The organism is Acetobacter sp. (assembly GCF_047723915.1).
In the GTDB taxonomy this organism is placed as follows: Bacteria; Pseudomonadota; Alphaproteobacteria; order Acetobacterales; family Acetobacteraceae; genus Acetobacter.
Map to the genome: position 1 here is coordinate 4384 of NZ_JBDOBQ010000013.1, position 57671 is coordinate 62054.

The 57671-nt window shown below is 62.1% G+C and carries 47 protein-coding genes, 1 tRNA gene and 1 riboswitch (1 of these 49 running past the window's edge); of the genes, 27 read left to right on the plus strand and 21 right to left on the minus strand.

Annotated elements, in window-relative coordinates:
* Positions 1–228 precede the first annotated feature (228 nt).
* From ABF990_RS08640 to ABF990_RS08650, 3 genes are all read left to right on the plus strand, one after another.
* The gene (locus ABF990_RS08640) at positions 229–666 is read left to right on the plus strand and encodes an acyl-CoA thioesterase (protein WP_415492253.1); all 438 of its coding nucleotides are present in this window, start codon (positions 229–231) and stop codon (positions 664–666) included.
* Between the two features lie 566 nt (positions 667–1232).
* A complete protein-coding gene (locus ABF990_RS08645) occupies positions 1233–2090 on the plus strand; it encodes a ferritin-like domain-containing protein (protein ID WP_415492254.1) in 858 nt (285 codons plus the stop codon).
* Between the two features lie 38 nt (positions 2091–2128).
* The gene (locus tag ABF990_RS08650) at positions 2129–2512 is read left to right on the plus strand and encodes a VOC family protein (RefSeq protein WP_415500648.1); all 384 of its coding nucleotides are present in this window, start codon (positions 2129–2131) and stop codon (positions 2510–2512) included.
* Positions 2513–2651: 139 nt separating this feature from the next.
* Here ABF990_RS08650 and crcB read toward each other — a convergent pair whose 3' ends face one another.
* The 5 genes from crcB to ABF990_RS08675 all read right to left on the minus strand — a co-directional run bounded on the left by crcB (position 2652) and on the right by ABF990_RS08675 (position 8641).
* Positions 2652–3086, minus strand: coding sequence for a fluoride efflux transporter CrcB (crcB, locus tag ABF990_RS08655; protein ID WP_415500649.1), 435 nt, complete (start codon positions 3084–3086; stop codon positions 2652–2654).
* Between the two features lie 588 nt (positions 3087–3674).
* Positions 3675–4259, minus strand: a complete 585-nt coding sequence (gene pnuC, locus ABF990_RS08660) for a nicotinamide riboside transporter PnuC (protein ID WP_415500650.1) — start codon at positions 4257–4259, stop codon at positions 3675–3677.
* Positions 4250–5602, minus strand: coding sequence for a phosphotransferase enzyme family protein (locus ABF990_RS08665; RefSeq protein WP_415500666.1), 1353 nt, complete (start codon positions 5600–5602; stop codon positions 4250–4252). The genes pnuC and ABF990_RS08665 overlap by 10 nt, the downstream gene beginning before the upstream one ends.
* Positions 5603–5632: 30 nt before the next feature.
* Positions 5633–8140 carry a TonB-dependent receptor gene (locus tag ABF990_RS08670; protein WP_415500651.1) on the minus strand — a complete coding sequence of 836 codons (2508 nt, stop codon included), beginning with the start codon at positions 8138–8140 and terminating at the stop codon, positions 5633–5635.
* Positions 8141–8188: 48 nt separating this feature from the next.
* Positions 8189–8641 carry a hypothetical protein gene (locus ABF990_RS08675; RefSeq protein ID WP_415500653.1) on the minus strand — a complete coding sequence of 151 codons (453 nt, stop codon included), beginning with the start codon at positions 8639–8641 and terminating at the stop codon, positions 8189–8191.
* A 434-nt stretch (positions 8642–9075) separates the two neighbouring features.
* On the opposite strand from ABF990_RS08675, the gene ABF990_RS08680 reads away from it, so the two are divergent.
* Positions 9076–10185 (plus strand): rhodanese-related sulfurtransferase, encoded by a 1110-nt coding sequence (locus ABF990_RS08680; RefSeq protein WP_415500654.1) that lies wholly within the window; start codon positions 9076–9078, stop codon positions 10183–10185.
* 343 nt (positions 10186–10528) lie between these two features.
* Entirely contained in the window at positions 10529–11194 is a 666-nt protein-coding gene (locus ABF990_RS08685; protein WP_415500655.1) for a hypothetical protein, read from the plus strand.
* Between the two features lie 63 nt (positions 11195–11257).
* Here the strand turns inward: ABF990_RS08685 and ABF990_RS08690 are convergent, their stop codons facing one another.
* Entirely contained in the window at positions 11258–11638 is a 381-nt protein-coding gene (locus ABF990_RS08690; RefSeq protein ID WP_415500668.1) for a hypothetical protein, read from the minus strand.
* Between the two features lie 200 nt (positions 11639–11838).
* A complete protein-coding gene (locus tag ABF990_RS08695) occupies positions 11839–12330 on the minus strand; it encodes a hypothetical protein (RefSeq protein WP_415500656.1) in 492 nt (163 codons plus the stop codon).
* A 161-nt stretch (positions 12331–12491) separates the two neighbouring features.
* On the opposite strand from ABF990_RS08695, the gene ABF990_RS08700 reads away from it, so the two are divergent.
* Positions 12492–13658 carry a hypothetical protein gene (locus ABF990_RS08700; RefSeq protein WP_415500657.1) on the plus strand — a complete coding sequence of 389 codons (1167 nt, stop codon included), beginning with the start codon at positions 12492–12494 and terminating at the stop codon, positions 13656–13658.
* Positions 13659–13813: 155 nt separating this feature from the next.
* Positions 13814–13984, plus strand: a complete 171-nt coding sequence (locus tag ABF990_RS08705; RefSeq protein WP_415506548.1) for a hypothetical protein — start codon at positions 13814–13816, stop codon at positions 13982–13984.
* Positions 13985–14068: 84 nt separating this feature from the next.
* Here ABF990_RS08705 and ABF990_RS08710 read toward each other — a convergent pair whose 3' ends face one another.
* Positions 14069–14422, minus strand: coding sequence for a YggT family protein (locus ABF990_RS08710; RefSeq protein WP_415500660.1), 354 nt, complete (start codon positions 14420–14422; stop codon positions 14069–14071).
* A 67-nt stretch (positions 14423–14489) separates the two neighbouring features.
* Between ABF990_RS08710 and ABF990_RS08715 the strand changes: the two genes are divergently transcribed.
* The 8 genes from ABF990_RS08715 to ABF990_RS08750 all read left to right on the plus strand — a co-directional run bounded on the left by ABF990_RS08715 (position 14490) and on the right by ABF990_RS08750 (position 26328).
* Positions 14490–14565, plus strand: a tRNA-Ala gene (locus ABF990_RS08715).
* Between the two features lie 1108 nt (positions 14566–15673).
* Positions 15674–17101 carry an amino acid permease gene (locus ABF990_RS08720; RefSeq protein ID WP_415500661.1) on the plus strand — a complete coding sequence of 476 codons (1428 nt, stop codon included), beginning with the start codon at positions 15674–15676 and terminating at the stop codon, positions 17099–17101.
* A gap of 187 nt (positions 17102–17288) precedes the next feature.
* On the plus strand, positions 17289–17840 hold the full coding sequence (locus ABF990_RS08725; protein ID WP_415500662.1) for a cupin domain-containing protein: 552 nt from the start codon (positions 17289–17291) through the stop codon (positions 17838–17840).
* Positions 17841–17892: 52 nt separating this feature from the next.
* Positions 17893–19179 (plus strand): NAD(P)/FAD-dependent oxidoreductase, encoded by a 1287-nt coding sequence (locus ABF990_RS08730; protein ID WP_415500663.1) that lies wholly within the window; start codon positions 17893–17895, stop codon positions 19177–19179.
* A 913-nt stretch (positions 19180–20092) separates the two neighbouring features.
* Positions 20093–22561 carry a TonB-dependent receptor gene (locus ABF990_RS08735; RefSeq protein WP_415506549.1) on the plus strand — a complete coding sequence of 823 codons (2469 nt, stop codon included), beginning with the start codon at positions 20093–20095 and terminating at the stop codon, positions 22559–22561.
* Positions 22562–23117: 556 nt separating this feature from the next.
* Positions 23118–23390 carry a hypothetical protein gene (locus tag ABF990_RS08740; protein WP_415501013.1) on the plus strand — a complete coding sequence of 91 codons (273 nt, stop codon included), beginning with the start codon at positions 23118–23120 and terminating at the stop codon, positions 23388–23390.
* Positions 23391–23747: 357 nt separating this feature from the next.
* Complete coding sequence (locus ABF990_RS08745; RefSeq protein ID WP_415501014.1) at positions 23748–24197, plus strand: YjjA family protein; 450 nt, start codon at positions 23748–23750, stop codon at positions 24195–24197.
* A gap of 1057 nt (positions 24198–25254) precedes the next feature.
* The gene (locus ABF990_RS08750; protein WP_415501015.1) at positions 25255–26328 is read left to right on the plus strand and encodes a glycosyltransferase family 61 protein; all 1074 of its coding nucleotides are present in this window, start codon (positions 25255–25257) and stop codon (positions 26326–26328) included.
* 52 nt (positions 26329–26380) lie between these two features.
* Here the strand turns inward: ABF990_RS08750 and ABF990_RS08755 are convergent, their stop codons facing one another.
* Positions 26381–27883: a methyl-accepting chemotaxis protein gene (locus ABF990_RS08755; RefSeq protein ID WP_415506550.1), complete on the minus strand. Its 1503-nt coding sequence runs from the start codon at positions 27881–27883 to the stop codon at positions 26381–26383.
* Positions 27884–28214: 331 nt separating this feature from the next.
* On the opposite strand from ABF990_RS08755, the gene ABF990_RS08760 reads away from it, so the two are divergent.
* The 3 genes from ABF990_RS08760 to ABF990_RS08770 all read left to right on the plus strand — a co-directional run bounded on the left by ABF990_RS08760 (position 28215) and on the right by ABF990_RS08770 (position 30444).
* On the plus strand, positions 28215–28451 hold the full coding sequence (locus ABF990_RS08760; RefSeq protein ID WP_415492350.1) for a bacterioferritin-associated ferredoxin: 237 nt from the start codon (positions 28215–28217) through the stop codon (positions 28449–28451).
* A gap of 286 nt (positions 28452–28737) precedes the next feature.
* Entirely contained in the window at positions 28738–29718 is a 981-nt protein-coding gene (locus ABF990_RS08765; protein ID WP_415492351.1) for an NAD(P)H-dependent glycerol-3-phosphate dehydrogenase, read from the plus strand.
* A 192-nt stretch (positions 29719–29910) separates the two neighbouring features.
* A complete protein-coding gene (locus tag ABF990_RS08770) occupies positions 29911–30444 on the plus strand; it encodes a Dps family protein (RefSeq protein WP_415492352.1) in 534 nt (177 codons plus the stop codon).
* 158 nt (positions 30445–30602) lie between these two features.
* On the opposite strand, the gene ABF990_RS08775 is transcribed toward ABF990_RS08770, so the two are convergent.
* Together ABF990_RS08775 and ABF990_RS08780 are read right to left on the minus strand one after the other, a co-directional pair.
* Entirely contained in the window at positions 30603–31409 is an 807-nt protein-coding gene (locus tag ABF990_RS08775) for a fumarylacetoacetate hydrolase family protein (protein ID WP_415500937.1), read from the minus strand.
* A gap of 221 nt (positions 31410–31630) precedes the next feature.
* On the minus strand, positions 31631–33010 hold the full coding sequence (locus ABF990_RS08780; protein ID WP_415492354.1) for an AI-2E family transporter: 1380 nt from the start codon (positions 33008–33010) through the stop codon (positions 31631–31633).
* A 292-nt stretch (positions 33011–33302) separates the two neighbouring features.
* On the opposite strand from ABF990_RS08780, the gene ABF990_RS08785 reads away from it, so the two are divergent.
* On the plus strand, positions 33303–34055 hold the full coding sequence (locus ABF990_RS08785; RefSeq protein ID WP_415506551.1) for a TetR/AcrR family transcriptional regulator: 753 nt from the start codon (positions 33303–33305) through the stop codon (positions 34053–34055).
* 145 nt (positions 34056–34200) lie between these two features.
* Here the strand turns inward: ABF990_RS08785 and msrB are convergent, their stop codons facing one another.
* Complete coding sequence (gene msrB / locus ABF990_RS08790) at positions 34201–34599, minus strand: peptide-methionine (R)-S-oxide reductase MsrB (protein ID WP_415500935.1); 399 nt, start codon at positions 34597–34599, stop codon at positions 34201–34203.
* Between the two features lie 218 nt (positions 34600–34817).
* On the opposite strand from msrB, the gene ABF990_RS08795 reads away from it, so the two are divergent.
* Genes ABF990_RS08795 through ABF990_RS08810 form a run of 4 tightly spaced genes read left to right on the plus strand, consistent with a single transcriptional unit; the run spans position 34818 to position 40753 of the window.
* Positions 34818–36287: a sodium:solute symporter gene (locus ABF990_RS08795; protein ID WP_415500938.1), complete on the plus strand. Its 1470-nt coding sequence runs from the start codon at positions 34818–34820 to the stop codon at positions 36285–36287.
* A 19-nt stretch (positions 36288–36306) separates the two neighbouring features.
* Positions 36307–37248, plus strand: a complete 942-nt coding sequence (locus ABF990_RS08800; RefSeq protein ID WP_415506552.1) for an N-acetylmuramic acid 6-phosphate etherase — start codon at positions 36307–36309, stop codon at positions 37246–37248.
* Positions 37245–38336, plus strand: a complete 1092-nt coding sequence (locus ABF990_RS08805; RefSeq protein WP_415500410.1) for an N-acetylglucosamine kinase — start codon at positions 37245–37247, stop codon at positions 38334–38336. Before ABF990_RS08800 ends, ABF990_RS08805 begins: the two co-directional genes overlap by 4 nt.
* Complete coding sequence (locus tag ABF990_RS08810; RefSeq protein WP_415500408.1) at positions 38333–40753, plus strand: beta-N-acetylhexosaminidase; 2421 nt, start codon at positions 38333–38335, stop codon at positions 40751–40753. Before ABF990_RS08805 ends, ABF990_RS08810 begins: the two co-directional genes overlap by 4 nt.
* A 74-nt stretch (positions 40754–40827) precedes the next feature.
* On the opposite strand, the gene ABF990_RS08815 is transcribed toward ABF990_RS08810, so the two are convergent.
* Positions 40828–42105, minus strand: a complete 1278-nt coding sequence (locus ABF990_RS08815; RefSeq protein ID WP_415500407.1) for an MFS transporter — start codon at positions 42103–42105, stop codon at positions 40828–40830.
* Positions 42106–42205: 100 nt separating this feature from the next.
* On the minus strand, positions 42206–42868 hold the full coding sequence (locus ABF990_RS08820; RefSeq protein WP_415491305.1) for a flavin reductase family protein: 663 nt from the start codon (positions 42866–42868) through the stop codon (positions 42206–42208).
* A gap of 113 nt (positions 42869–42981) precedes the next feature.
* Here ABF990_RS08820 and ABF990_RS08825 point away from each other — a divergent pair, with 113 nt between their 5' ends.
* Positions 42982–43629, plus strand: coding sequence for a GntR family transcriptional regulator (locus ABF990_RS08825; RefSeq protein ID WP_415491306.1), 648 nt, complete (start codon positions 42982–42984; stop codon positions 43627–43629).
* A gap of 296 nt (positions 43630–43925) precedes the next feature.
* Here the strand turns inward: ABF990_RS08825 and ABF990_RS08830 are convergent, their stop codons facing one another.
* The 5 genes from ABF990_RS08830 to ABF990_RS08850 all read right to left on the minus strand — a co-directional run bounded on the left by ABF990_RS08830 (position 43926) and on the right by ABF990_RS08850 (position 50829).
* Entirely contained in the window at positions 43926–45665 is a 1740-nt protein-coding gene (locus tag ABF990_RS08830) for a hypothetical protein (RefSeq protein WP_415500406.1), read from the minus strand.
* A gap of 265 nt (positions 45666–45930) precedes the next feature.
* Positions 45931–46698: an ABC transporter ATP-binding protein gene (locus ABF990_RS08835; RefSeq protein WP_415491309.1), complete on the minus strand. Its 768-nt coding sequence runs from the start codon at positions 46696–46698 to the stop codon at positions 45931–45933.
* Entirely contained in the window at positions 46698–47720 is a 1023-nt protein-coding gene (locus ABF990_RS08840) for a FecCD family ABC transporter permease (protein WP_415491310.1), read from the minus strand. The genes ABF990_RS08835 and ABF990_RS08840 overlap by 1 nt, the downstream gene beginning before the upstream one ends.
* The gene (locus ABF990_RS08845; protein ID WP_415491333.1) at positions 47717–48613 is read right to left on the minus strand and encodes an ABC transporter substrate-binding protein; all 897 of its coding nucleotides are present in this window, start codon (positions 48611–48613) and stop codon (positions 47717–47719) included. The genes ABF990_RS08840 and ABF990_RS08845 overlap by 4 nt, the downstream gene beginning before the upstream one ends.
* Before the next feature lie 215 nt (positions 48614–48828).
* Positions 48829–50829 (minus strand): TonB-dependent receptor plug domain-containing protein, encoded by a 2001-nt coding sequence (locus ABF990_RS08850; RefSeq protein WP_415500409.1) that lies wholly within the window; start codon positions 50827–50829, stop codon positions 48829–48831.
* Positions 50830–51278: 449 nt separating this feature from the next.
* A riboswitch (cobalamin riboswitch) is annotated at positions 51279–51500 on the minus strand.
* 192 nt (positions 51501–51692) lie between these two features.
* On the opposite strand from ABF990_RS08850, the gene ABF990_RS08855 reads away from it, so the two are divergent.
* Positions 51693–52673 carry an MBL fold metallo-hydrolase gene (locus tag ABF990_RS08855; protein ID WP_415491311.1) on the plus strand — a complete coding sequence of 327 codons (981 nt, stop codon included), beginning with the start codon at positions 51693–51695 and terminating at the stop codon, positions 52671–52673.
* Between the two features lie 115 nt (positions 52674–52788).
* On the opposite strand, the gene ABF990_RS08860 is transcribed toward ABF990_RS08855, so the two are convergent.
* Both ABF990_RS08860 and ABF990_RS08865 read right to left on the minus strand, forming a co-directional pair.
* Positions 52789–54492: a Na+/H+ antiporter gene (locus ABF990_RS08860; protein ID WP_415500405.1), complete on the minus strand. Its 1704-nt coding sequence runs from the start codon at positions 54490–54492 to the stop codon at positions 52789–52791.
* A complete protein-coding gene (locus ABF990_RS08865; RefSeq protein ID WP_415491313.1) occupies positions 54492–55475 on the minus strand; it encodes a LysR family transcriptional regulator in 984 nt (327 codons plus the stop codon). Before ABF990_RS08865 ends, ABF990_RS08860 begins: the two co-directional genes overlap by 1 nt.
* 161 nt (positions 55476–55636) lie before the next feature.
* Between ABF990_RS08865 and ABF990_RS08870 the strand changes: the two genes are divergently transcribed.
* A complete protein-coding gene (locus ABF990_RS08870) occupies positions 55637–56410 on the plus strand; it encodes an SDR family oxidoreductase (protein ID WP_415491314.1) in 774 nt (257 codons plus the stop codon).
* 356 nt (positions 56411–56766) lie between these two features.
* On the plus strand, positions 56767–57671 hold the start of the coding sequence (locus ABF990_RS08875; RefSeq protein ID WP_415491315.1) for a TonB-dependent receptor. Its footprint extends 1372 nt past the window's final position; 905 of the gene's 2277 nt are visible here — the first part of the coding sequence; its start codon is at positions 56767–56769; its stop codon lies off the right edge, out of view.

Genomic DNA, 57671 nt, shown 5'->3' on the forward strand with positions numbered 1-57671 from the left:
CACTGGCACTGGCACTGGCACTGGCACTGGCCCTGGCACTGGCACTGGCACTGGCACTGGCACTGGCACTGGCACTTTGGGCGCACCCCTGCCCGGCCCTGTCCATCCCGCCGTTCCGCTCCTCACAAAAAACTGAGGCTACGGAAGATCGCAATGCGGTCTATTGTAGGATGGGATAATTTTAAGTGATCTGAACGCAACAGATCCGAGTCATGAGGGCCCGCCGTAATGTCGCATTCCAAGCATTCCTCGCCACCACTGGGTGTTCCCACCATACGCGTCGTGGCCATGCCAACCGACACCAACCCGGCGGGGGACGTGTTCGGCGGCTGGATCATGTCGCAGATGGACCTTGCCGCCGGAACCACGGCCGCCTTCCGCGCCAATGGCCGCTGCGTGACTGTCGCGATCAACAGCCTGGTCTTTCTCGAACCCGTGGTGGTGGGGGATGAGGTCAGCATTTATACCAATATCATCCGCTCGGGCCGCACGTCGCTGACCATCCATGTCGAAACATGGCGGCGGGCGCGGCATACCCACATCACCTCCAAGGTGACGGAAGGCGAGTTTATTTTTGTGGCGCTGGATGAAGAACGCCGCCCGCGCGAACTACCGCCACCGCAGCCCGGTGACAGCCTGCCCGCGACAGTAACCGCCACCCCCTGACCGACCACCCCGTTACCCCGTTACCCCGTTACCCCGACCGGGTAGCGGGGGCACTGTCGTGTCGCAAGCCCTCAGACTGTATGGCCGGGGCCTGCTCCATGCTCCCGCCCCTGCCCGCGCCCCCGCGCCGGGACGACCGACGGCGCAACCATGGCATTGTGGCCCCGGTCCCCGGCGCCACATGCGCTGACACCCCGGAACATCCCTCGGAACAACCGCTAAAACCGTCCTCGATACTCCCGCAGGACCGCTCACGCGTGGCACGCCTGGGGCCACGCTGCGGCATGACCTCTGGCGCGGCGCTGGCAGCCCCCCATATCTGGCTTGCCTGTTCGAGGGCCGCGTTCATGGGCTCCTGTGCGTTGTGCCGGACCGCTGTCGGGGCCGCGAAAAAGGCACGTCATGCTTGACTCCGGTGTTTTTTTCCCGCCCATCATTCCGCCAACGGAGCAGATGGGCTAAAACGCCGCCAGCATGATCTGGCGTGACAGGCCAGCGGGGCTTGCCCCGACAGTGCAATGACACGGGCAAACGGGGTCACGCGGGCGTAACAGGAGGTCCGGTCTATGAAACACTGGCAGATAGATCAGCTTGCATGGGACCGGTTCGACCCCTCCAAGGTCGATCCTGAACTTGTGCCCGCCATCAAGGCGGCCTCGGTCGTGGAACGCAACGCCGTGGATTACGCGCGTTACCTGAACAACGTGTTCAGCGACGACCCGGATTTTCGCCTCGCGGCCGATCTGTGGGCGGAAGAGGAAGTCCAGCACGGCGACGCGCTGGGTCGCTGGGCCATGCTGGCCGACCCGCACTGGGACTACGACGCGGCCTTCCAGCGCTACCGGGATTCCTACCGTATTCCGCTTGAGGTCAACCAGTCCGTGCGGGGATCGCGCACGGGGGAACTGATCGCCCGATGTATGGTGGAAATCGGTACCTCCTCCTTTTATTCCGCCCTGGCCGACGCCACGGAGGAACCCGTGCTCAAGGCGCTGTGCAAGCAGATCGCGGCCGATGAGTTCCGGCATTTCAAGCTGTTCTACGATCACATGCAGCGTTATCTGGGCCGCGAAAACATAGGTGTGTTCAAACGCCTGCGCATTGCCCTGGGCCGCGTGACGGAAAGCGAGGACGACGAACTGGCATCGGCCTACCATACCACCAACGAACCGCCGGGCCTGCCGTACGACCATACGCGCTGCATTACCGCCTATATGGCGCGCGCCATGCGCAACTATCAGCCACACCACCTGCGCCGCGTAACCGGCATGGTGTTCAAGACCGTGGGGCTGAAGCCACATACCAAGATGCAGGACGTGGTGTTCTGGCTGGCCAGCAAGCTGTTCTTCAGCCGCCAGCGCCGTTTTGCGCGCATGGCGGGTATCGACCGGAACGGGGCTTGCCAGCCACAGGCAACCCGCTAGTCTGCTGCCCAGTCGCAAAACAGAAGGACCGACACGCCATGTTCACGCATATTATGGTGGGCAGCAACGATATTGCGCGTTCCCAGACATTTTATAACGCCATTTTCGAAGCGCTGGATATCGCTCCGTCCGACGTGCATGCCAACGGGCGGCTGGTCTATGCCCAGCACGGTTCGCGCTTTATTGTCGGCGCCCCACTGGACGGCAAGCCCGCGACCGGAGCCAATGGCGGCACGATCGGCTTTGAGGCCAAAAGCCCCGCCATGGCCGAGGCCTGGTACAAGGCCGGGGTTGCAAACGGCGGCACCGCCATAGAAAACCCGCCCGGCGTGCGCCAGACCAGCAACGGCCCGCTCTACCTTGCCTACCTGCGCGACCCGGACGGCAACAAGCTGTGCGTGATGTACAAAGAACCCCAATAACCAGCCCACGCTGCGGGACGGAAAACGCGCGCTCCGGCCCGCCCGCCCCCCTACCGGGCGGCTATGCGGGCCGGGCTATATGCACCGGACCGATTGCGCCCGAAACGCGGCAGCCCGCACAGCGAACACCCCCTGCCCCTCAGACTTCCTCTTCCACATCCGCCTGAGCGATCAGGATCGTATGGCTGTTCAGGCGTGATGCCGCGACATGGCCCAGCGCCACGGCACCGACCGACAGCACCACCGACAGTATCACAGTCAGCAAAGCACGCCCCCATGCGCCTATGCGCAGCAGATCGAGCGTTTGCAGGCTGAAGGACGAAAACGTGGTGTAGCCCCCGCACAGCCCCAGCATAACGAACAGCCGCGTGGTTTCGGAAACCGGATACCGCCCCGAAGCAAGGGTGAGCGTACCGAAAAAGCCGATCACGAACGACCCCAGCATGTTCACGCCCACAATCGTGCCCCACGGCATGTAGCGGCTGAACGGTGCTGTCGCCACCGATACGAGATAACGGGCCAGCGTGCCCAGGGCACCGCCGAACATGACGACAAGACAGGTATAAAACGACATGGATAACAGCCCTGTGGTGGCATGGTGTGGGTCAGGCTCACCACAGGGCGGGCGCGCTGTCCAGCCACAATAAGGCCAGACCCGCCGAACCATGCCAAGCCCCCCCCCAAAGCGGCACGGCAGGGCGCGCAAACCGTCTCGCCGGGCCTGTGGCACGGCGTTGGAAAAGCGAGCCGGAGCGTTTTCCGCCCTGCCGGTCCTGCTCCTTCCGCACGGTATGGAGAACAAATGCAGAAAGGCGCAAAAAACTGTGAGAGCCTCTACCTTCCACAAAACTATCCACAGGGTTTTCCCGCAATCCGCCCCCGATCCCTGTGGATAATCGGGCCTGAGCCCATGGTGTACAGAGAGTAAAAAACCGCAGTATTCCAAGGGTTCTGCGTTTTCCACCCTTCAGGTGCCGAGAATCCGCTTGACCTGGCTCTCCAGCAGCGAGTCGGAAGTGCCGGAATTCATCCACAGCCTCTGCACGCCGCCCCGAATACGGCGGATTGGCACTGTCATCATGCGCGCGGGCATAATAACGGCCACTATAGCAGGGCGGGAAAAAGCGGAACGGACTGTATTCGCGCTCCGTCCAGCACTGTTTTACTCGTTGCGATTTTTCGCAACGTCGGGCGCGCGGTCTCCCCATTGCCGCCAGCCCCACGCCGCCAGAAGCACAAAACCGGCATAAAGCATGGCCGTGACATACAGGGCGCGTTCGACAAACAGAACCGCATAAAGCGCGTCCACCCCGATCCAGAGCAGCCAGCAGGCCCTGAACCGCCGCGCGGTCCAGACCTGACCGAGAATGCTGTAAGCGCTCAGCATTGCATCCGCCACCGGCACGGCGTCATCTGTCCAGGAGCGCAAGACCCAGGCCAGCAGCAGCCCGCCAGCCCCGGCTATGGCGCTATCGCGCCATAATACGGCCGCCATGGGGCATACCACGTGCAGCCGTTGCCCGCCTGCGTGCCGCACGCCCCGCCACCAGCACCACAGGCCATAGAGCGCGATCAGCACGAATATCGCCTGGAGCGCCATATCGGCATAAAGCCGTGCCCGGGCGAACACGACACCATACAGCCCCGACGCCAGAACGGTCACGATCCAGCCGCTGAGCATACGCCGCCCCGTAAGCCAGACGCCAAGGGCACTGGCCAGTGCGGCCACCCATTCGGTCAGCGACATGGCGGCATGTCCGGCACTCCGTCGTATCCACCCGCAGCCCCACGACTTATCCCCTGCCGTGCCCCAAGGGCCACGCCATCGGCGGGACTGGCCAGAAGCCTGGGCAGACATGCGAGAAGCTGCCTGCCCTCCCCGCCCGCGAACCACCGGGCATGGCCCAGCAGGTAGTCTGTATATGCGACCTCGGCCGAGGCCGGGTCTTGGACGAGCGCGCCGAAATACGCCACCTCGGAGAACGCGAATTCGACATGCACGAGCGGGAGAAAAGCCACGACCAGCGCCTGCTCCGCCGGGTCAAGCGGTCTTGCCGTCCGGTATCCGGCCAAAAAGGCGTCCAGCCGGTCCCAGGTGACAATACCGGTGCCGGGCAGCGCCAGCCAGTCCACCATGGCGCGCTCGATCGCCACCGCCAGATCGAAGGCGGCGCAGGTTCTGTCGGCCATGCCAAAATCCAGAATGCTGCACACCGCGGGTGCTGATGCGGCAGGGGCATGCCAGAGCAGGTTGGAGCCATGCCAGTCCCCATGCCCCCAGGCGGGTCTGACATGGCGCAGGAGCGGCCGCAACCGGGCATGAAATGGGGCCAGAACGGCCCGGGCATCCGCCATCCAGTCACGCCCGCCAAGAGAGCGCACGAGGTCGGGCTGGCACGCGACCCATTGCGCGAGAGCCGCCCCGAAATCAGCCTGCCCCACGACCCGCATGCCCGACACGAGCGGCAGGCCACCCGGCCCGCCACGCGCGGGCGCTGTATAATCCTGTGCGGCGTTGTGCAGGCGAGCGAGCATGTCCCCCGCCGAACGGGCCTGTACCGTGGACAGATAGGGCTTCCAGGACATGATATCGCGGTACAGATCGGTGCCGGGGGCTCTGGCGAACACCTCATACGTCCAGGGGGGCAGCGCCAGCGCCGTATGGCCGTCGGGCAGGCTTTGCGGCAGGCAGACGGGAAGCCCCCGCCCCGCCAGATGCCGCATGAACGCGTGTTCGGCCTCAAGCGCCGCCACGTCCCGCAGGCTGGCATGGTGGCGTTTGATCACCACCGCCTGCCCACCGGCAAACACCGCAGCACCCGTCGGCACGCTCCCGTCGGCCAGGGGGGCAGGCGCTCCACCGTCCGGTGCGGAACAGGCGCCCGGCATATCCGCCCCGTCCGGCACGACCATGCACGCGGCCGAGAACGGGCGCATGCTATGCCACACAATGTCCCCCACCGTGTGGCCCGGTGCGTAGCGGGCCAGCACGCGGGTGGCTTCATCCACGTTCAGGCAGGGCCAGTCGCGGCGTTCCTGCACGCCGTTCACGCCGAACTGCGGGGTGCCTGCTCCGCGCGCGGCCTCCATCGGGCTCGGGGACGACGACCCGCTCACCGCTCAGAACCCGGTCGAGGCTGTAAACAGCGTCGCAAAGCCTCCGCCAATATAATAATCCGGCGTCTCCCCCGCGATCACCGTGCCGTTACGGCCCTGTGTGTCACGGGCGTTCAGCGTCGGGTCAGCAACACCGGACAGGTAGTGCTGGTTGCTGATATTGATGAAATTGAGCCGGAATTCCGGCCTGTGCAGCACCGCGACATCCGCCAGCCGGTAGCCCAGCGCCAGATTGGCCGTCACATGGCCGGGAATGCGTTCATCGTTCATGAAGGTCGCATACTGGTGGCCTGTATAATGCGCCGTGATCACCCCGAACAGGTGCCCGTCGTCATAGGTCAGGCCACCAGCCGCCTGCAGGGTGGGGCTGCGTACGGCCCGGCGGCCGCGTGTCGGCAGCCAGTCCCCGCCTGAATACAGGTCGTTATCGATGGTGGCGTGCAGGTATTCGCCCGACACATACGGGCTGAAATGGTGCCATGGCCGCAGTCCCACCTCCACATCCACCCCGCGCGATGTCTGCCCCCCGGCATTGAGGGTGGACTGTACCGGCGCGCCGTTGACCATGGCCAGCGTTGCGATCTGCCGATTGGTGAAATTGTAGTTGAACAGTGTCAGCGTGCCGACAACCCGGTCATCCGCGTAACGGTAGCCCAGTTCCTCGGCAATGGAATATTCGTTCCGGAGGCTGGTGGTGCCCTTCTGGATCAGCGCGCCGCTGGTCGGGTCGTAGCCGTCGTACATGGCGGTTTCGGCTGGGGTACGGAAATTTGTCGTGGCATCGAAAAACACCTGATGATGCGGCGTGATCTGAAACCGTGCCCCAAGCCGTGGCAGCGGCACGGCGGTATTGGTGCCGGTACGCCATACGGCACCCGGCACGCCGTTGGTGCCGGTGCGCGAGGCCATGACCTCCTTGAAACCGGCGCTCAGCAGCAGGCGGTCGTGCAGGAGCGAAAGCCGGTCCCCCAGAAACAGGGCGTTGGTCTGGGCAATGGTATGGTTATCCGCCCCCACAAGCGGCTGACCGGGGGCAGCCAGAATGGGCGTTGCCCCCCATATGCTGCCTGCATGCCCGTTTGCGCCCACGACGGCAAAGGTTTCGCGCTCGGCGTCATCTCCGTAGTCGTACCAGTAGCCCACGCTCAACGTGTTGTGCCCACGCGTCCAGTCCAGCGCCGCCGTAAAGCCCGAACGGTAACTGCGCTGTGTATAATCCGCCCGGACTGTCGCGTAGTCGTCCACCACCACTGGCGCGTTCAGCGTATCCTGCACGGGGGTCGCGCCGTTGAATAATCCGCTGACCGGCAGTTGCGTGCCCCCCGGCGCATTGCCGTAAGCCCCCTGCGCGTATGGCATGGCCCGCAGGGTCAGCCCGTGGTCGAAATGCAGCGTGACGGGGGCTCCCATATACAGGGTACGCTCCGGCTGGCGGGCAAGGCGCCAGTAATCGGTGCCCGCGGCGTCATTCGTGGGGTCGAACCGGGCGGCAAGGTTGTTGGCCCCATGAATACCGTCCTGCCGCCAGCTTTCCAGCGTGGCCTGGGGGTAATAACTGTCTATGGCCTGGTTCCATGACCCCAGAAACGCCGCACTGTTGCCGTGCCCCCAGGTTTTTTCCAGCTTGAAGTCCACGTGCTGGCGCTCGTCCCGACCCGGACCGCGCCAGTTATCCGTCTGGGCATGGGAATAGGAGACAAAACCCCGCAGACCCGTCCGCCCGATTTCCCCGCTTTCAAGACGCAGGAACTGCCGGTTGGTATTGTAGGACCCGTACGAGGCGTTCACAAACCCGCCGGCCTTGTCCGATGGCGTGCGGAACCGCAGCTTCATCAACCCTCCGGCTGCATTCAGGACCGGGCTGTCCAGATCCGGCGCACCCTGCTGGACTGCGACACTTTCGTAATTCTCGCTATCGGCGAACTGGCTGGGGTAGCCGGTGTAATAGGCGATATCGTTCAGCGGCATGCCTTCGAGCACATAGCCTATGGCATCCCCGTTCATGCCACGGATGGAGATGTTGGTCTGGGGCGAAAAACCGAACGGGTCCGACCCGCTGACATTGGCGCCGGGCATCTGGGCCACCAGTTCGTAGGCGGTGGAGGTCGGGGCCTGCCGGGCAATGAAGTCCTGCCCGACAAGACTGCTGGCCTGCGGTTCGGAACCGGGCTGGATCATGCCCCCACCCGCCCGCACCTGCACGGAATCGCCATGTACGGTCAGCCGTTCCACGCCCGAGGCGCGGGTGGGCGGGGCCGATGCCAGACCGGGCGCACGGACCGTTCCCCCCGTCGTGTGGGCTGCTATGGAACCGGCCTGCCCCGCACCCGCGGTGGGCCGGGGGGCAGGCCGCGCGGTAGCCGTGCCCGCGCGCGGCAGTCTGTTACCGGCCGCCCCATCCTGCGCGGCCTGTACCGCAGGTGCCGGTGCCGACGGTGCCGCATGGGCCAGCGTTGTCAGCGATGTGGTGATCAGGGCAAGGGCCGACAGGCTGGAACGGGCGGAACGCATGGGTTTATCCTTGATACTCGTCAAAAATCCGCTGACCATCCGGCGCGGTCAGGAAGGATCGGTGTCGGGCGGGGGCGAGCCGCCAAGGTTCACGAAAGTCTGGTCCGAGATGGAAACATCCGTCACCATGGGCCGTTGCAGCGCCTCTGTCGTATAACGCGTCAGGCCCGAGGTCCTGAGCTTGAGATCCGCCAGTTCTTCTTTCACGTCGGCCAGAATTTCCAGCAGCGCCTGGTGGTCCTGTTCCGCCCGCTCGTTCGCGCCCCGGTTCAGCACAGCACTCCCCACCATCAGCGCGGGCAGCGCCACAAGCTGGATGCAGTTGCTGATATAAAGCAGCGTATCCTGCCATTTGGGCACGACAAGCGGTGTAAGCGAAAACAGCAGGAAGGCGTACACACACCAGATGCTGCCGAATATCACCGTCATTTTCACGGCAACGCTGTCATTGCACCTGTTGACGATCGACAGCAGGGCAGCCTTGGGTGGGTGCTTTATCATGGTCCGTTGGTTCCTGATCGGGTGCGCGCAGACATCTGGCCGCATGTAACACAGCGCGCCAGGTTCACCCACATGTGGCATCAACACGCACCCACCCTGCACCAACGAAGGCAGGATATACCGTGCGACCGTGAAAAAACTTGCCCGTGCATGAGCCCCACCGCTAAGAGGCTGTTTCCAGAACCCGCGTACTCCCCCTGAAAAGACCAGTCAGGGCTTGCCGGCCCCGTATCCGGAGCACCGGCCCGAACCATTGGCCGGAGCGCCCGCCCCAATCCGGCAATCCCGGCTGGCTACACCGGCTGGCTACCTTGACTGGTGGCCACCTTGACTGGCCGCCCCGACCGCGTTTGACGCATCGCGGCAGGAACGGCTCCAAGGCACCCGCCGCACGGAACCGGTTTGAAAACAGGCCCCGGCAGACGGTCCGTGGCATGACAGACAGAGCAGCAAGGACCACAGACGCCGTGACCGCAAACCCTACCCTACCTGCCGCGCAGCAGGACCCTGCAGGCCGCCCTGTCTGTGTTGCCGCCCTGTACCGTTTTACACATTTTGAAGACCCCGCAGCCCTGCGCGCCCCGCTGCTGGACCTGTGTACCGCCCATGGCGTGAAAGGGATCCTGCTGCTGGCGACCGAAGGCCTGAACGGCACCATAGCCGGCCCCGATGACGGGATCGCGGCCGTGCTCGCACATATCCGCAGCCTGCCGAACTGCGCACAGACGGAAGTCAAATTCTCCCGCGCGGACACGCTGCCGTTCCTGCGCATGAAAGTGCGGCTGAAAAAAGAGATCGTGAGCATGGGTGTGGAGGGCATAGACCCCAACCGCAGCGTGGGCACGTACGTCCCCCCCGAAGCCTGGAACGACCTGCTGCGTGACCCCGACACGATCCTGATCGACACACGCAACGACTACGAAGTGGCGGTGGGCACGTTCGAAGGCGCAATGGACCCGCGCACCAGAACGTTCCGCGAATTCCCGCAATGGTTCCGCGACAACCGCGACACGTTGCTGGCCAACGGGACCAAACCCCGTATTGCCATGTTCTGCACAGGCGGTATCCGCTGCGAAAAGGCGACGGCTTTCGTCAAGGCGGAAGGGCTGGATGAGGTCTACCACCTGCAGGGCGGGATACTGAAATACCTTGAAACCATCCCGCAGGAGCAAAGCCTGTGGCGTGGCGAATGTTTCGTGTTCGACCAGCGCGTGACGGTGGGCCATGGGCTGGAACCCGGCACGCTTGAACTGTGCCATGCCTGTCGCACGCCGGTGAGCCCGCAGGACAAGGCCTCGCCCCTGTTCGAGACAGGTGTGAGCTGCCCCGCCTGCCATGACCAGCTGGACACCACGGGGCGCATGCGCCATGCCGAGCGCGAACGCCAGACCCGGCTGGCCGCGCAGCGGGGCGAAGCCCATCTGGGGGCGGACATGGCAGCGGCCCGCAGCCGCAAACGCCAGCAGCGTGAACACGAACTCCGGCACCAGCACGCACTCAGGCACCGCATGAACGCGCCGGACGGGCACGACACGACGGACTGACCCCGATGGAATGCGCAGTCCGGCCTCATCATGTCCCAAAGGCGGGGCCTGCGCATTCACGCCCGATGCCGTGAACATGCAAAACTGACGGAACCCGCACGGCTCCGAAGAAACTATAAAATTATAGTAACATGCAACATTTTATTTACCATATACATGCATAAGTATTCCATTATGGAATGCTATCGGACCGCCTGGGCCGTTTAGGGTCTTTGCAGAACTGACAAGACAACATACCGTATTCCACAAGACATCGGACCGGATAGAGGAGGCCTTCCATGCAGCCAGTGTCCCACCTGTCTCTGCCCCGTCATTCTGCCACTCCCTAACCTTAGTACGTGCCATGCCGGACAGATATAAATCCGACTACAGCCTCGTCCTGTCAGAACCGTTTTACGACCATATGCTGTCCCTTACGGGCAGCTACAGGCGGAATTTCCGCCGCCTGCTGTCCAACATGACCGAAAAGGAACTGGTGGCCATAACGGTGCTGTGCATTACCACGTCGCAGTTACGCGTGCCCGCCGTGCTACAGCTTGCCACCCGCCTGTTCCACCTTGGCAATGCGGCCCTGCCTTTCGACACGGCATCCCGGTTGTGCAAGGAGTTTCTGGAGGCAGCGGAATACGATCTGGGATTTACGAACCGGTTCACGTTTTCCGAATATCTGCACTACACCATCCATTACGCGCGCAATGCGGAAAGCTGGCGTATTGCTTCCATCATACCCGATATCTACGCCCCCACCGCCCCGCTTGGCCGTGTTCTATGGGCGCATCTGGCGCTCGATATCGTGCTGATGAGCCTGTGCCAGGTCAACGCCAAGCGCCTCAACCAGCCAGAGTGGCAACGCAGGAAGCTGAACCTGCCTGCTCTTGCCTGCGTCATACGCACGCTGTTCCACAAACGCCTGCTTGTACTGCCCGATGTATGGGAGGAGCTGGAGCGTATTATGGTAATAGCCACCGGTCACGCGCTGGAAAGTATCAGAATATCATCCCCCTCATAATAGGGGGCCCACGTAAACCGTGGGGGCCTGAGCAGCCCCCACAGCACACGGGTTCATGCAGCGTTACAGGCGCTCACCCGATTGCGGGCCTTCAGGCTGCGTCGGCGGGGTGTTGGGCGTGCCCGGGGCATTTGGCGTACCCGAGGGCTGCATGGCGCCCGGCGTGGTGGAATGCTCCACATCGTAAGCCGTGGCTTTCTGTTCGTAAGAGCCTTTGGCGCCGGGATGTTCCTGATCATACAGCTTGGCCTTGGCGCGGGCTTCCTTGCGGTATTCATGACGCCTGTACATGCCTACCACACAGCCGGTGGCAGCGCCCAGAACGGCATGATGGTTGGCGACATGGCCGCCAACAGCCCCTGCCGCGCCGTATTTCAGGCACCCGCCGGGTTCCGCCCGGACCGTTGCGCCAAGCTGGGCGGCCAGCATGCCAGCCACGCCCATAATTACCAATCGACGCATCTTCATCGCAATCTCTTCAAGTTCCAATGGTTCATATCATTCCTGCCCGCCTTCGGGCTGGACCGATCCTGCGCCGCAGGCCATGGCTAATTTATGTCCGCAAAGGACGCACCACAATCCACGGCCGCCCGACCGCCTTGTTTAGAGCGCACTTTCCATGCGCCCGGCACGCGGCAGATGCGTCAGCCGTGTCGGCCAGCCGCCTTGTGGCGCTCGGTCCTGAGCAGATCCGGCCCCATCAGGGCCGTACGGGCGCAGACAGCCCCACGCTGATCGTGGTTCAGGGTTTTCATGTCGAACAGCCGCCGGGGGCTGATCCGCAGCATGCCCTGACCACCCCAGGCATAGTCGGCGGCACGGCGAATATCGTCGCGCCGCGCCAGTTCCCGGCCCAGCGAACGCACGGTCGTGTCAGTGACCAGTCTGTTATGGTCGCAATAATACATCAGCCCCGCCACATTGGCGGGTGTGGCGTATTCCACCGTGGGAATGCCATCATAATCCAGAATGCCGGGCGGCGCGTTGGCCACCGTCATGAACGGCGGTTCCGCCGGCACCTTGAGACTATGCCCGCCCCCGACATGCCCGGGGATGGGAGCGGGAGCCGCGACAGCCACCGACACCAGAACGGCACACAAGCCCAATGCCGCACAGACAGGACGAAATCCCTGCATAAAACTCTCTTCCCTGCTCAGTTCGCTGGCAGGATACGGATAAACCTCCATATCCAGCAAGGGTGGTCTGGCGCAGGGCAGAACAACCAGGCCATGACACCGCCATGAAAGCGCTATAAGCAGGGGCTGCAACGCCCAGCCGCCACCCCGTGGGAGGAAGAATGACACACCGCACCGCCAGGACGCGCCATGTCCGGCCATGTCCTCCATCCGGATACAGGACCGGGGCCGCCGCCCTGCTCCTGCTGTCGCTGGGCGGGTGCGGGTATAACGAATCCCGTACCGCCCACAAGGGCCAGATTGCCGTGATCGGCATGAACAGCGAGGACCTGCAAGCCTGTGCCGGAATTCCCGACAAGCGACAGAAAATCAACGATCATGTGGAAATTTTCCAGTACACGCGCACGATCAACACGCCGTCCTCGAACGATTCCACACTCTTCCCGCTCCAGACACTGGTCAACCTGTCCCAGACGACACTGGGCGGAGCGGGCAAGACCTGTGTAGCGTCCATCCGGCTGGTGGATGACCACGTGACCGACATGCACTACAGCGGCGATGACGACCGCATGGTGGGAACGGACGGTGTTTGCGCCACCGTGGTAAAGGGGTGCCTGAACACTCCCGTCAAATCGGCCCACAAGATCGGCGGCGGAACCCTGGGCATATTCAACCCGGTTTCGGCCTTTTACGCCCCCACCCTGCCAAGCGTTACGCCACAGCCGCAAACCCCGCCCACACTCGCGCACGCAGCACCCATTACCACCGACTCCACCCTGGCCGCGCCCACACCTTTCGGGCAGACAGACGACAGCCCTGCCGCGCCAGAGGCAATCCGGAACGAAACCGCGCAGGCCGCACCCGCCCTCCGGAACGGACCCGTCGTGAATACGACAGCACAAGGCAGCACGCCCCCCGCTGCCGTGCAGGCGGTTGCCGTGCAACCTGCTGATCTGGCACCCCCTCCTGTTCAGGCGACACCCCCGGCCGTGGCGCTTTCCGGCCTACCGCCCGCTACAAAAAATGTGCCTCCGCAGGACGGAAACGCGGGCACGATCCTGCCTGAAAACAGCCCCACAGCAGCCCCGTCGGGCATTGTACGCCAGGCTTCCGCCCAGAAGACGGACCCCGTGGCGGCCGTTCTCGCCCCGACATCCGGCAATACAGCGCAGACACAACCTGCCGCACCATCCAATGGCGCAACCACATGTCAGGACAGCGCCATCGGAACGGGGCACCCGAACGAGGTCATGGGTTCAGCGCTTGAAGCCGCACTCGCCCCGACCGGGTCATCGCCCAAAAAAGCCGATGTGCCATGCGTCAGGTAACTTGACCCCCAAGACCAGAAGAGTAGTGTGACGCTGTCTGATTTGTGATGAAATCTGGCGGAACCTTGCGGGTCATGCATTGGGCTATGCCCGAACGATACCGTGCAGTCCGGGTGTTCGCCATTTAAAAAATACAAGGGGTTTTAGGGATGGGTATGTTTCTGTGCATCGCGCTGCTGGGTCTTGACCTGATTGCTTTTTTCCTCGGTGGCCTGACGTCTCTCGGCCCCGTGGTCGTGGCTTTTCTGGTGCCCGTTATCGTCATGTCGGCCTACACGCTCGTGCATATCGAGAAAGATCATAGCCCCAGCGTCGCGCATCACTGATCCAGCGCCACGTCAGGAACGCAAAACGCCGGGCTTTATAAAAGCCCGGCGTTTTTTTATACCCAACGCAGATCCGGAACGGCCTTAGCCGCCAGCGCTGATGGCTGCAATAAACATGGACCGCAGCATGGGTTCCAGCAGGTAGCGAATACCGAGCAGAACCACCATGGGGCTGAAATCCATCCCCCCCATCGATGGCAGCACACGCCGGACCGGCGCCAGCACCGGTTCGGTCAGACGTTCCAGAAAAACGCCAATTTTCCAGACAAGCTGGTTCCGCCCGTCCAGAATGCCAAAAGCATACAGGTTTACAAAAATGCAGGATATCAGGAGAATCCAGCAGTAGATCTCCAGCAGCCGCATCAACACCACAAAAATCAAGAACACGACAAAAACCCTGATCTGTCCGGCCTGCCCACGACAGGCCGGTGTTTTCACAACTCAGCCCTACAATACAGCTTGACAGAAAATTGGTAAGCCCTATACACAGCCCACCAAGACAGGCGGGGCTGTAGCTCAGTTGGGAGAGCGCCTCGTTCGCAATGAGGAGGTCAGGGGTTCGATTCCCCTCAGCTCCACCACCGCTTGTCCCAAGTATCTGATTTTCCATAATAAAATTCAAATTATGGAAAAGTTTACTCATCCTCCTTAAATTGCTTACGCTCCAATGCGTTTTGACGGCCCTCCGTTACGCTTGTCTTTTCTGCGACGGGCCTGCCGTATCGTTCGCCTTGGGCAAAAAACCACGCCATCAGGTTATAATCCCTGATCAGATGGAGGGTGTTCAACCCAGCCAGACGTGTGAGAGCAGAATGGACGATGAGGCAGAGGAAGCTGCGAGCCGGATGCACAGTCTCAAAACCTGGCGCCTTGCCATTGCACTGGGCGTCGCACTGGCCGGTTGCGCACCACATCCCCTACGCACGCATGAGGATACGCAAGCCTGCATGACCTACCGGGCGATGATGACCGCGCCCATGCCACCGGACGCCATGCATCGGTTGCGGCAGCAATGTGATGCGTCTCGGCAAGCGAACGCTTTGCATTGAACGCGTCCGGTATCGGGCACGACACCTGCAACCGCGGCGCCACACAGAAAGCATAGCGTGAGGGCACCCAATGCCTGGCATCTGGTCGTTATTCACATCCAGAATGACATGGCGATGCCCGGCGGCACACTTGCCCTTACGCATCAGCGGTGCTCAAGCCCCCCAACACCAGCAGAACGTTCCGCAGCAGGCTGACCACCCCCAATTCACGCCATGTGGGCGACGCCGCAAAAAGATCGTGCCCATGCCCCGATACCGCACAAAGAGCAGATCCTGCCGCGGTATCGTCTTTCCTCCTGAAAAACAGGACGGCACATTTCGCAAACAGCCTTCTCCGGCCGCGTGAGCCGCCCGCATCGCCTTGAGGGACAGGCTCTTGCATGCGTGTCAATTTTTTTTCATAAATATGAAAAAAAATTGACACATCCAGCCCAACCGTGCGAAAGATGACATAAGTTGTAGTTGATATTAATGCAAACCCCTTTGCTACAGGCGTATCTTTTCACAATGCCGGAATATCGCGCATTTTTTCATAATTGTGAAAATACTGCCCTCGAACACGCCAAAGAGAAACGGCAATGACATCTGCCGATGCCAGACGATTGCCTTGCAACACGCAAACCGGTGCGGAACAGGACTGATGGCGAAAAAAGACGGAGATAGTACCGGCCCCTCGCTCCGGGACCGCCATGTCGCCATGATTTCAATAGGCGGGGTCATTGGCGCAAGCCTGTTTGTGGGGTCATCGTCCGCGATCGCCATTGCGGGAAACGGCGCGTTATTGTCGTATTTCCTGGCGGGACTGATCGTATTGTGCGTGACCCGCATGCTGGGTGAAATGACTGTCGAATCCCCGCTGAGCGGCACGTTCGTGGGGCAGATCCGTCGCGCCCTGGGGCACCGAACCGCCTTTGTGGCCGGGTGGATCTACTGGGTCATGTGGGCCACCATTCTGGGGATAGAAGCCATTGCCATTGCCGGTTTTCTGTCCCCCTGGGTCAATCTGCCTTATCTTGCCACGTCCCTTGGCACCGTCGCCCTGGTAACGGGTGTCAATATTCTCTCCCTGCGTGGATTTGGGGAATTTGAATACTGGTTCTCCTTTCTCAAGATCATGACGATTGTGGTCTTCATCATACTCGCGGGTTCGGCCCTTATGCGGGGGCTGGGACGACCGTTCCTGTCGGGGGGAGCAGAATCCCTGTGGGCGGAAGGTCTTCTGCCGCATGGCGCATTCGGGTTGCTTGCCGTTATTCCCGGCATCATGCTGTCCATGGCGGGAGCGGAAATCGCGACCATTGCCGCAGCAGACACACCGCATCCGGCACGCAATGTTGCCCGGGCAACGCGTTCGGTCGTGTTGCGGATCATGATTTTTTATCTGCTCTCCATAGGCCTGATCCTGCTTTTGGTACCATCGCGCGCCATCGTGATCGGGCAATCTCCTTTCCTGAGCGCGCTGGACCGCATCGGCGTTCCCTTTGCCGCGCTGCTGATAACCGGCGTCATGCTGATCGCCACATTCTCTGCCCTGAATTCCGGCGTATATATCTGTGCGCGTATTCTCCATGAACTGGCGTCACAAGGAGATGCACCGGCTTTTTTCCTGACAACAGCGTCCAGCGGTCGCCCCGTACGCGGCATTTTATGCGGCTCGCTCTTTGCTGTTGTCATAGTTGTCGTAGCCGCACTCGCGCCTGCCCGTATTTTTTCCCTCCTGGTCAACACCAGCGGCGCTTTTATCCTGTTCGATTACGTCCTCGTGGTGCTTGCCCATATCCGCCTGCGCCGCAAAGCCATGCAGGAAGGGCGGGAAAGCGCATTACCCATGTGGGGGTTCCCGTGGCTGTCATACATGACGCTGGCCAGTATCCTGCTGGCACTGGCGACCATGTTTTTTGCAAGCCCACATACGAGACAGGAAATTCTTTTAAGTCTTCTCGGTCTTTTTGTCGTGGTTGGTATCGAATGGTTTTCCTTTGGCAAACGACCTGCAGGCAAGCTCCCCCTCAACACAGTTGAGCAGCCACTTTCATGCACGACATCGGCGCAACGACACACCCCATGAGGGCCGGTTCCAGCCTGACATATCGACCGGCCCGCCCAAACGGGGCTGTATGTCACCTCTTTCCCGACAATGCAGGCAGGGGGCACAAGGATTACTGTGGACAAATATTCACATATATGAAAATATTACCCACTCTTGTAAAAAGTCTTTATAGAAGCGCCATCAAATGAAAAAAGCCGATTCAAATATGGGAGAGAGAATACGCGAGTGCAGGAAGCGCCAGAACATGCCGCTGAAACTCGTGGCGCAATGTGCCAATATTTCCGTTGGGTATCTCAGCCAGATCGAACGCGGCCTCTCATTCCCTTCCGTCAAGGATCTGGCGCAGATTTCCCAGTGCCTGGGGGTGCCGCTGAACAGCCTGATAGATGGCACCGTGCCCGAACAGCACGAATCCTTTGTGCTCAGGCTTGCGCAGCGCAAGGTCAGCATTTTTGAAAATGGCGTAACCAAGCTCGGCCTTTCTCCCTCGCGCGAAGGGGGGCTAGGTCTTTTCATGGTGGTTCTGGAACCGGGCGGGCGATCGGGAGAGACACTGTACAGCCATGAGGGCGTTGAAGCCGGGCTGGTCCTGAACGGGCAGCTTACCCTGGTGGTGGAAGACCAGACCACCATTCTGTCCGAGGGGGACAGCTTTCAGTTTGCGAGCACCCGATCACACCGCTTTTTCAATAGTTTTCCCGGCGTGACCCGCGTGGCCTGGGTCAATCTGAAAGACAGTGCCTCTTCCCAGGTCTGACGCCCCCCCCCACGTCATTCGATCACGATCATCATGGTTATGGAGCAGCGTCATGGCCGATATCGGCAGCCTTTACGAAAGCGACAGGCATGAGAACACCTGCCGGGATTGCCTGACCGGCTCTGTCACGGCTGATGTCGCGGTTATCGGCGGTGGATTAAGTGGCATTTCCACCGCTTTGCACCTTGCGCGGCAAGGCGTTTCCGTGGCTCTGCTGGAAGCCGAAACACCGGGCTGGGGGGCTTCGGGCCGCAATGGCGGGCAGATCAATCCCGGGCTCAAATTCTCTCCCCAGGAAATTATCGCGCATTTCGGCCCCACAGTGGGCACGCGCCTGGTCGATGAGGCATGGCGGGCGCCAGATCTGGTGTTTGACCTGATCCGCCATTACGCCATCTCGTGCGATGCCGCACGGGGCGGCACGATCCGGGCGGCCACGGCACCACAGCAACTGCCCCCCTTGCGTGCGCTCATGGCGGAATGTGCGGCGCTTGAGGCCCCGGTTCATTGGCTGGACGCGAAGGCCATGGCAGAACGAACCGGATCTGATTTCTATTGCGGTGGGCTGCTGGATGATCGCGGTGGCCAGCTTGACCCGTTGGCCTATACGAACGGACTTGCCCGGGCCGCCACACAGGAAGGCGCAAGGCTGTATGCAAACAGCCGTGTCGTTTCCCTGAAGCGACAAAACGGCCGTTGGCAGGCCGCCACGTTGCGTGGCGCCGTCACGGCGGAAAAAGTGATCGTAGCCACAAACGGCTATACAGGGCCGTTGTGGAATGACCTGCGCCGGTCCGTAGTCCCTGTTTACAGTAGCATAATCGCCAGCGCCCCCCTGCCCCGCCCCTTGCGTGACCGCATTCTCGCCCGGCGTGAATCCCTGTATGAACTGGGGCAGATCACCACCTACTACCGGGTGGACGGGCAAGGTCGGCTGCTCATGGGCGGGCGCTCGTTCTCACACCCCGCGCAAGGTCCGGAAAAATTTGCCTATCTGGCGAAACGCGCTGCCATGCTGTGGCCAGCGTTGGGGGATCTGGCATGGACCCATGGATGGAATGGCCAGTTGGCCGTGACCCTGGATCATTATCCACACTGGCATGAACCTGCACCCGGCCTGCTGGCAGTACTGGGCTATAATGGCCGGGGCGTTGCCATGGCGACACTAATGGGACGCGCCATAGCCGACTATCTGTCCGGTCGGGAACCCCCGCTTTTTCCACCGACACCCGTAAAACCCATATGGGGTCATGCATTCTGGCCACTTGGCGTGACTGGCCGGATCGCCTGGGGCCGTGTGATGGACTGCGTGGACCATGGCTTCTCCCGCAAAGCCTAGGCGGCCGCCCCTGCGTGCAATGGGGGCGCACCGTTCATTCATGAGGATGAACGGTGCGTGACGCGCCAGTAAAAAATGCCGGCTTATGCTTTGGCCAATCCGGTTGACGCACCACAATGAAAAAGCAGGCGACACAGCCGCCCATCGCCATGGCGGGCATCCGACAATGCGGATCACACTCAAGGCCGAGCCCCGAACGGTCTGGCTGAGTCATTGCCGCCCCGTGCGGGATAACGCTACAGCCAAACGCTCTTGCCGCAGGTCGGACAGGGCGGCACGGCTCCTGATCATGCGCAGTCCTATACTCAGGATAAAGCAGATCTGCCGAATATCGGGACCGGGCCAGAGTTCACCTGACCTACTCCGGCACCAGCTTTGACATCGGTTCTGGCACCGGTTCTGGCGTATCGCTCGCGCCGTTCCTGATCCGGTCTGCCTGTCTCTATCCATTCAGGGGGCATTGCTTTGCACATAAGGCGCTCCCGCCTCCCGACGGTGCGATTTTTTTTCATGTATGTGAAATATTATTGACACAAGCATTTCGGTATGAGAATGAATAAATGTCTTCGCAGGTTGTGAATCGCTCGGCTCATACCGCAGCAATTTCGGCTTTAATATGATTAAAGAAGATAAAGTACGATATTGAAGCACCAAGCATGGTGTCTGAATGCCCTGTCGCACATCATCTGGGATGACGTCACGCCGGAGCAGTATTCACAGATGTGAAACATGTGTGATCTACTTCGGGAACGAGGCAAGCCACGGCAGGTGCTGTCGCAGAAAACTGTGAACACAGGCTGCGCGATCGAGATAAACGGCGCCTCCTTTCTGATCGACAGGGGGGCTGGATCGTCCTGCCCCTGCGGCATGGAGGTGATGGAATGTTTAAGTGTGAACCCGTGAAAGAAAGTCCATGAAACAGGTGATCAAAAAAGGTGTTCTCGCGGCCAGCACGTCTGCCCTGGTCCTGACCGCGATGACCGCATTGGCCGGGACTGCTTCCTCCGCCACAAAGGCAAAAATCAAGTCTGCACATACGTCTTCCACCAGCAGGGCGAAGCCGCCAGCGACAGCCTCTGCGCAGCAGGTCGTGCCGCGGCAGGCTGTTCCCGCCGCGACCATTTCGCACAAGACGGAAGAAGTGGGGGTTATCGGCCATCCGTACCGTGCGCAGACCGTCAGTGTCAGCAGCGCCATGCTGCAACGTGCCGTACCGGGCACGAACCCCCTGAAGGTTCTGAGCGAGTTGCCCGGCGTGATGTTCCAGTCCAGCGACCCCCAGGGCCTGGATACATGGGCATCCCAGATCATGATGCACGGTTTCGCCCAGCAGGAAATCGGCATGACGCTGGACGGCATCCCGCTGGGTGAAATGACCTACCGTAACTATAACGGCACAAACCCGATCCAGGCCATTTCGTCGGAAAACGTGGCCAGCATGGATGTATCCCGTTCCGCCGGTGCTGAAACTGTCGCTGCCAGCAATAATCTTGGTGGTTCTATCGAATATATCTCGTCCGACCCGAAAGATAAGATCGGCGGACAGATCAACCAGATGTTCGGCAGCAATTCAACCTACCATACCTTCATTCGCTTCGATTCCGGAAAACTGAACGAATCCGGCACCAAATTCTACGTGTCCTACATGCGCAACGACCGGCAGCTCTGGAAAGGCTATGGCGACCAGTTCATGCAGCAGGTCAACGCCAAGTTCGTGCAGCCTATTGGCGAGCGCAGCAGGATCAGCGCCTTTTTCGACTGGAGCGACCTGCACCAGGTGCTCTATCAGGATTATTCGTTCGAGATGCTGGACAAGATCGGTCCACACCAGAGCTTTTATTATAACGGCCAGCTATCGGGGTATGAGACTGCCTACAAGGCGGCGCTGGCAACACGGGGCCTGCCCGGCGGCAGCTACCCCAGCTATATGGCTGGCCTGTCAGACAAGTCCGATGCAGCCTATTATAATTCCGCCACCAACAACGTCGACCTTCTGGGCGGCCTGAAGGCCGACCTGCAGATGACCGACCATCTGAAATGGACTACGACCGTCTACGGTCACAACCAGCAGAACCAGACAACCTGGGTCACCCCGTATTTCTCATCCCCCAATGGCTCCCCCATGAGCGATCTGGTCAAGGAACCCGAAATCCGTCGTTTCGGTATCCTGTCAGCCGCACATTACAATATCGCCCATAATGAGCTTGGGCTGGGTGTCTGGTATGAAAACAACCATTACAGCTCGCCCATGAATGTCTATTCCGAACCGACCCTGAACAACGGTGTGCTCAGCAGCCCGCTGGTGTACGACCTGAACCATTTTTCCAACCCGTTTGCCCGCATTTTCAATCAGGATTACAACACCAACACGTTCACGGCGTTCGTCAACGACACGTTCCACCCGGTACGCAACCTCGACCTGCATTTCGGCTTCAAGTCGGTGCTGAACACAACCCGCGTCGGCAATGGCTATCTGAACCAGGGCTATTACGGCAATCCCGGCCCCATCACCAGCGGTGTCGGTCTGACCGTCGCCAAGCCGTTCCTGCCCCATATCGGCATCGCCTACCGCTTCCTGCCCGGGCATGAAATTTTCGTCGATATTTCCGAAAACGTGCATGTCTACCCGCAGTCGGGCTACAAGCTGTCCACCTCGCCGTTCTCCGTGCTGCAATCCGCTTATGACTCCACGCATGTCCGCCCCGAAACGGCCTGGACCTACGCCATCGGTTACCGGTTCAACAACCGCATGGTGTCTGCCAATGTCTATGCCTATCGCACCAACTTCAACAACCGTCTCCAGCAGGTGACATCGGGTTCTTCCATCAACCCGATTTCCGCGGTGGAAAATGTGGGGGGTGTGACCATGAACGGCGTGGATGCAGGGCTGACCATTCGCCCCATCCGTGGCCTGGAACTGTATAACAGCATCAGTTACAATCATGCCGTTTACGATCAGAATCTGACCCTGCAAGGCATAACCTACAGGATCAAGGGCCAGCAGGTCGTGAACTATCCACGCCTGATGTACAAGTCACGCCTGTCCTATACCTGGCACAACGCCACGGCCTGGATCGACGGCTCCTATATGAGTGCGCGTAACTTCAGCTACATGGGCGACACCAAGGTACCGGGGTACTGGCTGGCGAACCTTGGGGCGGATTACAGGCTGGGCAACATGGGTAACTATATTCATGGTGCAGGCTTTATACAGAACGTCGTGTTTTCCTTTACGGTCGTCAACCTGACAAACACCACCTATATTTCCACCATGGGCCAGAACGGCAACCCCATGGGGCTGTCAACAGGCGCCTATGATTACCAGTCCTTCCAGATTGCAGCACCCAGACAGTATTTTGGATCTGTCCGCGCTGAATTCTAGTAAATATTCTTTATATTTCGTTATGATTTAAAAATACACATCACGCCACCGGAACTCTCGGCCATGGGACAGATGGCCGAGAGAAGCGTTATCGGGTGGATAACGCAACGATTTCCGGAGCAGATGCGGCTCGGACATCAGCCCCACCGAGCAGGCTACCCGCACAATCGGGCGGAAACCCTTTCTCCACCCCAACCGGTCATGGCTGCGGCCATATCGTTGCGGATATTCCATGCGTAAAAGCAGCCAGATATACTGTTTGATACGTTTTGACCGGACCCCAAGCCTCCCAGACTACCGACCTGGGCATATAGCCCTGCCCGGCTCCCCGCCTGTCATCCGGCACCGAGCAGGAGCGTCTTTTTTTTCAAACCTGCAAAACTTCCGCAGCGAGGCTGTCCCCTCGCGAGGGGACAGACAGACCTGTCGCAGATATGCGACATCTTAGTCCCCAGGCTGGCCATGCCCCATTCCGCCGGGCATCGCGCGACAACGCGCATGGCAGTCGCCAGACGAACGTCAATACGCGTCATGCTGCGATCAAAAAGGAGTTCTTATGTCAGGTTATATAGGATCAACGTCACGTATATTTAATAAGAAAAAGGACTCCGAGCCTTATACCGATGCCAACCAAATGGTTTGGGAACACGTCACAGGCCGTTTCGGAAAAAATTGTGCTGAAGAAGCCATGAACCATCAGACGGACGCGCTTCGTGGCCTCTTCAATGCGTGGATGCATGGTTCCGATACCCAGCCAGCGCAACAATCGCAGATCGAGGCACGCGGATGGTTTCAACTAACAAGACTGAAAAATTCTCGGCCGCGCTGAGAGCGTCGCGGTTATACAGGTTGTCTCGGTCGGGCCGGTCGTGATCCTCGGTCTCTGACAGGCCCATGCGCAGCGTAGCGCATGTTCGCCGCCCTCTGCCGCTTAGCCCCTGAACTGTGCGGACTTCACGCTCCGGCCCCCTGATCGGGACTGTTTTGAACGCGAGAGACAACCGATAATGACTTCATCCTGACTCGCCTGCCCGAGACAGGCCGGGTAAGGTCGGCAGGACTCCGCACGGTCCCGTTCCGGCCACGGTTGCCGGCCACGACGGGACCGTGCGGAAAAGACAGGCTGCACCGGAGCCGCAACAACGTGACGGTGCCGCCCCTGAAACGTCTGGAGAAGGAAAAAGCGATGCGTTACTCACACGGCATTTTCGCGTGTCTGACGGCCATCGGTGTTCTGGCGTCATCGGCGCATGCCCAATCGATTCCCGGCATGGGCAGCGCGGAAAACGCTATGGGCGGCATGACCGGCAACAGCATGAGCGGCATGGGCAGCAGTATGGGCAGTGGCATGATGAGCGGAATGCTGCCCAATCTCTCCTCAGCCAGCAGTGGAAACATCGCAGGCGTTCTGAGCTATTGCGTGCAGAATAATTACCTGAGCGGCAGCGGCGCCACTTCCGCATTGAGCGGGCTGACCTCCAAAGCCGGGCTGACCTCGTCCAGCGACTACACCGCAGGCCAGAACGGCCAGTTGCTGACGGGCGAGAGCAATCCGTTTTCTCTGTCCACGCTGAAAAGCGGCCTCAAGCAGAAAGTCTGCTCCATGGTCCTGAACCGCGCGCAGAACCTTCTCTGAACCACGGTACCGAGGTGTCGTGCCCTTGTGTGCGACACCTTCAACTGGCCGCCTCAAGGCGAAGCCAGCTTGGCAGAAGCCTAGTTTTCTGGCGCGACCATGGTGGCTTTTAACGGCCGGCATATCAGGCTCCGACCGGCCATAGCCATGCGGAACCAGAACCCGGATCGCGCACATTCATCCTGCGCTGTCCGGGACCTCAGGCTTGGGCTTGCCCGAGCGCCAAATCGATTCCGTCAGGCAGGAGGCATGTTCGGGCACATGCTCATTTAAACCCGATGTCCCTTAGCCACGCGCCTGCTGCCCGTAAACAAGTATGGCGCCCCGCCAGACATAGGGGGCGCCGAACAGACAAACCGAAAGAGCAGGACCTTAAGCGTCTTTCTGGATAAGACTCGAACTTTCGCGGCCATTGATAATAATGGTCGCCTTCTCGTAAGTCGTGTCCAGGTAAGTACGGGTTCGCGGGTCGGGAGCGCCGGGGTCGCTATTCATTAACTGAATGGCCAACCTTTCTATAAGCCCCACTTTTGTCAGGGGTCCTGATGGTCATGCCGGTTGTTCCTCTAGGCAAGCATGGTTGTAATTTCTGGAACTATATATCTTGAAGATGTTCCCTATTATGACCGATCTGGTACTAAATTCCAACTCATAACGCCCGCCTAACGATGGAAAACGCCGTTTTGTGATATCCCTGCATCACAGCGCGGCCATACGACGGCCTGCCACGTTTTCGGAAACGCGGATCCGGAGGATTTGGAGCGCTTGGGACGGCGGCGGACAGTTCTGCCGCAACTGTCATCGTAGCAAACGGGGCTCCGCCCGACAGGCCGGTATTATCGACCGAACCCGACATCCACCCCATCTTGCCCGACCTCTGCCCCTCAAACCCGCTCGGCCAACAGAACCCTCAGCAAAACCTCGACAGGCATACTGCGCAGGCATCGTTTTTGCGCAGTCGTTCAGCTTATCTCCACACTCATCGGGTTACCTGTCGAGAGGATCTGACAGTCTGTGCAATGCGGGCAGAAACCACAGCGGGGTGGCGTATCAACTCATGGCTTTCCCACCGACCAACGCGGTATCGCTGTTTACAGCGGCGGGCAAACGCGGACTTCTGGAGGTATCGCGGCCACACGGCGGGGCCTTTACCCGCGATACACTCCTGCAGGACGGGGCGCAGAGCCTGTTTCAGGCCTGGCGAACCGACAGCACTCCCCTGTACCGCCACACGTTTGGCCCTGCCGTGTTCGATGCCGGGCTGACGTTGTTCGGCTGGCACAACAAACCTCTTCACGACACGCTTTATACCCAGCCGGCTGCGGTTCTGGAGCAGTTCGTGGCGCGCGGGCATGGCACAGTAGAGCACTACCCCCTGACCGCCTGGGCGGGTTTTGACCACTGGAGCGCGAATTACTACCACTGGGTTGCCCATACCCTGCCCGCCTTGCGTTATTTTCTGGATCATGGCGGCGACACTGATGTTTTTCTTTTGCCGCCACTCACCCCCTGGCAGGAAGACAGTCTGGCTCTGGCCGGCCTGGAACCCCAGCGCCGCATGATTGTCCACCCCGGCACGCGGTACGGTTTTGAACGTATGGTCTATACCGACTTCATTCGGGGCAAAGCCGATTTCACCAGCTCGACAATCGCCCGCACGGCCTACAGAGCGCTTTGTTCAGCCACAAACCCTGCACCTTTACCTGCTGGCCGCTTCATTTTCATTGATCGTGGCACGGCCCCGAACCGGCATGTTCCCAATGGCGCCGCACTGGCTGCCGCCTTCATGCAGCTTGGTTTTGAACGCGTCTACCCCGAACGGCTCAGCCTGCGCGAACAGATTACGCTTTTCGCGCAGGCGAGAATGGTCGCGGGTTTTCTGGGGGCCGGACTTGCCAATATCGCATGGTGCCAGAAGGACACCCTTGTTTACGAACTGGTACCCAGCCACCACCAGAACCCGTGCTTTCTGGCCATGTGCATCCAGGGCGGGCTCCGCTACTGGGGGGAACTGGTGCAGACAGGTGTGCCCGGCCAGGACCACACCAGCCCGGCCACCGTGGCTGCCGATACCAGCCGGATTATCCGCCATGCCCGCGAACTGATGCAGCATGCCATGCACACTGGCTGACACCCTCGATACCCAACAGGCAGGGAAAGGAACCCGGGACGGGTACGCCTGCCTACCCGATCCGGAACTGTTTGACGCTACCGGCAAGGGCGCGGGTTTCCTGCCGCAGGTTCTGCGTGGCCGCGCTGGATTGCTCGACCATGGCGGCGTTCTGCTGGGTGCTGCGGTCAATACTGGCAATGGCCGTATTGACCTCACCCAGGCTTTTGGCCTGACTTTGCGACAGGGTTTTGATTTCGGTCACGAAGGTCGCGATCGTATCGACCTGGCGGGAAATCTTGTCCAACGTCACGCATGTCCTGTCGACAAGCCGGACACCGTCCGCCACCTGTTGGGACGAGGCCGCTATCAGCTTTCTGATATCCTTTGCCGACACGGCGGAGCGCTGGGCCAGGGTACGGATTTCGGTGGCGACAACACCGAAGCCCCGCCCCGCCTCCCCCGCCCGCGCCGCTTCGACCCCGGCATTGAGAGACAGAAGATTGGTGCGCAGCGCGACTTCATCCAGCAGGTCGACAATGGCGGACATCTGCGCGGATGACGCCTCTATGGCCTGCATGGCGCCAACCGCGTCACGCACCGCCGTGTCTGACGCATGCGTGGCCTCCCGCACCTGGGTTGCCGTGTCATGGGCCTGGAGCGTGATCCGGGCTGTCTGCTCGACCTCGGCCGTTACGGTGCTGAGCGCCATGGCGGTATGCCCGATCTCGCCTGCCTGCCGCTCTGTCCGCTGGGCAAGGTCCCCTACCGCGTGGGCAATTTCATCCGCGCCGGTTTCAATCCCGGCAACGGCGTTCGACACCTGCCTGAACGCGGTGGAAAGCGCTTCCGCCGCGGCGTTGAAGTTCGTGCGCAGGATCTCGAACTCGGGGTCGAACGGGGTGGTGAACCGAAAACCCAGATCCCCCTCGGAAAGCGCTTTCAACCCGGCACGCAGGGACTTGATCAGGGCTGTCTGGTTCTGTTCACGCGCACGGGTTTCGGCCAGGGCTTTTTCCCGGGCTTTTTCCGCTTCTTCCAGATAAACGGAAATCGCCAGGTCGATATCGAGCAGAACGGCCTTGCACAGACTGCCCAGAGCCTGCGGCAGTTCGGAGGTGGCGGCCCTGCCACGGGCCGGGAAAAACGGCGCACGCCCCCCCTGGGGCTGAAGGGCCGCCTGCACAAGATGGTCCAGCACAATGGCGTAGCCACCGATATACCACCGGGGCTCCAGACCGATATGGGCATGCACGGTCCCTATGGCCCGCACCTGTGTCGCGTAGCTTTCAGCAAAATTGGCGCTGGAAATGGTTTTCCAGTGGTTGATCTGGGCCCCCTTGGCCCGCCCCATATGTGCGGGAGAGGTAAAGAAACGCAGGGTCTGCGGCGTTTTCTTGACCTGTTCGTAAAAACTGTCCAGCGCATGTGGCAGTTCACGGTCGATAAGTTCCTTGAGCGAGCGCATGGCCCGGCACTGCTCATCCTTGAGCAGAAGGAAATCGAGCCGGTCACGAAGTTCGAGCAATGCGGCGTCGGACTGGTGATTTCTGGGGTCAAAATTGACAACAGCCATGGAAGACATGCCCTTGCAAAGCGTGTGCGCGTGTACACGGTCGGGAACGATGTCTGTTCTCTATAACGGCCACAGTCCTAAGATTTCAGAAAGATAGCCGCGCGCGGCGTGATAATTCCGCCCCCGGCACAGCCCCTCCCCTCAGACGCGCCGCACAGACCCGCCGCACCTGTGTGGCCACCCTGCCTTTGCCCGCACCGCCGCCCCTTGCGGACAGGCGTTCGCGCAACCAGATGTGAGGGCGAGACGGACTTGCCAAACCTCAGTATTGCGAATAATTATCATTTGTGGTTAAACAGACTCCAGCTTAACGACGATCGAGGCCCTGCCAATGGTTGTATGTTCCTGCAATCGCCTGACGCACACCGATATCGAGAACGCCGTAGCCGACGGGGCGACTCGCCCAAAGGACATCTATGCCAAGCGGGGCTGCAAGGCCCAGTGCGGTAATTGTGTGCAGGGCGTCGTGTGCCTGCTGCGTGAGGCCCGCAAGAAACACCTCCAGACCGCCGCAATCCTGGCCCAGCAGGCCGCGCCCGCCCAGATGTCGGTAGCGCTCTCCGCCTGATATTCCGCACCCGACCGCACAGGCCACAGCGCGGCCAGCATACACGACTAGGCACAGGACTGTGCCCAAGGCCGTAGCATTGCCCCGTAACCCCGATAGCAAGCCCGCAGCACGCAGGAGCACCGCCGCAGGCCAGTTCGGCACTCGCGGCCCCGCAGGCTACGGTGCCGGGGTTACCAGTTCCCGGTGTCGTTCAACTCCCGTTACCAGCCCCCGACCGTAGCGATGCAAGAACAGTGCCAAAGATCATCTTGCGCGACGGATGCACCTCTGGCACGGCTTGGACATGAGCAGACAGATACTTGTACTGGGAGCAGGGGCCTGGGGCACGGCGCTCGCACTGCATGCGGCCCGTACCGGGGCATATGTGCGGGTCTGGGCACGCACGGCAGCCCCCCTGCCGTCCGGCGCCATGCCAAAACTGCCGGACTTTCCCCTCCCCGGCACGATTCGCGTTTCTTCCGCTCCGCCGGTGGGCACATTCGACTGTGCGCTGGTGGCCATACCCACCCAGCATCTGGCCACGGTTCTACCCCTTTTACCGGCGGACGTGCCCACAATCCTGTGCTGCAAGGGGATAGAACGCGGCACGCTGGCCTTCCCGCTCGATATTCTGGCGCGTATCCGCCCCGACCTGCCGGGGGCAGTTCTGTCAGGGCCTAATTTTGCCCGCGAAATAGCCGCCGGCCTGCCCGCCGCGGCTGTTATCGCCGCGGGGAACATGGTCCGGGCCAGTGCGCTGGCGGACCTGCTATCCACCCCCACATTCAGGCTTTACGCCAGCCATGACTGCTCCGGCGTGCAGCTTGGGGGGGCTGCCAAGAATGTCATGGCCGTGGCTGCGGGCATTACCATAGGCGCAGGTCTGGGCGAAAACGCGCGCGCCGCACTGATTACGCGCGGGCTGGCGGAAATGACCCGGCTTGCTCTGGCCCTGGGGGCACAGGCCGCGACACTGGCCGGGCTGTCGGGGCTGGGGGACCTGCTGCTGACCTGCACGGGCAATGCGTCGCGCAATTACCAGATGGGGCTGGCCCTGGGCCAGGGAGCAAAAACGCAGGACGCCGTTGCGGGCCTGCCCGGGGTTGCCGAAGGTGTCACCACCGCCGAAGCCCTGCTGACACTGTCCCGCCAGCATGGGGTGGATGCCCCCATTACCGAATGTATTGCAGCCTTTCTGGAAGGACGGTTAACCCTTGCGCAGGCTCAGGCCCGCCTGCTTGGCCGCCCGCTTAAAAGCGAGATCGAACCCGGCCTTCGGGCATGAAGGACAAAGCCCACGGCACTCGGTCCTGACACTGCAATACAGCCATGCTGCGCAAGGCATTATCACATTCGCGCCTGAGCGGCAGGAATGCGCCGCCACCCCTTGCATGCGTTCAGCCAGCCCCCACGTTGGGTAGAAGGCGGGCAGCGGGAACCCCGCCACCACAAAACCAATGACGGAAGGCCGGGACCCATGACCCAATCAAATGCAGCCGAAACCCATATCAGGGAATATCTTGGCACCCCCACGGACCTGAACGCCGAAAAGGTAAAGGCCGTGGTGCACGGGCTGGCACAGGTGCTGGCGGATGTGTTTGCGCTCTATATCAAGACCAAGAATTTTCACTGGCATATGAGCGGGCGCCATTTCCGCGACTATCACCTGCTGCTGGATGAGCAGAGCCAGCAGATTTTCGCCATGACCGATCCCCTGGCCGAACGGGCCAGAAAAATTGGCGGCACCACGCTGCATTCGGTGGGAGAAATCTCCCGCATGACGAAAATCCTCGATAATGACGCCCTTTATGTCACCCCCGAGGACATGCTTGCCGAACTGCGCGACGACAACCAGACACTGGTGCGACGCCTGCGCGCGGTACACGCCCTGTGTGACGACGCCAATGACGTGGCCACCGCCAGCCTGATCGAAGTCTGGATCGATGAAGGGGAACGCCGGACGTGGTTCCTGTTTGAAAGCACAAGACCCGTTTTCGGCCATAATGACTGAGAGCTGTTGCTGCCCTGCGGGCTAGAAGTGCTGGCAGGCGGGTGGCCGGAGTGCTCGCCTGTTTTTTATGGTGCGCGGATCCGCCGTGGCGCGACGCGTGCCGGGTGCGCTACGGTCACGTCACGGACGGACAACAGCCCGCTGGGGCCTGTTACTTTTCAGGATGTAATACTGACCTGTAACGTCGGCAGGCCGTCAATGGCTGCGACAAGCCTGTCACCCGGCCCGACCTTGCCCACCGCGCGCGGCGTGCCGGTATAGATCAGGTCGCCGGCGGCGATTTCGAACGCAGTGGAAAGATGGGCGATAATTTCCGCCGGGCTCCAGATCATGTCCTCCAGTTGCCCGTCTGACGCGGTCACACCGTTGACCTCCAGATGAATGCGCCCGGTTTTGGGGTGGCCGATGCTGGCCACAGGCACAACGGTGCCGCAGGGGGCGGCATTGTCGAACGCCTTTCCTGCCTCCCATGGCTGGCGTTTTTCCTGTGCCCTGTTCTGCAGGTCACGCCGCGTCATATCCAGCCCTACCGCGTAGCCGTAAACATGATCGAGCGCCTGTGCCGCGGGAATGTTCATACCGCCCGACTTCATGGCCAGCACAAGTTCGATCTCATGCTCGTAATCATGGGTAAGGGTGGGGTAGGGAATGGCGGCACCGTTCTGCACCAGCATGTCGCGCGCTTTCTGGAAGAAAAAAGGCGGCTCACGCGTGTCGTGGTTGAGTTCCTTGATATGGGCGAGATAATTCCGCCCCACGCAGTAGATTCTGCGCACGGGAAACACCCCATGTTCGCCCGCCACGGGCAGAACCGGGACAGGCAACGCGGGAATGACCAGTTCCGGCATGGGCGCACAGGCAGCATGCCTGCTGGCGGCGGCACCCGTACGGGTCGCAGCCATGGCCAGACCGGCCAGGCCAGCCACGCTCAGGCCGGAGGAAAGAAAGTCGCGACGTGCGGGCATGACACGATCCTTCAGGCCACGGCATGGCGGGAACAGTTGCCAGCCCCGACACCGCAGCCTGTTTCTTGTTGTTTTTGTTCCGAAAACACTACGCAGCAGCGAGCTATTTTAGCAATCTCTCACCCTGCCCGGCCCATGCAATTGTTTGTGATAACAAGCCCGCCGCCCCATGACGCCGGGACTGCACCGCTCCTCTCCCGGCTGTTGGCCAGCGCGCGCCATCACACCTGTTCGTTGCGGCCCAGCGGAGCGGACAAGCGCTTGGCCACGGCCAGCAGCACCGCAGTCAGGGGTGAGGCGAACACAAAGCCCCATATGCCCAGAAAGGCACCAAAAATGGTCTGGGACAGAATAGTGAGCGCGGGCGGCATGCTGACCGCGCGTTTCTGGATGAAAGGGGACAGCACATATCCTTCAAACGCCTGCACGGCGGCGTAAAAGCCCCCCACCATAAGCGCTTCACGCGGGCTGATGGACAGCGCCACCAGCAGGGCCGGGGTGGCCCCGATAAACGTGCCCAGATACGGCACAAAATTGGCCATACCCGCCAAAAAACCCAGTGGCAGGGCAAGCGGCATACCCAGCAGGCTGAGCCCGCCCCATGTCAGCAGGCCGATCAGGGTCATGTCCAGCATCTGCCCAGCCACCCAGGCCGAAAGCGTATGGGCCGCCGTCAGCAGTACCGTGTGCATGACAGGACGGTAGGCAAGTGGGGTAACCCGCAGCACACCGTTGGCGTAAAGATGGGGCGAGAGCGCGAAATACACCCCGGCAATGACAATCACCACCACCGTGCCGACAGAACCGAAGGTGGAGGTCAGCACATTGGTCATGGACCCGGCAAAATCCATGCTGCTGGTATTTCCGGCCCCACTGCCCCCCGTGCCCCCGGTGGCGTCGGGTTCCTGGTTGCCGCCCAGCACCTTCGGCAGATGATCGAGAATGGCATGGCCCAGCGGCTCGGTGTTCAGGGTTGCATGCAGGGCGTCGCGCTCGGTCTTGAGTGCTATATGCAGGTGCGCCATCTGGGCCATCAGTTCTGGACCCGACACGTCCACCACCACCGCCGTGCCCGCCAGCAGGGTTACGACCAGCAGAAGCACCGAGGCCCATTGCGGCCCCCGTGTCAGGCGCGAGACGATGCGCGCGGCCCCATGCAGGCAGACCGCCACCAGAATGGAGGCGAACACCACCATAACGACCCCGCCCCCCGAACTGATGAACAGCACGGACGCCACAACGGTCACGATCAGGACCGTCAGCCTGTAAAAGCGCTTCAGCAGCGCTTCCACATCGCGCAGGGTGCCTGCCAGGTCTCCGAACGGCGCGGTGTCGAGGCCCCCGGCATCCTTCGCAGCCCCTGCCTGCCGGGGCCGTGCGCCCCCTTTCGCCTGTGCGCCATCCGGCCCGGGCGGGTGGCCACCGCCCCACGCACCGCGCGCGGCAGTATCCTGATCCGGCAGGCCGGGAGGCACCGAAGTCGGGGGCAACGGGGCCGGGGGCAAGGGCCCGCCATGGCCCGAGGCGGCGCCACCGCCCGGATTACACTCTGCCTGGGCGGGGTCATCCCCTGCGGTATCGCGCCCGGAAACGTCACGCATGGACTATCCTTGTTGTCTGCCAGTTACGCGGACCAATGATGCGGGCCGCTTCCCGCCCGTGGCGTCCCGTGCGGCGCACGGCCCGCGGCACAATGCCCCTGCCCTGCGTTGTGCGGGAAAAGGCGCGGCACGGCATCCCTTATTCATGCAACACATCCCTGCATCATGAATTTGCAACACGTTCTTGCACGGGATTAAAACACCACGATATATCATAGGCCCGTATCCGGCCCGGCGGCGGCCTTCATCGCAAGGATGTGTTCGCCCGGCACCACAGCAAGATGGAAGATCGTTGTCTGACCCGCTTTCCGCTCGCCGCCCAGCGCTGCGTATGCCGCGTCCTGACAAATCCGCCCGACCGCTGGATATGGCCAATCCGTGTCTGCACGGCCGCAAACGGCGGTGCGGCAGGCCCACATCCCACGACACGGAAGAACTGGACCAGTATCTGCTGGAAATAGCGGCCGGGCTGTTTGTGCAGCATGGCTATGCGGGAACCTCCATCGACCAGATCGCCCGCAAGGCTTCGGCCAGCAAGCAGACGCTCTACCGCCGCTACCCCTCGAAGGAGGCACTGTTCGTCGCCGTTATCATGGACCTGACAGGCTCGCTGCTGCAGGCCATGGCGGAAATCTCGCTCAAGGACCCGCTGGAGGAACTGCGCAAGATCAGCCGCATGAAGCTGGAATTCACCCTCCGCCCCGAAGCGCTGGGTATCTACCGTATCCTGATCTCGGACGGGCACCGTCACCCTTCGCTGCTGCGCCAGGTGGTGGAGGCCATTGGCGAGCCGTTTCACAATGCGTTCATCCGCCTGCTGCGCGCGGCCGAACAGCAGGGACAGATCGAACCCGGCCACGCGGACGACACGACCGCCCACCTGCTGACCGGCATGATTACCGGCTGGCCCAAAGACAACTGCCTGTGCGGAGAAACGACGCTTGAAACCAGCGAGGAACGACAGGCCTATTTCGAACATGCCTGGGCATTTTTCCTGCGTGCCGTAGGCGGCAAACCCCGCAGCCCTGAACCGCAGCCGGTCTGACCCCCGGCACGAACGACCCCGCTCCCGCGCAGGCCGTAATAATCGCCCCCTGCACTGAGCGGCGCTGTCCCGTCCGGGCCCGTGTCGGTAAACACACTGTGCCTGCGCCCCCACAGCATCGTGTGCCGCAGGGGCGTGACCTTAATCAGACATCCGCGGGTCTGAAGTCCAGCGCCAGACCGTTGATGCAATAACGCTCACCCGTGGGCGGCGGCCCATCGGGGAAAACATGACCCAGATGGCCACCGCAGGCCGCGCAATGGGCTTCCGTGCGGACCATGCCGTGGCGGGTGTCACGCGACGTACCCACCGCCCCCGCTTCCGCCGCCCAGAAAGACGGCCAGCCACTGCCGCTGTCATATTTCGTATTCGAGCGGAACAGCGCCGCGCCACATCCCGCGCAATGGTACACACCTTCGCGTTTTTCATGGTTCAGCGGACTGGAGCCGGGATATTCCGTGCCGTGTTCATGCAATATCCGTTCCTGCTCGGGTGTTAATGGCGCACGCGGTCCGCACCCTGCGGGAGAGCAACTGGTGTTCATGGCTTTTTTCGCCTTATCCTGGTGGCTGGCCCCCGCCACCAGACCCATGACCGGGCCCATGGCGCAGCGGTCTGGCCATCCCCTGCTTTGCTACAAACAGCATTAAGCCCGTTCCGGTTCCGTTTGAACAGGCTTATCATCCCCGTCATGCCTGTGCCCAAACCCCTTTCCGCCCAGCACCCGCCCGCTTGCCCGCACCCCTTCGGGGCCGCGCGGCCATGACGGTGATCGACCTTGTAGTCATGGCCGCCTACCTTGCGGGCATGCCGGTCCTGTCACTCGCTCTGGCAGGGCGCGCGCCTTCCGCCCACAGCTATCTGGAAGGGCACGGGGACCTGCCATGGTGGGCGCTGTGCCTCTCTCTTGTCGCGACCGAGACATCGACCCTCACGCTGATCAGCGTGCCCGGTGTCGCCTATGGCAGCGGCATGGTGTTCAGCGGGCTGGCACTTGGCTACCTGCTGGGTCGCGCCATTGTTGCGTGGCGGTTCCTGCCCCTTTACCAGCAGGGCCGCATGCTCAGCGCCTATGACTGGCTCGGCCAGCGTTTTGGCGCGCGCCTGCAACGGGCTGCATCCGGCACGTTCCTGATCACGCGGCTGCTGGCCGAAGCCGTGCGCCTGTTCGCGGGCATGCTGCCTCTGGCCGCCATTCTGGAGGCCATGCACATGGCTGTGCCCAAAGCCGTGGTGCTGTGCGCCATCATGGGGGCGACATTGCTGTATACCCTGCGCGGCGGGCTGCGCGCAGTTGTCTGGTCGGACAGTATCCAGTTCGTGCTGTACCTTCTGGGGGCGGGCATCTGTGCTACCCTGCTGTGGCATGCAGCCCCGGCCCATGCGCTGGCCCTGCTGGACCAGGCCGGAAAGTTCCAGCTTTTCACGCACCATACCCCGCCTTTTACCAGCGCCTTTACCCCCCTTGCCGCCATAGGGGGCGGGGCCGTGCTGTCCCTTGCCTCGCACGGGACAGACCAGCTTATGGTGCAGCGCGTGCTGGCCGCCCGCACCCTGCGCGACGCCCGGCTGGCCCTGATGGGCAGCGCCGTGGGGGCAGGCGTGCTGTTCACGCTGCTTTCAGCCGTGGGGGTGCTGCTCTGGCTCCATCATGGCGGGGTCTCCGCCCGGGCCGCGGGATTCCTTACACCGGATGCGATTTTTCCCGCCTATATCGCACACGGCCTGCCGTCGGGCCTGCGCGGGCTGCTGGTCGCGGGGATTCTGGCCGCCACCATGGGGTCGCTCTCGTCCACGCTTTCCGCCATGACGGCCGCTACCGTGGGTGACTTTGCAGCCCCCTGCCAGTTCATTGCCACAAGGCTGAACCTGTCCCCACTCCGTCTTGCACGCCTTGTCACGATTTTGTGGTCGGTCATGCTGTGCCTGTGCGCGGGGCTTTTCGCCCAGGGCAGCCAGTCTGTCATCATGCTGGGGCTTTCCATTGCGGCCTGTGGCTACGGCCCCATACTGGGGAGCTTTGTCGCGGGCATGCTTGTTCCCCGCCTGAACGAGGCCGATCTGCTGCCCGCCTTCTGCCTGAGCGTGCCGTTGATGCTGCTGGCCATGCAGGGGCTGCACCCCTATGGCCGGTCACTGGCCTTTGCGTGGCTGATCGTGCTGGGCATGGCAACCCTGTTCGCGCTGGCCCTGACGGGGTATGCCATAAGGCAGATACGCCATGCCCGCTGACGGAGCCGCCGTTTTACCGATGACGCAACAGCCCGCCCCCGCCCGAACCGAAACACTGGACCCGCGCTACGACAGCCTGGACCTGTGGCCCACCGGCACCGTACTGTCCGCCCTGCTGGAAAGCCAGTTCGACGCCGCGGCCAGTGTCAAGGCAGCACTCCCCCAGCTTGAGGCCGCGATTGCCAAAGCCCTGCCCCGCCTCGAACGCGGGGGGCGGCTGTTCTACGTTGGCGCAGGCACGTCGGGGCGGATCGGGTTGCAGGATGGGGTGGAACTTATTCCCACCTATGGCTGGCCGCGTGCCCGCCTTGTCCTGCTGCTGGCGGGGGGCGACGCCGCGCTGTTCAGCCCAGTGGAAGGAGCCGAGGATGACGAGGCCGAAGCCAGCCGCGCCATGGCCGCCCACGCCCCCACGCCCGATGACGTGGTAATAGGTGTCGCCGCCAGCGGGGGCACTCCGTATACATGTGCGGCACTGGCCTGTGCCCACGCACACGGCAGCCTGACAGTAGGCCTGTCATGCTGCCCCGACACCCGCCTGCTGGCGCAGGCGGACTGCCCCGTCCTGACCCTGACCGGGGCTGAGGTGGTGGCTGGCTCCACCCGCATGAAGGCCGGTACGGCCCAGAAAATCGCCCTCAACCTGCTGTCCACCACGCTGATGATACGGCTGGGCCATACATGGCGCGGCCAGATGGTGGACATGCGCATTGTCAACGCCAAGCTGGTGGCGCGCGCCCAGCGCATGGTGCGCCACCTGAGCGACTGCACGCAGGAACAGGCCATAACCGCGCTGAAAGATGCAGGCGGCAGCATCAAACTTGCGATCCTGCTGCGCCATGGGCTGGATGCCCCACAAGCGCGGCTGCTGCTGGAACTATGCGGCGGTCACCTGCGCGCCGCCCTTGAAAAACTGGCCAGCCGCACATCATCCCCCACCACTCCGCTCCCCACCGCATGACCGCGCCGCCACCCGCCCCCATGCCGGGCCACCACGCGGCTGGCACCGCAGAAGGTAACGGCCCCGCACCCGTTACGGTGCAGGATACAGTTCTGGCCGTGGATGGCGGGGGCACCCATACCCGGGCGGTACTGCTCACGCATGATGCGGAAGTGGTGGACCATGCCAGCGGACCGGGCTGCAACCCGTTCGACCGACCGGAATGGGCGCAGAACCTGCACGACCTGCTGCACCGGATGCAGCGCCCCGGCCTGCGGGCCGCGACGCTGGGCATGGCAGGGTACGATGCCGCACGCCCGTCCTCGGCCGAGCAGGAACAGGTTGCCCGCACAGCCCTTGCGGCTACCGGGGCGGGCACCGTCCGGCTCTGGCTGGAAAACGATGTCGAAACCGCGCACCGTGCGGCCTTTGGTGGGGGAACGGGGGTTTTTGTGCTGGCAGGCACAGGCTCTGTCACCCTTGCCCGTGGAGTTGGCGGGCAGATGGCCCGTGTCGGCGGATGGGGCTGGCTTCTGGGCGATGAAGGGGGCGGATACTGGATTGGCCGCGAGGCACTGGGCGCTGTCACGCGTTTTCTCGACGGTGATCCCCTTTCCCATACTGCATTTGTCAAAACCCTGCTGCACCGTCTGGGCCTGCCCGTAACGGGGGAGCATACGTCCGACGCCCTGCTCGAATGGGTGCGCACGCGCACACACCCGCGCTCGGCCATGGCGGCCATGGCCCATGTCGTGGACGATCTGGCCCAAACGGGCGACCCACAGGCCATAAGCCTGCTGCGCTGTGCTGGCACGCATCTGGCACGGCAGGCACGACTGGCGGCAAGCCGTGTTTCCCCCGAACCCCTGTCGCACACCGCACCCGTTGCATGGAGCTATGGTGGCAGCGTAATGAACAGCCCCACCGTACGCCACACCATAGCCGAACATCTGGGCGCCACACCGCTCATACCCATGCTGCCCCCCCTGGGAGGGGCCGCCCTGCGCGCGGCCGAACTGGCCGGCTGGGCGTGGGACGGCACCGCCATAACCCGGCTGGCCGGCGCGCTGGCCCGCGTTTTTCCCACACATGGACCAACCGGCGCATGACCCACCAGCCTGCCCTGCCCCGTTCCCGCCCCACGGTGCACCCCACAACACGGTTCCACCCGCCCGGCATGGGGGTTTTACCGCACCCTATGCGGCACACAGCCCAGACACACCCGCAACACCCCGCCCCCGCGCGCCCGAACAGCCCTGCACGGCGCCGGCGACGGCACACGCTACTGGCGGGAATGCTGGCTGGAATATTGACGGGGATACTGGCAGGAGGGGTGGCCCTGTCCGGCACACCCGCGCGCGCCCAGACCACAACGGCCACGCAAGGCAGTGCAGATACGCCCAAAACGGCTTTTCTCATCAATGCTTTTACGCAGCCCCCGGTCCTGCCCGCCCCCGCGGCGCTCCAGGCGGATGGCGCTGCCTTTGCGCTGCCCGACACGATAGCCATAGACTGGCTCAGCCCCCGGACTCCCGCACTGGATCAGGCTCTTGCCCGTTTCAGGCGTCGGCTGGACATACTGGCCGGCCACCCGCTGACATGGACTGACGCCAGCGGGGATACACACGGTTTTACCCTGCATATCGGTTACGATCAAAACGCGCCGTTCCCCGGCCCTGCCATGCATGAAGGTTACAGGCTGAACGTAACCCCCGACGGGATCACGCTGAACGCGCAGGAACCCGTGGGCGTTCTGCGCGGACTGGCAACGGTGCTGCAACTTGTCAGGCAGGGGGCTGACACAACGCTTGTCACCCAGGCCCGGGTGCAGGATGCGCCCCGCTTCGGCTGGCGCGGGCTGATGCTCGATGTCAGCCGCCACTTCATGAGCATACCCGCGCTCATGCGCCAGCTCGATGCCATGGAAATAGTCAAACTGAATGTTCTGCACATTCATTTTTCCGATGGCGCGGCTTTTCGTGTACAAAGCAGGCGTTATCCGCTTTTGCAGACACTCAGCAGCCATGGCCAGTTCTATACCCAGGACCAGATCCGTGACCTTGTGGCGCAGGCAGCCGCGCGGGGTATCCGCATCGTGCCGGAATTCGACACGCCGGGCCATACATTCGCGCTTTTGCAGGCGTATCCGCGTTATGCCGCCATCCTGCCGCTGAACACGACCGACCGGGCGGAAATCAACCGCGCGGCCATGGACCCCACCCGACCGGAAACGCTGGCTTTCGTGAACGCGCTCTACGCCGAAATGGCGGGGCTGTTCCCGGACCCGGTCTTTCATATCGGCGGGGATGAAGTCGTGGCCCGCCAGTGGCTGCAGGCCCCAGGCATTGTGGCCTACATGAAACGCCACAACATCGCCACACCCGCCGGCCTGCAAGCCACCTTTACCCGCCAGGTCGCCCGTGCCCTGCACACCCACGGCAAGACCGTCATGGGATGGGACGAAGTGCTGGGCGCCGATACCCCGCCCGACACCATTATCGAAAGCTGGCGCGGTCCCGCGCATACCGCGCAGGCCACACAACAGGGCCACCCTACGGTGGTATCAGGCCCGTACTACCTCGACCGGCTTCTGCCCGCCCAGGCCTATTACGAAACAGACCCGTTCGACACCCGCAAGGATGCGTCCGAAGCGCAGGCCGCTGCCCAGACCACCGGCCCCGGCGGCACAATCGCCACCCCCGCGCAGGACAAGGCGGACGAAGCCCCCGTACCCCCCCTGACGGACGAGCAGAAAAGCCACGTTCTGGGCGCCGAAACCGCCCTGTGGGCCGAAGTCGTATCCGAAGACATGCTGGACGCGCGACTGTGGCCCCGTGCGGCCGCCCTGGCCGAACGGTTCTGGTCCGCCCCCGCCCGGTGCGACAGCGCGACACTGGCCCCACGGCTTGCAATCCTGCGCGATACGCTGAACGTGCTGGGCCTGCAGGCAACAGCCGGCCCGGCCCGCATGCTCCAGCGTCTGGCGCCGGGCCAGACCGCGTCCGCCGCAGTGCTGCTGGATGTTGTATCTCCTGTCAGAAACTACGCGCATAACCACGAATTTTTACAGATCCGGCACAAACAGCAGGCCACGCTACAGACTTTGGGAACCCCTGCCGATATCGCGAACCCCGACAGTTTCACCGCTGACATGTTCAATGCCGAAGCCGCGGCCTACGCGCAGAGCATGCTCGAACTCAAACCCGATCTGGAACGGTCCCTGACACTGTGGGCCAATAATGACACAGCCTTCCTGCGTGACGCCGCACATAACCCCGCACTGGCCGTGGCCATTCCCGCCTCGGCCCGGCTGGCCGCGCTGGCGCGTGCGGGGCTTGCGGCACTGGGCATAGGCCGCACACCCGGCTGGCGCGAAAGTGCACGGGAAACACTGGAAAACGCACGGACCGAAATCGCGGCCTCAAGCAGTATCCATGTCGTCACCACCGCCACACAACCGCCCGGCGACCTGATCCAGCGTCTTGTGCCGGGTGTTGCGTTACTGGTCGAACAGGCCGAACGGTAGATTACGGTTATCCGCCATAACCCTTGCCATCCCTTCGAAAAAAGCCCTTTTCTGCAACGGCAGGATCAGGACTATCATGAGCCATTGCGCAAAAGGCCCGTATCGGCGCGGTCGAGTGCGAGATCTCTGGTTTCGGGAATAAGCAGCCCCGTCAGAAACGTGACGGACGACACCGCCACCAGGTAATACAGGAACCAGGAATGGTGCCCCGCCTTGAACAGGTACGTATTCACGTAAGGCGCCGTACCTCCAAAAATTGCCGTTGCCAGCGATAGCGGTCCGCTGACACCGGTTGCCCGTATACTGGTTGGAAAGACCTCGGCCCATACAGCCGTATTCACTCCGAACAGGGCCGCCAGGACCATCAGCGCAAGACTCAGCGCCGTCAGCAGGCCACCGAACGTATTGTCGATCAGGCGGTCCAGAGGAAAGGTGAGGGTCATGAAGCCAAGACCGAAGACAATAATAAAAACCCGCCTTCCGAATGTGTCCGCAAGCCAGCCCACAACCGGGATCGCGACAAGAAAGACGCATTGCGCCATCAGGCTTGCCGTCAACGCGGATCTCGCGTTCAGGCCATGGGCGAGCTGGGCGTAGATCGGGGTGTAAATCAGCCATGTGTAGAACATGATCGATCCCCCTGCCGACAGGCCGAACACCACGGCAACGCCGCGCCAGTTCCGCAGCAGTGCCGCGACTTTGCTGTCAGGCTGTCTGTGCTGCGTCGTAAAAGCATCGGTCTCAGTCAGCCTGCGGCGCAGGTAGAGGCCATAAAAGCCAAGCACCCCCCCAAGGGCAAAAGGTATACGCCATGCCCATGCACCAATTGCGGCCCGGCTGAAAGTATCGTTGATGACAAGACCGGTCGTGGTGGCCAGAATCGTTCCGAACACGACGCTGACCCAGGTTGTGCTGCCAGCAAGGGCTCGACGGTTTTGTGGCGCCTGTTCGACAAGATAGGTCACGGAGGTTCCCATCTCGCCACCATGGGCTATTCCCTGCGCCAGACGGGCGGCAAGCAGCACACTCGATGCAAGAATGCCAATACTGTCGAATGCAGGTATGACCGCAATCAGCAGGCTGCCACCCGCCGTTATGAATATTGCAAGTGTGAGGCTCTGTTTACGTCCCACCCTGTCAGCGTAAAACCCGAAAACAAAGCCGCCTAGCGGGCGTGTCAGAAAGCCTGCCGCAAAAACCGCGAGAGCGGCAAGAAGTGCTGCGGCCGGATCGCTCGCCGGAAAGAACCGGGCAGCGAAATACGGTGCAAAAAGCGTGTAGATCGTCCAGTCATACCATTCAAGCATACTGCCGAAATTAACCGCCAGCAGTTCGTGAATTTTTCTTTTCAATACAGATTTTTCCCGATCTGCCCTGCCTGCTGAGGTCACTGTGAACACCCCTTGCCTGAACGCTGGCCCTTATGAACCATGCCCACCTTTTCTGGTGAAATCATTTGAACCCAGGCCTGCCTTCAAGCCCGTATTGCGCGGCTTCATCGGAGCCGGGTACGCGCATCTCGAAACTGCTTTCGATCACGGTGTAATCGAAGTAGCCGAGACGGGCGATCGGACGGATTTTCCTGATATCCAGCTTGCCATCGGGAAGAATGACATCATCGTCGATGTGAATTTTTTCAACCCGCGCAAAAACGATATCGATCGTCCCGACAGCCGAATTTCCCTTTAATCGATGCGTGCTCAAATAGCGACATTCGAACTTTACCGGGCTCTCCTTCACCATGGGAATAGGAGCGTTGTCGGCAAAAACCCTGGTGACATTGAGCCTGTCGAACTCGCTTTGTTCGGGTGGCAGAGCCATGGCGCTGATATTGACCGCCTCGCGCAGGGCATAGGTCGCCATGTTCCAGACGAACCACCCTGTTGCCTCGGCATTGACGACCGTGTCCTTGCGGCGCCCGTCCGGATACTGGTTGGCCGAGAACATGACCATCGGCGGGTCGAACGACAGGTTCTGCCACTGGCTGTAAGGCGCGATGTTCTCGACACCGTCGGCACTGACGCTCGACAGCCAGCCGATCGGCCGCGGAACAACACAGCTTTTGAAAGGTGAGTAAGGCAGCGTGCTGGATTCCAGATTGGGTGCATATTTCAAGGATCTATACCTCGTGCTCGACGTGCGACATATTACCGATATATTGGTTACATAACGCATGCGCTCTGGCAATATGCCTGTCAGGTTTTTTCTGAAGCAGTGCGGGAACAGGTGTGATTAGTCAGTCAGATCAGGCAGTCGAACGTCTGCAGTCAATGATCGAGCAGGGCACGTTGCAGCCCGGATCGATGGTTTCCGAGCGCGGCCTCATGGAGCTGACGGGTCTGGGTAGAACACCAGTGCGGGAGGCCATACAGCGCCTGGCGCTCAATCGCATGCTGCGGATTCATCCGTCCCGTGGCATTGAGGTGCCCCCCGTATCAGTCGAGGATCAGCTCAGCGGTCTTGAGGTGCGCAGGGCGACCGAACTGCTGGCCATCACGCTGGCCTGCGAACGTGCGACAGAAAAGGATATTGACGATATCCGGGCTCTTGCTGATCTGCTCGACGGGGACTTCCCCCTACCGCAATACACGCAGACAGTCAGGCAAACACATGCGCTTATCGTTCGGGTGGCGCGCAATCCGTATCTCGATGCGCTGATGTCGCCCCTGCAGGCACTCTCCCGGCGTTTCTGGCTCATGCATATCAGGGACGAGGCGAGCGAGATTAAAACCGGCAAGGCATTACACCAGAGGATACTCGTGGCAATCGCGGCCCGCGACCTGGAAGCCGCCAGTTGTGCCTCGACCGAACTGAATGACTATCTGGTGCAGTACGCCCTGCATGTGGTTGCGAAACGGGCCGCAAAACCAAAATAGGGGGCACACACGCAGGCAGGCAGGCAGGCGTGGATCATGCTGCCCCGTTTTTGTGGCAACCTTCACGCACATGGCATACTGCCATGGGTTCAGTCTGTCTTTCTGTCCGTCCGGCACAGTAGCGGCACAGCAGCGGCACAGCAGCGGCACAGCACCTGTCAAACCCGGTAGCTACGACCCCACACATGCCGGAAGCGTGAGATATCGTTCAGCAACACATACGAACAGAACGCCATTTTTCTCAAAAACTGCTCCGCCCACACATGCACACCGGACACCGGAACGCACAGAGCAGTTTACGGGGCGACAGGCAATGCCGCAGGCGTGCGTTCGAAAAGAAAGACAGTCTGGCCAAGGCTCTCATACCCCTGCGGCACGGGCCACAGGCTGGAAGCGTAACGGGCCACATACGCCACGTGGTAGGGCTGTTCTCCCCCGAAAAGAGAGCTAAAGAACGCACGGTCTTTCTCGTCGCGCTGCTGGTTTTCCTCCACGGTGGGACGCTTGCGGCCATAGCCCGGCGCAGGCTGCCCGGCTGGAGAAAGATAGTCCCTGACCCAGAATTGCGGAATGACCAGAAGCTGTGGTTTGCGGGTTTCGATCTGCTCGAACGGCTCCATGACCTCCCGCACTCCGGGCATGGGATTGCGACGCCGGAGCGCTATGACATCAATCCGTGTGACATCCGCATGGGCGGGAAGACGGGGCAGAAAGGCGTTTCGCCCGTAAGCTTCCATGGGCGCACCAGTTTGAACATGACCCGCCATCCAGTATTCCGCGTCGTAACGCGGGTCATCGATCATCGCGGCATCCAGCCCCATGCACTGGTACAGCGCCATGATCGCCAGCGCGGCAACGCCACAACGCGCAATGGGGAGAACGCCCCCCCGCGCCGAGGTCAAGAGCCAGGAGACAGCAATGCCGATATAGGGCGCCAGAAAAACCGATTGTGGCAGCAGAAAGCGGTTATCCGTCCGCAACGCGACACAGTTGAAAAACACTGTAAACGACACAACGGCCAGGGCAGGCACGAACCCTGCCGCGCGCAGGGCGGGCTGCCCACGGGACCGGCGCCACATGAGCACACCCCCCAGAACCGCCAGCACAAGGCCAAAGCCAGGGTAAAACCGGGGGAAAGACAAGGCCATATCCGCGAACAGGCGCAGATGTCCGGCAAGATCGGGGGTGTAGGCCGCATAATCCTGACTGGCCGGACCGCGCAGGAACGCCAGTCGCCGGGCAAAGCCGGTCGGATTTGTCAGCGCACCATCGATCAGGAGCAGCAGGACCGCGCCCACACTGCCCCACCCCAGCGTGGCCCGCAGTATTGCCCCACGGTTGCGGCGCGCTATGGGGTCGCGCATGATCCAGTACACCAGCGAGACCGGCAGCGGCAGCAGAAAAACGGCATAAGCCTGATCCTTGGTGGTGACAGCAGCCACCATGGCCATAATGACCCAGCGCAGTTTTTGTAGCTGACCGTCCACAAGAACCCGCACCCAGAACCACACGGCAAGAACAGCCCAGAACAGATAAGGACCATCCAGGTTGGAGACCTGGCCGTAATAGACAAGGGCGGCATCAAGCGCGCAGGTGGCTGCGGCACAGACCCCGGCCATCCGCCCCGCGATTTTTTCAGTCAGTTTTCCAATCATGGCGATGGTCGCCACCGACATGACAAGACTGAGCAGCCGTGCGGTCAGGGCAAAAAACGTCATGTATGGAACATGAATGAACTCGGCTATGACATCGTGCTGGGTCAGTGTGGGGGCATGCAGCAGCGCCATGGCAATGGCCGGCAGGCCAAGCAGCGCAAGCCAGACCATGTGCAGTGGCGGATAGGTAAAATACGCCCCGGGCGCATAAGTCTGCGCCAGCCCCACCAGAAAATTGCGGGGAGCCACACCGTCATCATCCCAGCCGTCAGAGGCAGGCAGGCCCCAGGCAAGGCCGGGCAGGCGCAACAGAACCGATAAAAAACCGACCCAGAAAAACGGGTTTCGCACCCAGGATTGTAATATTAATTTAATTTTCATAAAAGGTCCGTTGAAAATTTTTTACTGAAAAATTTCTATTCTTTTGTTTATCTCTACAGATGCGCGCCGTCATATCGCGACTACCAAAAGAATTGCAACTTTTTATTAATTAAACCATCCCAACACACCCGGCCTCTTTCCGGCGACGGGACTGCACCTGGCCCTGACAGGGGAGCATACCCGGTCCCGCTCGCCAGACATCAGCGACCGTTCAGAAACACCATCACGGGGCGAGCCCGAGCCTGCGCCGTTGGCAAAGCCCGCTTTAAACGGGTGAGTGGTCCGTGCCGCACAGGTCCCAGGGTACCATTCCGTTATCCACCCGGCGCGAGGTCACGCCGTAAATCTCGCGCACCATACTGTCTGTCAGCTGGGCGGGTTCCAGCATATGGGCGATGCGGCCATCCTTCATCATAATCAGCGTATCGCACAAACGGGTGGCCAGAAGCAGGTCATGCAGCACGACAACCACACAGGACCCGCTGGCCGCCAGCGCCCTGAACACCTGCATGACCGCCAGAGCATGGGCCGGGTCCAGGGCGGCAATGGGTTCATCGGCCAGCAGAACCGGGGTCTGCATGGCCAGTGCACGGGCCAGCATAAGCCGCGCGCGCTCCCCGCCCGAAAGCTGGCTGGCCAGACGCTGCCCCAGTGCCGCCAGCCCGACCTCACGCAGGGCCCGGTCAACCGCGGGATGGCGCAGGGCATGGGCCGGGCTTTCCCCGTAAGGCAACCGGCCCAGCGAGACCACCTCCCGCACGGGCATGGGCGGCAGTGCGGGCACGTCCTGCGGCATATAGGCCAGGTGGCGCGCGCGACGCGCCAGCGACATGGTGGCAAGACTTTCGCCCATGCACGAAACCTGGCCCCCGCTGGGTACGAGCAGGCCGGCGGCAAGCCGCAGCAACGTGCTTTTGCCGGCACCGTTGGGCCCGATAATACCCGTAAGCCGTCCTGCGGGAAAAGCCGCCGTGACATGCCCAAGCAGTGACGCGCCACCTTGCCTGTAAGACAGGTTCTCTACCGCGAGCATCAGAACAGGTTCCGTTTTCTGAACAGGATGACCCGGTGGAAAAACACCGGCGCCCCGACCAGGGCCGTCACAACACCCAGATGCAACTCCGCCCGGCCAGCCAGCAGCCGCACACCCAGATCCGCCGCCAGCAGCAGGGCCGCCCCGCCAAGGCAGGACGGCCACAGCAGGCGCGATGGCCTGTGCCCGGCCAGTGGCCGCAGCAGATGGGGCACCACCAGCCCCACAAACCCGATCGCCCCCGAAACCGCGACACACGACCCCACGGCAATGGAGGCTCCCACCACCACGCGCATCTGCACCCCCCAGGCTCCGCTCAGCCTGAAGCCAAGACTGGTCGCGACATCCTCGCCCATGGTCAGCGCGTCCAGCGCGCGGCCGCTCCCGAACATGAGCGTCATGCCAAGCCCCACACCGGGCAGGGCCAATGCCGCGTCGGTCAGGGTGCGGTCGGTCAACGACCCCATCAGCCAGTGCGAGATTTCAAATATCGCATAGGGGCTGGGGACAAGATTGAGCACCAGCGCGGTCAGGGCAGCGGCAAAACTGCTCAGCGCCGCCCCCGCCAGCAGCAGAACAAGCGGGCCGCCACGCCCGACCAGCATGACCAGCACAAGCGCCGCCACCAGCGCGCCCGCAAGCCCGCCAAGGGGCAGCAGCGGCGCTGCAAGCTGAAACAGCCCGGTATAGAATACACAGACCGCCCCCAGGGCCGCGCCGCCAGAAACACCAAGCAGGCCCGGATCAGCCAGCGGGTTGCGCAGGTACCCCTGCAGAACAGCCCCCGAAAGCCCCAGCGTGCCACCCACCATTATGGCCAGCAGCGTGCGCGGCAGACGCAACTGCCCCAGCACGATAGCCCCGACGCCGGGCCTGCCGCCCAGCCAGTCCGCCAGCGCCGCGGGAACGTCGATCGTGCTTTCGCCCCATAAGAGCGATGCGACGGCCAGCCCCACCACCAGCACGGCCAGACCGCCATTGAGCACCCCTGCCGGCAGGGGCCTGAAGGAGGCAGATGTCATTGTACAGCCCCCCGCACGGGCAAAGCTTGCGCCGAAGGCGCGCCCTCGGGCGGCATACCTGCGGGGTGGACTGTCATGGGGCGGGTCGTCGCGGGGAGGGCCGCGCGGGCCTGGCGCAGGATTTCCAGTGCATCCAGCGTCTGCGGCAGGGCGCACAGCCACAATTTCTGGGGCACATCCACCACATGCGGTGGCGGAAAAGCCGCCAGCAGAACAGGATTGTCCAGCATACCCTGCGCGAGCGAATAACCCGGCCCCGACGGGTTGCGCACCAGCAGGTCCGGGCGGTGGCTGAGCAGCACCTCCAGCGGCACGCGCCCACCGGCGGCAGGCAAATGCATGACTGTTGCGAAATTGCGCAGCCCGGCGCGCCCGAGCACATCGTCCAGCAGGCTGCCCCGATGCACCACAAGTCCATTGGCTTCGTAAATGACGGCAACCGGGTCCGACGCCGCTGGCATGCGTGCCAGTCCGGCAAGCCGCGCGACAAAGGCTGCCGCAAGGACCTGCCCCCGTGCGGGCTGCCCAACCGCCTGCGCCACCTGCATGATATAGCGCGGAATATCGGCCAGGGACGATGCCGGCGGCAATGTCGTAACCGTGGCCCCGATCTGGCGGGCCGCGCTGACAGCCAGCTTCGCCGTGAAAGTGCCCGCCAGCACCACGCTTGGCCGGGCCGCCAGAACGCTTTCCGCGGTGGACGGCAGAACCGGCACATTTCGGGCTTTTTCACACAGGACAGACAGCGTGCAGTCCCGTGCAAGGGTGCTCAGGCCGATAATATCGGCGGGGTCCGCCAGCATGAGGGCAAGCTGATCGGTACACACATTGAGCGACGCCACACGACGGTGCGCCGCCCCCTGCCCGACCGCCGCATGAGGGCCAGACGCCAGAACCGTTGCGACCGGCGCGGCCTGAACAGGTGCCGCCCATTTTCCGGCATCCGTCCCCCCTGCCACCACCAACAACAGGCAGACCACGGCCCGGCGGAAACCCGCACTCCGTCGTGCCCCACCCCGTGGCCTGCGCCGGTGCGGGGCGCGCGCAGCACCGCACCCCCTACGGCCCGTCGCCCAGATCGCGGCGTATGAGGGCAGGCCGGGCACCATCAGTAGCTGAGCGTCACGCCGCCATAGCCTGCCCGGCCTGGCTGGAGATAGCCCACCGGGTTTTCATACTGGCGGTTGAGCAGGTTGTCCGCCCGGGCGAACACGCTGACATAGCGGTTGATCCTGTAACTGGCGGCAAGGTCTATCGTCATATAGCCGTGTCCCTTCGCGCAGGTGCTGCAATACCCGTCAGCCCCGGCAATGACAGGCGTGTCGCGCCACCCGCTGACATACAGGATATTGCCCGAAAGCGTGAAATCCTGCACCGGGGACCACGTGGTGTTGAAGTTGAACTTGTGCTGCGGAATACGCTGCAACATCTGCCCTGTCGTCGCGTCACGCGCATGGGTCCAGGTATAGTTCAGGTTGAAATCCAGCGTCTTGAGCGCCTTCCAGTCCACAAACGCCTCGACCCCGTACATGCGCGCACGGGCCACATTGGCGTAGGAATAGGTGGTGTAATAAGAACCGTTGCTGGACACGTCATAGGCCGTGGTGGACTGGATCAGGTTGCGTTCATGGCTTTCATACCATGTCGCGCCAAAATGCAGCCGGTCTGCGGCCAGTTTCTGGTCCACCCCCACGTCGTAACCGATCAGGCGTTCGGCCCGAAGGGACCTGTTGCCCAGTTCGGCATAGCTGGGCCCGACCTGGTTGCCGAACAGCTGGTACAGGGACGGACCATGAAACCCCGTGCCGCCACTGGCCTTGATGACCGTGCCCGTGCCGGGAATATGAATGGCCGGGGCCACGCGCCACGTCACGTAATTGCCGTAACGGGAGTTGCTGTCGTAGCGGATATTGGCCGCACCGTACAGAATATGGTTCCAGTTGCCCTGGTACTGGCCGTAACCGGCCGTTGTATCCATGCCCACACTGGTGCTGAACGGGGTGGACGTGCCCGATGTATCGCCCTGATCGGTGCTGAACCAGTCATGAAAATGCTCGGCCCCGACAAGAAGCGTTCCGTAGTCTTTCAGGTCCACCGTGCCATGCCAGTCCAGCTTGATCCGGCTTGAACGGTAATAGGTGGGGTCCCATGCCAGCGGGCCGCCACCGGTTGCGGTCCCTGTTTCCGTCCAGGTGCGGCGGGTGGTCATGTAGCCAAGCCCGATCACCTGATCGACCTTCCCCCCCAGCGAGGAAAGATGGGCGGTGCCGCGCACAATGGCTTCGTTCTGCGTGGTTTTTTCGCGCTCCGTACCCGCCATGCCGTATACCTCATCCATGAGATCGTAGGCGTTGTAGGTATGGTAATTGCTCTGGACCAGCCGGGTTGTCAGCCCCAGATCGAAATGATCGGTCACGTCATAGCCCAGACGGATATTGGCCGAACGGTTGTCGTTGCGGTCCCCCTGCCGGCGCTGCGCGCGCGTTGCCCCGAAATACCGGTCGATATAGGCGGGCACCCCATGAAAACCGTCGCGCCGGTAATGCGAAAGCTCGACATTGTAATGGAACCGGCCCGCACTGCCCCGCGCGCCAATAACCTGATTGAACGTCCCGTAGGCCCCGCCCTCCACCCGCACGAACGGCGTAAACCGCCCCTGCCCTTGTGCGGTGGTAATGTCGATCACGCCCGCCATGGCATCGGCCCCGTACAGCCCGCTTTGCGGGCCACGCAGGATTTCCATCCGCCCGACGCCATCTGTCACGAACTGGGCGGCGTCGAACATGCCGTTGGGCTGGCTGCCGTCATTGATATCCATGCCGTCAAGCCGGACCTTGATTTCGTTCGAGTTGTTGCCGCGCATGAAAATGGAGGTCGTGCCGCCGAACCCACCGGTCTGCACGACATTCAGCCCCGGCTGGCGGGCCAGAATATCCGCAAAGCTGCGGCGCTGCTGTGTCTGGATCTGCTGTTCACTGATGACGGTTATGGCCGTGCCGATCTCATCCGCACGGATGGGCCTGCGCGCGGCACTGACGGTCATGCTGTCGGGAAAGATGTCTGTATTATGGGACAGCACGGCCGCTACCGGTCTGGCCGGGGCCTGCATGGCAACGCCGGTCTGGCTCCGGACAGGGATTGGGGCGGGGGCTGTTACCACCGGGCGCGAGACAACCTGACCTGCACGGGCCGTGCTACCGCCAGCCACAGGTGCGGGCATGCCGCCGGGCGGCGTACCACGGGCCATGCCATGGGCCGTGCCACGGGCCGTAGTGCTGGCCGTGCTGTTGGTCGTGTTATCGGCCACGGGTTTTGCAGCCCTGGGCGCGCGGGCGCCGGCATGGTCGTCGGGCGGGGTGGCAGCGGCATGCGCAAGGCCGCACTCCAGCACGAGAACGGAACCGGTCAACAGGAACACTCGAAACGTCATGATAAGGCAGCCGCAATCCAGAGCGTCGCCACGGAGACCCGGCGGGCGATCCCGCGCGTGCCATTGCACCTGCACGCGCTACGCGATCCCTGCCCGACCTGCCGACACCCCCCGACCGACATGCCCCGTCTGCAACTCCACACGATGGCAGGTCTCCTGGCTTGCGGATTGGCGCTCCACACTCCCCTTCCCGGAAAGTGCCTTCCAGTGGGTCCGGGCCCTTGGGGCACCGGATATATGTGGAACATGCCGCTTACAGTTGCGGGGACAGCCCGGGCATGGGGCACACGCTGCCCGCACCCGGTTCCCTTTTCATTCCCTGACGGGAAACCATCATGCGGGTGCTTTATAGGCTGGCGCCTACGCAGGCAAGAGACAAAGCCCGGACCCAGCCACCGCCCGGACGGCACCGTACAGCGCCGGATGGAGCGGCGGAGGCAGGCGGGGACAGACATTGCCTGTCCCCGCCTGTCCCGCTAACGCTGGATACGGCAGCCCACGCCATGAGCACAGTTCCCACCCCGAGAGGAAAGAAACCCTTCATGGCTTCCAACCGCTATTATACCGGCCCGCGCAGCGACCATTTCGACGGCCAGCGTTTTTTCAACCCCGGGCAGGACCGCAAGGGCCACAGCCTGCGCGATATCTGGCAGTGGAAGCGCACCTCCCGGCCCGCGAAATGGCCCGAACACATTCCCCTTGCCCCGGCCGTACCCGCACCCCGCGTGGAAGGCCTGCGGATCACGATGGTTGGCCATGCCTCCATGCTGATCCAGGTTGCGGGGCTGAATATCCTGACCGACCCCGTGTGGTCGAACCGTGCAAGCCCGTTCAGCTTCATCGGTCCCAGACGCGTGACACCGCCGGGCATTGCCTTTGACGCCCTGCCGCCGGTCGACGTGGTGCTGATAAGCCACAACCATTACGATCATCTCGATACCGCCACGCTGCGGCGGCTCCAGGCCGCCCATGCGCCTTTGATCGTCGCGCCACTTGGCAACGACACCATTATTCGCAAAGCCGTGCCCGACAGCCGTATCCGCACCCGCGACTGGGGCGAAAGCCTGGATCTGGGCCATGCCACGACCGTAACGCTAACCCCTGCCAACCACTGGTCCGCCCGTGGCCTGCGGGACCGGCGCATGGCCCTGTGGGCCGGATTCTGGTTGCAGACCCCCCAGGGCACAATCAGCTTCGCGGGGGATACGGGATATGACAGCGGCACGATTTTTCGCGATCTGCGGGCGCGGTATGGCGCGCCGGATGTGGCCCTTATTCCCATCGGGGCCTATGAACCACGCTCCTTCATGGCCACCCAGCACGTCAACCCCATGGAAGCCGTGCGTATTTTCCAGGATATCGAAGCCCGTCAGGCGCTGGGTATTCACTGGGGTACGTTCCAGTTGACCGACGAACCGCGCACCGCGCCCTGTGCCGACCTGCATGCGGCCCTTGTCGCCGCGGGCATTGCCACCAGCCGCTTCGTACCCGCGGAGCCGGGCGGGGTCTATGACTTCAGCTAACCCTGCAACGCACGGACCGTAACGCTACCACGTCCCTCAACAACTGCCACGGCATAAGCCTGTGGGGCAGCAGCGCCCCGTAACCCGTTGCTGGCCGGGTAGGGCAGCCCAGCGTTCAGGACAGGTGTTCGTGCGGCAGGCGCATGGACTGGAAGTGGATGACCTGCTCCTCGTAATCGAGTTCCTGCTGGAGTTTCCATTCCGTCTGATCGTTGATCTCGCTCTGGGCCACCATCGTGCGCATGAGCTGGCGTTCGGCGCGCAGCACCTGCAACCGCAGGGCCAGTTCCTCACGCGCGCGGCGCACAGCAGTGGTGTGATCGGCATCTTTTATCTGCAGGTCGGCACTTTCCGCATCCAGCCGGTTTTCATAAACACGGATCATGCGCTCCGCCACATCGTGCCGCACCTGGCTTTCCGCCACTATGGTGGCGTCCTGCGGCCCGGTCTCGGGCTGGATGGTCGCATTCTGGATCTTGCGCAGGACATCGAGCGCTGCATTCATCAGCTTCTGGCGGGCAGCGTTTTCCTCCAGGGCGGCGGTGTCCACCAGTTCGGGCGGGATAAAGCGCAGGCATAACGGAATGGCCATACTGGCCCCCAGCAGCGAAAGCACGATCACCCCGGCGGCAATGACCACAACCGCCTCACGCGCGGGGAAAATATCGGTCCCGTCCAGACCTGCCGGCAGGGACAGCACGGCTGCCAGTGTCACCGCCCCCCTGACGCCCGCAAAGGTCAGCAACAGGCTGGCGGCAAAGCCCGTGGCCCTGTACGGCCTGTGCCTGAGACGGGCCGCCGCCCACCGGACGCCAATGCACAGCCACACGCCAACCAGCCGCATGAGCAGCATGACCCCGTAAATTTCGGCCACCAGAATACCGTACTGCCACAGAGCGGCGTCACGCATCTGCATGACCATGGTGGCGCTGGACAGCAGCGAGGGCAGTTGCAGGCCCAGGAAAAGAAAGATCAGCGCGTTGAAGACATAACTGATCATGATCCAGACCGTATTGGCCTGCAGGCGGGTTGTGGTCGCGGCTTCCTCTATCGCGCCGGACAGCTTGAACACCATGCACCCCGCGACAGCCGCCAGAATGCCCGAACAGTCCACCGCCTCGGCGGCGGCATATGTCAGAAAAGGCAGCAGCAGGATAAAGACGATCTGGGACCGGCCGTCCTCCAGCCCGCGACGGAGCAACTGGTGATTGATTTTGGCCGCCGCCCACGCCATCAGCCCGCCGATGGCAAGCCCCCCCAGCGAGACGAGCAGGAACGAACTGAACGCCTGCCGGTATGAAAATTCCCCCGTCAGGGCGTCTGCCATCGCAAAGCGGAAGCACACAAGACCCGATGCGTCGTTGAACAGGGCCTCCCCCGACAAAAGCTGCAACAGCCGGACCGGCACATGCCGGCCACTGATCAGGCTTGAAACCGCAACCGTGTCGGTGGGCGACAGCGCTGCCGCCAGCGTAAAGCACACGGCCAGCGGCATGAATGGCATGATCCAGTGAATGACATAGCCGCAGAGCAGGGTGTTCAGCACCACCAGCCCGAACGCCAGAAACAGGATAGGCCCACGCAGGGTATTGAATTCACGCAACGGCATGCGAAAGGCGTCTGCGAACAGCAGCGGTGGCAGGAACACGAACATGAACAGTTCAGGGCGCAGTCCGACATGCACGCCGCACAGGGCCGCCCCCACCCCCAGCAGGATCAGGATCAGGGGCTGGGGCACCTGCCTGCGGAACAGGGTGACCAGCAGACTGCTGACCGCCGCCAGCCAGAGCAGGAACAGAATGACTTTAACTGTCAGCATTATGCCTGCTTCCTGTCCGTTGGCATGGTCATGTCTACACCGCTATCAGAACGGGGCGGTGGCGTCACGCCGGGCAGGTGCAGAACCTCGCGCGCGACAAGCCTGTGCAGCCAGTCGGCAAAAACCCGCACCCGCGACGACAGATGCCGCCGGTGCGGATAAAGCAGCGCCATGGGCAAAGGTGCTGCCCGCCAGTCCGGCAGCACTTCGACCATCGCCCCCGTGGCCAGATAGGGCTGCACATCGTAAATAGGTAGCTGCACAAGCCCCAGCCCCGCCAGACAGCAGGCAATCTGGGCTTCAGCACTGTCCACCGTGACACGGCCCGGCAGGTCGAGCGTCCGGGTCTGGCCCGCATCCTCCCATTCCCATTTTTCCACCCGCCCGGTGCTGGCCGACGCGTAATGCACACATTCATGCCCATCAGCAAGCAGCGCGGCAGGACTGCGCGGCACCCCATGGCGCGCCAGATAGGCGGGGGCCGCCACATTGACCAAGGCCAGGTCCCCCAAGGGGCGGGCCACCATGCCCGAGACCCGCAACTCCCCCACCCGCAGGGCGCAGTCCACACCGTCTTCCACCAGATTGACCGGCCGGTCCGTCATCCCCAGATCCAGCGCAATGCCGGGGTAGGCCGCCAGAAACTCCCCCAGGGCCGGGGCAACGACCAGCCGCCCTATCCTGACCGGCAGGCTGACACGCAGCTTGCCCCGTATGCCGTCATGCCCGTGGCGGAACAGGTTTTCCGCCTCCTCCATATCCGCGACCAGACGCAGCGCGTGCTCGTAAAAGGCCGTGCCGTCGGGGGTGGGAGCCACGTTGCGGGTCGTACGGGTCAGCAGGCGCACACCCAGACGGGCTTCGAGATCCTGCACCGCAATGGAAACGCTTGAACGGGGCAGGCCAAGTGTTTCGGCGGCACGGGTGAAACTTGTGGTTTCCACCACGCGGGCAAAAATACGCAGAAGATCGATCCGGTCCATGGTGCCGCCGCATTGTTCACGTTTTACGACATATATTATCAGAATAAGATAATTTATCGTAAATTTTCGAATGATATAGTGCGGCCGCCCTGATCGGAAGCCCCGACCGACCGAACCGGCATCCCGGTCAGACACCCAACAGCATGAACAGGAAACAGCACATGGTCGATCATACGCTTGCAGGCAAAACGGTCCTGATCGCCGGTGGCGCGAAAAACCTCGGGGGCCTTATCGCGCAGGATCTGGCAGCGCATGGGGCTGGCACGGTCGTCATCCATTATCACAGCCCCCGCAATGCGGATGACGCCCAGGCCACCCTGCGCGCCATAGAACAGGCGGGCGCGCGCGGCATTGCCCTGCAGGCGGACCTGACCGCTGCCGGCGCAGTCGCCAGACTGTTCGCGGATGCCACAACCGCCGCCGGACCGCTGGACATCGCCATCAACACCGTTGGCAAGGTTCTGAAAAAGCCCATAGCCGACACGACAGATGACGAATACGATGCAATGTTCGCCATCAATACCAAAGTCGCCTACCAGTTCATACGCGAAGCAGGCCAGCACCTGCGCGACAACGGCAAGCTGCTGACGCTCGTTACCTCGCTGCTGGGGGCGTATACGCCGTTCTATTCCACCTATGCGGGGTCCAAGGCGGCGGTGGAGCACTTTACCCGTGCCGCATCCAAGGAATTTGGCGCACGCGGGATTTCGGTCAACGCCATTGGCCCGGGCCCGATGGACACACCTTTCTTTTACGGACAGGAAGCGCCAGAGGCCGTGGCCTACCACAAGACCGCCGCGGCCCTTTCGGCCTTCAGCCAGACAGGACTGACCGATATTGCCGACATCGCCCCCTACGTGCGCTTTATCGTGTCAGAAGGCTGGTGGATGACGGGCCAGACCATTCTGGTCAACGGCGGTTACACGACCAAATAACTCGCCACCGGGCATTGCGCAGCCGGCCTGCGGGCTACAACGCCCGCACCCAACCAAAGGGTGAGGCAGCAGGCCGTCAGCAATCCGGGCCTGGGGCTGGGCCTGGCGTTCGGGAAAAGAACGACGGACCACACCAGCGCCACCCCACCGCCCCCGCAGAACGGACCACGCGCCCCTGCATGCCCACGGCACCCCTTTATTCAGCACTCAGCACTCAGCACTTCGGGTAAGGGCACCGTTGCCCGAACGCAACAGCGCCGGGATTGTGGGGGATTTTTCGTCAGAAACTTATTGTTATGATATAATATAACATATACACGGGCGGCTGGTTCCACTCCTGACAAGGCCGCCTGTCCATGATACGCCGCCCCTCCGGTCTTTTCCTCTATTCATCCCTTCTGGGTAGCCTGTGCCTTACGGGCGGTCTGGGTGCCGCGCAGACGCCCGATACACCCCCCACGCCCAGCGCCACCAAGCAGACGACGCGTATCAAGGCTGCCCCGATCAAAGGCCGCCCGCAGACCACGACCGTCACCACGGACAAGGCGCGCGAAGCCCAGCAGGTGATCGTGACCGCGCATCTCGATCGTATGCGCTCCAACCTGTCCCCCACTACGGGGGCGACCGTGTACACGTTCAGCCGCAAAGCGCTGGAGACCATTCCGGGTGGAGACAACGCACCGCTCAACCAGGTGCTGTTGCAGGCCCCCGGCGTCGCCCAGGACAGCTATGGCCAGATCCATGTGCGCGGAGACCATAACGAAGTGCAGTTCAGGCTCGATGGCGTGCAGCTTCCCGAAGGGTTGAGCGTGTTCGGTCAGGCGCTCATGACCCGCTTTGCCGACAGCATGTCCATGACCACGGGCGCGCTACCCAGCCAGTTCGGGTTCCTGCAGGCGGCTGTGGTGGATATCACCACCAAGACCGGCACCACCAACACGGGCGGCAACCTTTCCATTTACGGCGGGGCGCGGGATTATTTTTTCCCCTCCCTGCAATACGGTTTTCATAAAGGGAAATGGGACTTTTTTGCCACGGCGGACTTCGTGCATGACCGTGTCGGCATTGAAAACACCATGCCCACCTTCAACGCCCTGCATGACCTGAGCAATCAGTACCATTTTCTGGGCCATGCCCGCTACACGGCGGATGAAAACACGCGTATCAGCTTTATCGCGGGCGTGTCCAACGCGGAATACCAGCTTCCGAACAATCCTGGGCAGCAGACACAGTTTTCAATGCCGTCCTATTCCGGCAGTTC

What these genes read in the sequence shown, in the direction of transcription:
- ABF990_RS08695 (WP_415500656.1), bottom strand. Translation starts at nt 12,330, where the DNA reads ATGCAGGGATTTCGTCCTGTCTGTGCGGCATTGGGCTTGTGTGCCGTT.
- ABF990_RS08720 (WP_415500661.1), top strand. Translation starts at nt 15,674, where the DNA reads ATGGCGAAAAAAGACGGAGATAGTACCGGCCCCTCGCTCCGGGACCGC.
- msrB (WP_415500935.1), bottom strand. Translation starts at nt 34,599, where the DNA reads ATGAACACCAGTTGCTCTCCCGCAGGGTGCGGACCGCGTGCGCCATTA.
- ABF990_RS08665 (WP_415500666.1), bottom strand. Translation starts at nt 5,602, where the DNA reads ATGGAGGCCGCGCGCGGAGCAGGCACCCCGCAGTTCGGCGTGAACGGC.
- ABF990_RS08800 (WP_415506552.1), top strand. Translation starts at nt 36,307, where the DNA reads ATGACGCAACAGCCCGCCCCCGCCCGAACCGAAACACTGGACCCGCGC.
- ABF990_RS08860 (WP_415500405.1), bottom strand. Translation starts at nt 54,492, where the DNA reads ATGCTGACAGTTAAAGTCATTCTGTTCCTGCTCTGGCTGGCGGCGGTC.
- ABF990_RS08725 (WP_415500662.1), top strand. Translation starts at nt 17,289, where the DNA reads ATGGGAGAGAGAATACGCGAGTGCAGGAAGCGCCAGAACATGCCGCTG.
- ABF990_RS08870 (WP_415491314.1), top strand. Translation starts at nt 55,637, where the DNA reads ATGGTCGATCATACGCTTGCAGGCAAAACGGTCCTGATCGCCGGTGGC.
- ABF990_RS08755 (WP_415506550.1), bottom strand. Translation starts at nt 27,883, where the DNA reads ATGGCTGTTGTCAATTTTGACCCCAGAAATCACCAGTCCGACGCCGCA.
- ABF990_RS08690 (WP_415500668.1), bottom strand. Translation starts at nt 11,638, where the DNA reads ATGGGCGTGGCTGGCATGCTGGCCGCCCAGCTTGGCGCAACGGTCCGG.
- ABF990_RS08680 (WP_415500654.1), top strand. Translation starts at nt 9,076, where the DNA reads ATGACAGACAGAGCAGCAAGGACCACAGACGCCGTGACCGCAAACCCT.
- ABF990_RS08770 (WP_415492352.1), top strand. Translation starts at nt 29,911, where the DNA reads ATGACCCAATCAAATGCAGCCGAAACCCATATCAGGGAATATCTTGGC.
- ABF990_RS08675 (WP_415500653.1), bottom strand. Translation starts at nt 8,641, where the DNA reads ATGATAAAGCACCCACCCAAGGCTGCCCTGCTGTCGATCGTCAACAGG.
- ABF990_RS08730 (WP_415500663.1), top strand. Translation starts at nt 17,893, where the DNA reads ATGGCCGATATCGGCAGCCTTTACGAAAGCGACAGGCATGAGAACACC.
- ABF990_RS08735 (WP_415506549.1), top strand. Translation starts at nt 20,093, where the DNA reads ATGAAACAGGTGATCAAAAAAGGTGTTCTCGCGGCCAGCACGTCTGCC.
- ABF990_RS08780 (WP_415492354.1), bottom strand. Translation starts at nt 33,010, where the DNA reads ATGCGTGACGTTTCCGGGCGCGATACCGCAGGGGATGACCCCGCCCAG.
- ABF990_RS08850 (WP_415500409.1), bottom strand. Translation starts at nt 50,829, where the DNA reads ATGCAGGCCCCGGCCAGACCGGTAGCGGCCGTGCTGTCCCATAATACA.
- ABF990_RS08795 (WP_415500938.1), top strand. Translation starts at nt 34,818, where the DNA reads ATGACGGTGATCGACCTTGTAGTCATGGCCGCCTACCTTGCGGGCATG.
- ABF990_RS08775 (WP_415500937.1), bottom strand. Translation starts at nt 31,409, where the DNA reads ATGCCCGCACGTCGCGACTTTCTTTCCTCCGGCCTGAGCGTGGCTGGC.
- ABF990_RS08760 (WP_415492350.1), top strand. Translation starts at nt 28,215, where the DNA reads ATGGTTGTATGTTCCTGCAATCGCCTGACGCACACCGATATCGAGAAC.
- ABF990_RS08705 (WP_415506548.1), top strand. Translation starts at nt 13,814, where the DNA reads ATGTTTCTGTGCATCGCGCTGCTGGGTCTTGACCTGATTGCTTTTTTC.
- ABF990_RS08810 (WP_415500408.1), top strand. Translation starts at nt 38,333, where the DNA reads ATGACCCACCAGCCTGCCCTGCCCCGTTCCCGCCCCACGGTGCACCCC.
- pnuC (WP_415500650.1), bottom strand. Translation starts at nt 4,259, where the DNA reads ATGTCGCTGACCGAATGGGTGGCCGCACTGGCCAGTGCCCTTGGCGTC.
- ABF990_RS08745 (WP_415501014.1), top strand. Translation starts at nt 23,748, where the DNA reads ATGCGTTACTCACACGGCATTTTCGCGTGTCTGACGGCCATCGGTGTT.
- crcB (WP_415500649.1), bottom strand. Translation starts at nt 3,086, where the DNA reads ATGTCGTTTTATACCTGTCTTGTCGTCATGTTCGGCGGTGCCCTGGGC.
- ABF990_RS08750 (WP_415501015.1), top strand. Translation starts at nt 25,255, where the DNA reads ATGGCTTTCCCACCGACCAACGCGGTATCGCTGTTTACAGCGGCGGGC.
- ABF990_RS08650 (WP_415500648.1), top strand. Translation starts at nt 2,129, where the DNA reads ATGTTCACGCATATTATGGTGGGCAGCAACGATATTGCGCGTTCCCAG.
- ABF990_RS08840 (WP_415491310.1), bottom strand. Translation starts at nt 47,720, where the DNA reads ATGACATCTGCCTCCTTCAGGCCCCTGCCGGCAGGGGTGCTCAATGGC.
- ABF990_RS08765 (WP_415492351.1), top strand. Translation starts at nt 28,738, where the DNA reads ATGAGCAGACAGATACTTGTACTGGGAGCAGGGGCCTGGGGCACGGCG.
- ABF990_RS08865 (WP_415491313.1), bottom strand. Translation starts at nt 55,475, where the DNA reads ATGGACCGGATCGATCTTCTGCGTATTTTTGCCCGCGTGGTGGAAACC.
- ABF990_RS08640 (WP_415492253.1), top strand. Translation starts at nt 229, where the DNA reads ATGTCGCATTCCAAGCATTCCTCGCCACCACTGGGTGTTCCCACCATA.
- ABF990_RS08685 (WP_415500655.1), top strand. Translation starts at nt 10,529, where the DNA reads ATGCCGGACAGATATAAATCCGACTACAGCCTCGTCCTGTCAGAACCG.
- ABF990_RS08805 (WP_415500410.1), top strand. Translation starts at nt 37,245, where the DNA reads ATGACCGCGCCGCCACCCGCCCCCATGCCGGGCCACCACGCGGCTGGC.
- ABF990_RS08670 (WP_415500651.1), bottom strand. Translation starts at nt 8,140, where the DNA reads ATGCGTTCCGCCCGTTCCAGCCTGTCGGCCCTTGCCCTGATCACCACA.
- ABF990_RS08855 (WP_415491311.1), top strand. Translation starts at nt 51,693, where the DNA reads ATGGCTTCCAACCGCTATTATACCGGCCCGCGCAGCGACCATTTCGAC.
- ABF990_RS08830 (WP_415500406.1), bottom strand. Translation starts at nt 45,665, where the DNA reads ATGAAAATTAAATTAATATTACAATCCTGGGTGCGAAACCCGTTTTTC.
- ABF990_RS08835 (WP_415491309.1), bottom strand. Translation starts at nt 46,698, where the DNA reads ATGCTCGCGGTAGAGAACCTGTCTTACAGGCAAGGTGGCGCGTCACTG.
- ABF990_RS08645 (WP_415492254.1), top strand. Translation starts at nt 1,233, where the DNA reads ATGAAACACTGGCAGATAGATCAGCTTGCATGGGACCGGTTCGACCCC.
- ABF990_RS08740 (WP_415501013.1), top strand. Translation starts at nt 23,118, where the DNA reads ATGTCAGGTTATATAGGATCAACGTCACGTATATTTAATAAGAAAAAG.
- ABF990_RS08700 (WP_415500657.1), top strand. Translation starts at nt 12,492, where the DNA reads ATGACACACCGCACCGCCAGGACGCGCCATGTCCGGCCATGTCCTCCA.